The sequence below is a fragment of the Paenibacillus rhizovicinus genome (genome assembly GCF_010365285.1).
Taxonomy (GTDB): Bacteria; Bacillota; Bacilli; order Paenibacillales; family Paenibacillaceae; genus Paenibacillus_Z; species Paenibacillus_Z rhizovicinus.
In genome coordinates this window covers 5839045-5896715 of the sequence record NZ_CP048286.1, presented here as the reverse complement: position 1 = coordinate 5896715, position 57671 = coordinate 5839045, and the positions used below count along the sequence as shown (strand labels likewise).

At 52.7% G+C, this 57671-nt stretch carries 50 protein-coding genes, 1 tRNA gene and 1 pseudogene (2 of these 52 only partly in view); 13 read left to right on the top strand and 39 right to left on the bottom strand.

Annotated elements, in window-relative coordinates; genetic code table 11:
* From GZH47_RS26240 to nrdR, 11 genes are all read right to left on the bottom strand, one after another.
* Window positions 1-4233: the 5' portion of an FN3 associated domain-containing protein gene (locus GZH47_RS26240; RefSeq protein WP_162643948.1), read on the bottom strand. Its footprint begins 1809 nt before the window's first position; only the first 4233 of its 6042 coding nucleotides appear in the window; its start codon is at window positions 4231-4233; the stop codon falls past the left edge of the window.
* A 220-nt stretch (window positions 4234-4453) separates the two neighbouring features.
* Window positions 4454-5629 (bottom strand): WG repeat-containing protein, encoded by a 1176-nt coding sequence (locus GZH47_RS26235; protein ID WP_162643947.1) that lies wholly within the window; start codon window positions 5627-5629, stop codon window positions 4454-4456.
* Between the two features lie 316 nt (window positions 5630-5945).
* On the bottom strand, window positions 5946-6833 hold the full coding sequence (locus GZH47_RS26230) for a carbohydrate ABC transporter permease (RefSeq protein ID WP_192043544.1): 888 nt from the start codon (window positions 6831-6833) through the stop codon (window positions 5946-5948).
* Between the two features lie 20 nt (window positions 6834-6853).
* The gene (locus tag GZH47_RS26225; protein WP_162645443.1) at window positions 6854-7723 is read right to left on the bottom strand and encodes an ABC transporter permease; all 870 of its coding nucleotides are present in this window, start codon (window positions 7721-7723) and stop codon (window positions 6854-6856) included.
* A gap of 98 nt (window positions 7724-7821) precedes the next feature.
* Window positions 7822-9342 carry an ABC transporter substrate-binding protein gene (locus GZH47_RS26220; RefSeq protein WP_162643946.1) on the bottom strand — a complete coding sequence of 507 codons (1521 nt, stop codon included), beginning with the start codon at window positions 9340-9342 and terminating at the stop codon, window positions 7822-7824.
* Window positions 9343-9590: 248 nt separating this feature from the next.
* Window positions 9591-11171 carry a response regulator transcription factor gene (locus GZH47_RS26215; RefSeq protein ID WP_162643945.1) on the bottom strand — a complete coding sequence of 527 codons (1581 nt, stop codon included), beginning with the start codon at window positions 11169-11171 and terminating at the stop codon, window positions 9591-9593.
* A complete protein-coding gene (locus GZH47_RS26210; RefSeq protein WP_162643944.1) occupies window positions 11168-12892 on the bottom strand; it encodes a sensor histidine kinase in 1725 nt (574 codons plus the stop codon). Before GZH47_RS26210 ends, GZH47_RS26215 begins: the two co-directional genes overlap by 4 nt.
* A 222-nt stretch (window positions 12893-13114) precedes the next feature.
* The gene (locus GZH47_RS26205) at window positions 13115-13297 is read right to left on the bottom strand and encodes a DUF2798 domain-containing protein (protein ID WP_225446587.1); all 183 of its coding nucleotides are present in this window, start codon (window positions 13295-13297) and stop codon (window positions 13115-13117) included.
* A 156-nt stretch (window positions 13298-13453) separates the two neighbouring features.
* A tRNA-Ala gene (locus GZH47_RS26200) sits at window positions 13454-13529 on the bottom strand.
* Window positions 13530-13739: 210 nt separating this feature from the next.
* Window positions 13740-14756, bottom strand: a complete 1017-nt coding sequence (locus tag GZH47_RS26195; RefSeq protein WP_162643942.1) for a glycoside hydrolase family 130 protein — start codon at window positions 14754-14756, stop codon at window positions 13740-13742.
* Window positions 14757-14979: 223 nt separating this feature from the next.
* Window positions 14980-15444, bottom strand: a complete 465-nt coding sequence (gene nrdR, locus GZH47_RS26190) for a transcriptional regulator NrdR (protein ID WP_162643941.1) — start codon at window positions 15442-15444, stop codon at window positions 14980-14982.
* 135 nt (window positions 15445-15579) lie between these two features.
* Between nrdR and GZH47_RS26185 the strand changes: the two genes are divergently transcribed.
* A complete protein-coding gene (locus GZH47_RS26185) occupies window positions 15580-15795 on the top strand; it encodes an alpha/beta-type small acid-soluble spore protein (RefSeq protein ID WP_162643940.1) in 216 nt (71 codons plus the stop codon).
* A gap of 69 nt (window positions 15796-15864) precedes the next feature.
* Here the strand turns inward: GZH47_RS26185 and GZH47_RS26180 are convergent, their stop codons facing one another.
* The 12 genes from GZH47_RS26180 to GZH47_RS26125 form a co-directional block, all read right to left on the bottom strand.
* Entirely contained in the window at window positions 15865-16443 is a 579-nt protein-coding gene (locus GZH47_RS26180) for a lytic transglycosylase domain-containing protein (RefSeq protein ID WP_162643939.1), read from the bottom strand.
* Window positions 16440-17036 carry a dephospho-CoA kinase gene (gene coaE / locus GZH47_RS26175; RefSeq protein WP_162643938.1) on the bottom strand — a complete coding sequence of 199 codons (597 nt, stop codon included), beginning with the start codon at window positions 17034-17036 and terminating at the stop codon, window positions 16440-16442. Before coaE ends, GZH47_RS26180 begins: the two co-directional genes overlap by 4 nt.
* Window positions 17037-17153: 117 nt before the next feature.
* On the bottom strand, window positions 17154-17861 hold the full coding sequence (locus tag GZH47_RS26170; protein WP_162643937.1) for an MntP/YtaF family protein: 708 nt from the start codon (window positions 17859-17861) through the stop codon (window positions 17154-17156).
* A 97-nt stretch (window positions 17862-17958) separates the two neighbouring features.
* Window positions 17959-18843, bottom strand: coding sequence for a DNA-formamidopyrimidine glycosylase (mutM, locus tag GZH47_RS26165; RefSeq protein WP_162643936.1), 885 nt, complete (start codon window positions 18841-18843; stop codon window positions 17959-17961).
* Between the two features lie 65 nt (window positions 18844-18908).
* Window positions 18909-21572: a DNA polymerase I gene (gene polA / locus GZH47_RS26160; protein ID WP_162643935.1), complete on the bottom strand. Its 2664-nt coding sequence runs from the start codon at window positions 21570-21572 to the stop codon at window positions 18909-18911.
* Between the two features lie 164 nt (window positions 21573-21736).
* The gene (locus tag GZH47_RS26155; RefSeq protein WP_162643934.1) at window positions 21737-22909 is read right to left on the bottom strand and encodes an EAL domain-containing protein; all 1173 of its coding nucleotides are present in this window, start codon (window positions 22907-22909) and stop codon (window positions 21737-21739) included.
* Window positions 22906-24492 (bottom strand): GGDEF domain-containing protein, encoded by a 1587-nt coding sequence (locus tag GZH47_RS26150; RefSeq protein WP_162643933.1) that lies wholly within the window; start codon window positions 24490-24492, stop codon window positions 22906-22908. Before GZH47_RS26150 ends, GZH47_RS26155 begins: the two co-directional genes overlap by 4 nt.
* Before the next feature lie 162 nt (window positions 24493-24654).
* Window positions 24655-25314, bottom strand: coding sequence for a phosphate signaling complex protein PhoU (phoU, locus tag GZH47_RS26145; protein ID WP_162643932.1), 660 nt, complete (start codon window positions 25312-25314; stop codon window positions 24655-24657).
* 20 nt (window positions 25315-25334) lie between these two features.
* Window positions 25335-26093, bottom strand: coding sequence for a phosphate ABC transporter ATP-binding protein PstB (gene pstB, locus GZH47_RS26140; protein ID WP_162643931.1), 759 nt, complete (start codon window positions 26091-26093; stop codon window positions 25335-25337).
* 16 nt (window positions 26094-26109) lie between these two features.
* Window positions 26110-26997: a phosphate ABC transporter permease PstA gene (pstA, locus tag GZH47_RS26135; protein WP_162643930.1), complete on the bottom strand. Its 888-nt coding sequence runs from the start codon at window positions 26995-26997 to the stop codon at window positions 26110-26112.
* Window positions 26994-27938, bottom strand: coding sequence for a phosphate ABC transporter permease subunit PstC (gene pstC, locus GZH47_RS26130; RefSeq protein WP_162643929.1), 945 nt, complete (start codon window positions 27936-27938; stop codon window positions 26994-26996). The genes pstA (GZH47_RS26135) and pstC (GZH47_RS26130) overlap by 4 nt, the downstream gene beginning before the upstream one ends.
* A gap of 105 nt (window positions 27939-28043) precedes the next feature.
* Window positions 28044-28988: a phosphate ABC transporter substrate-binding protein PstS family protein gene (locus GZH47_RS26125; protein ID WP_162643928.1), complete on the bottom strand. Its 945-nt coding sequence runs from the start codon at window positions 28986-28988 to the stop codon at window positions 28044-28046.
* A 188-nt stretch (window positions 28989-29176) separates the two neighbouring features.
* On the opposite strand from GZH47_RS26125, the gene GZH47_RS26120 reads away from it, so the two are divergent.
* On the top strand, window positions 29177-30073 hold the full coding sequence (locus tag GZH47_RS26120; protein WP_162643927.1) for a LysR family transcriptional regulator: 897 nt from the start codon (window positions 29177-29179) through the stop codon (window positions 30071-30073).
* 72 nt (window positions 30074-30145) lie between these two features.
* Here the strand turns inward: GZH47_RS26120 and phoU (GZH47_RS26115) are convergent, their stop codons facing one another.
* The 14 genes from phoU (GZH47_RS26115) to GZH47_RS26050 all read right to left on the bottom strand — a co-directional run bounded on the left by phoU (GZH47_RS26115) (window position 30146) and on the right by GZH47_RS26050 (window position 46037).
* Window positions 30146-30805 carry a phosphate signaling complex protein PhoU gene (gene phoU, locus GZH47_RS26115; RefSeq protein WP_162645442.1) on the bottom strand — a complete coding sequence of 220 codons (660 nt, stop codon included), beginning with the start codon at window positions 30803-30805 and terminating at the stop codon, window positions 30146-30148.
* 37 nt (window positions 30806-30842) lie between these two features.
* Entirely contained in the window at window positions 30843-31613 is a 771-nt protein-coding gene (gene pstB / locus GZH47_RS26110) for a phosphate ABC transporter ATP-binding protein PstB (RefSeq protein WP_225446221.1), read from the bottom strand.
* 144 nt (window positions 31614-31757) lie between these two features.
* Window positions 31758-32951, bottom strand: a complete 1194-nt coding sequence (locus GZH47_RS34535; RefSeq protein WP_162643925.1) for a methyl-accepting chemotaxis protein — start codon at window positions 32949-32951, stop codon at window positions 31758-31760.
* Window positions 32952-33092: 141 nt separating this feature from the next.
* Window positions 33093-33992 (bottom strand): phosphate ABC transporter permease PstA, encoded by a 900-nt coding sequence (gene pstA / locus GZH47_RS26100; RefSeq protein WP_162643924.1) that lies wholly within the window; start codon window positions 33990-33992, stop codon window positions 33093-33095.
* Window positions 33989-34948, bottom strand: coding sequence for a phosphate ABC transporter permease subunit PstC (pstC, locus tag GZH47_RS26095; protein ID WP_162645441.1), 960 nt, complete (start codon window positions 34946-34948; stop codon window positions 33989-33991). Before pstC (GZH47_RS26095) ends, pstA (GZH47_RS26100) begins: the two co-directional genes overlap by 4 nt.
* A 124-nt stretch (window positions 34949-35072) precedes the next feature.
* Complete coding sequence (locus GZH47_RS26090; protein ID WP_162643923.1) at window positions 35073-35933, bottom strand: phosphate ABC transporter substrate-binding protein; 861 nt, start codon at window positions 35931-35933, stop codon at window positions 35073-35075.
* A gap of 73 nt (window positions 35934-36006) precedes the next feature.
* Window positions 36007-37410 (bottom strand): stalk domain-containing protein, encoded by a 1404-nt coding sequence (locus GZH47_RS26085; protein ID WP_162643922.1) that lies wholly within the window; start codon window positions 37408-37410, stop codon window positions 36007-36009.
* Window positions 37411-39146: 1736 nt separating this feature from the next.
* The gene (locus GZH47_RS26080) at window positions 39147-40679 is read right to left on the bottom strand and encodes an MDR family MFS transporter (protein WP_162643921.1); all 1533 of its coding nucleotides are present in this window, start codon (window positions 40677-40679) and stop codon (window positions 39147-39149) included.
* A complete protein-coding gene (locus GZH47_RS26075) occupies window positions 40663-41334 on the bottom strand; it encodes a PadR family transcriptional regulator (protein ID WP_162643920.1) in 672 nt (223 codons plus the stop codon). The genes GZH47_RS26080 and GZH47_RS26075 overlap by 17 nt, the downstream gene beginning before the upstream one ends.
* Window positions 41335-41570: 236 nt before the next feature.
* On the bottom strand, window positions 41571-42422 hold the full coding sequence (locus GZH47_RS26070; protein ID WP_162643919.1) for an amidohydrolase family protein: 852 nt from the start codon (window positions 42420-42422) through the stop codon (window positions 41571-41573).
* A complete protein-coding gene (locus GZH47_RS26065; protein ID WP_162643918.1) occupies window positions 42419-43327 on the bottom strand; it encodes a fumarylacetoacetate hydrolase family protein in 909 nt (302 codons plus the stop codon). Before GZH47_RS26065 ends, GZH47_RS26070 begins: the two co-directional genes overlap by 4 nt.
* Window positions 43328-43423: 96 nt before the next feature.
* The gene (locus tag GZH47_RS26060; protein ID WP_162643917.1) at window positions 43424-44197 is read right to left on the bottom strand and encodes an SDR family NAD(P)-dependent oxidoreductase; all 774 of its coding nucleotides are present in this window, start codon (window positions 44195-44197) and stop codon (window positions 43424-43426) included.
* A gap of 18 nt (window positions 44198-44215) precedes the next feature.
* The gene (locus tag GZH47_RS26055) at window positions 44216-44974 is read right to left on the bottom strand and encodes an IclR family transcriptional regulator (RefSeq protein ID WP_162643916.1); all 759 of its coding nucleotides are present in this window, start codon (window positions 44972-44974) and stop codon (window positions 44216-44218) included.
* 181 nt (window positions 44975-45155) lie between these two features.
* Window positions 45156-46037, bottom strand: a complete 882-nt coding sequence (locus GZH47_RS26050; protein WP_162643915.1) for a stalk domain-containing protein — start codon at window positions 46035-46037, stop codon at window positions 45156-45158.
* A 261-nt stretch (window positions 46038-46298) separates the two neighbouring features.
* Between GZH47_RS26050 and GZH47_RS26045 the strand changes: the two genes are divergently transcribed.
* Both GZH47_RS26045 and GZH47_RS26040 read left to right on the top strand, forming a co-directional pair.
* Entirely contained in the window at window positions 46299-47198 is a 900-nt protein-coding gene (locus GZH47_RS26045) for an AraC family transcriptional regulator (RefSeq protein WP_162643914.1), read from the top strand.
* 92 nt (window positions 47199-47290) lie between these two features.
* Window positions 47291-48289 (top strand): phytanoyl-CoA dioxygenase family protein, encoded by a 999-nt coding sequence (locus tag GZH47_RS26040; RefSeq protein ID WP_162643913.1) that lies wholly within the window; start codon window positions 47291-47293, stop codon window positions 48287-48289.
* Between the two features lie 108 nt (window positions 48290-48397).
* Here the strand turns inward: GZH47_RS26040 and GZH47_RS34440 are convergent, their stop codons facing one another.
* Both GZH47_RS34440 and GZH47_RS34435 read right to left on the bottom strand, forming a co-directional pair.
* Window positions 48398-48520 carry a hypothetical protein gene (locus tag GZH47_RS34440; RefSeq protein WP_263866932.1) on the bottom strand — a complete coding sequence of 41 codons (123 nt, stop codon included), beginning with the start codon at window positions 48518-48520 and terminating at the stop codon, window positions 48398-48400.
* 61 nt (window positions 48521-48581) lie between these two features.
* Window positions 48582-48704, bottom strand: a pseudogene (locus GZH47_RS34435) (hypothetical protein); the annotation flags it as partial.
* A gap of 190 nt (window positions 48705-48894) precedes the next feature.
* On the opposite strand from GZH47_RS34435, the gene GZH47_RS26030 reads away from it, so the two are divergent.
* The 9 genes from GZH47_RS26030 to GZH47_RS25990 form a co-directional block, all read left to right on the top strand.
* The gene (locus GZH47_RS26030) at window positions 48895-49569 is read left to right on the top strand and encodes a response regulator transcription factor (RefSeq protein WP_162643911.1); all 675 of its coding nucleotides are present in this window, start codon (window positions 48895-48897) and stop codon (window positions 49567-49569) included.
* Window positions 49566-51389 (top strand): sensor histidine kinase, encoded by a 1824-nt coding sequence (locus tag GZH47_RS26025; RefSeq protein WP_162643910.1) that lies wholly within the window; start codon window positions 49566-49568, stop codon window positions 51387-51389. The genes GZH47_RS26030 and GZH47_RS26025 overlap by 4 nt, the downstream gene beginning before the upstream one ends.
* A gap of 103 nt (window positions 51390-51492) precedes the next feature.
* Window positions 51493-52179, top strand: coding sequence for a GDSL-type esterase/lipase family protein (locus tag GZH47_RS26020; protein ID WP_162643909.1), 687 nt, complete (start codon window positions 51493-51495; stop codon window positions 52177-52179).
* A gap of 48 nt (window positions 52180-52227) precedes the next feature.
* On the top strand, window positions 52228-53634 hold the full coding sequence (locus GZH47_RS26015; RefSeq protein WP_162643908.1) for an MBOAT family O-acyltransferase: 1407 nt from the start codon (window positions 52228-52230) through the stop codon (window positions 53632-53634).
* A gap of 85 nt (window positions 53635-53719) precedes the next feature.
* The gene (locus GZH47_RS26010; protein ID WP_162643907.1) at window positions 53720-54802 is read left to right on the top strand and encodes a DHHW family protein; all 1083 of its coding nucleotides are present in this window, start codon (window positions 53720-53722) and stop codon (window positions 54800-54802) included.
* Complete coding sequence (locus GZH47_RS26005) at window positions 54799-55290, top strand: DUF4358 domain-containing protein (protein WP_162643906.1); 492 nt, start codon at window positions 54799-54801, stop codon at window positions 55288-55290. The genes GZH47_RS26010 and GZH47_RS26005 overlap by 4 nt, the downstream gene beginning before the upstream one ends.
* Before the next feature lie 471 nt (window positions 55291-55761).
* Window positions 55762-56148, top strand: coding sequence for a DoxX family protein (locus GZH47_RS26000; RefSeq protein ID WP_162643905.1), 387 nt, complete (start codon window positions 55762-55764; stop codon window positions 56146-56148).
* Between the two features lie 127 nt (window positions 56149-56275).
* Window positions 56276-57223 (top strand): ring-cleaving dioxygenase, encoded by a 948-nt coding sequence (locus GZH47_RS25995; RefSeq protein WP_162643904.1) that lies wholly within the window; start codon window positions 56276-56278, stop codon window positions 57221-57223.
* On the top strand, window positions 57220-57671 hold the 5' portion of the coding sequence (locus GZH47_RS25990) for an alpha/beta hydrolase (protein WP_192043658.1). Its footprint extends 163 nt past the window's final position; only the first 452 of its 615 coding nucleotides appear in the window; its start codon is at window positions 57220-57222; its stop codon lies off the right edge, out of view. The genes GZH47_RS25995 and GZH47_RS25990 overlap by 4 nt, the downstream gene beginning before the upstream one ends.

The following is a 57671-nucleotide window of genomic DNA, read 5'->3' as shown; positions in this document are numbered from 1 at the left end:
AAGCCCTTGTGCGTTATTGAGTCCCTTATCCGAATTATTCGTTCCGGCGAGCACGTATGGGAACGTACTCTTCGTCGATCCATATCCAAAGTTGTCATTATCGGTTTCAGCCGAATACGTGGTCGGGAAACCGAACACAAGCGGGCTGACCGTGGCCGGCAGCGTGGAGGTTCTCTCGCCGGTCACCGGGTCTACGGCATAGATGGTAGAACCTGAGTATTGGCTGTAGGTTTGTCCGTCGACGACGCCCTGCAGCAACGGATTCGCCATATTGAACTCTGTCGGATACAACCGGTAGGCTTGGCCTCCGTTCGTAACGTCGTCCATTACCTCATCGTCGCCTTCGCGCAGCGTCGAGCCGATGGCTGCCAGGACGTCGTTCTGCAGCTCGGACATATGTTTCTTCGGCGAAGCCGGATCCGCGTTGGCAGATTCCGCATAGTCCGCGATATTTCCGAAGACTAGCGTGTTGCCGTTTTCCGAGAATGCTTTCAACGCCGCGGTTTCTTCCGCCGTGTAATTCGCCGGAGTCGTCCATGCGGGAACGCTTTTTCTTGACGGCGCATTCAGGATGATCATTTTGTATTTCGGATTGCTCGTTGCGGCGATTAATTCCGCCGACGTGTTCAATTGTACGACTCTCACGCTGTTAGCCCCCGCGAGCGTCATCATATTGGCCATCGTATTCGGATAGCTTCCTCCGCTGACGTACTCGTTGCCGTGCGAGGCATCAAGCCCGACATAAGAGACGGCGTTAATATCTACGACCTTCATCGTGCTGGTCGTCGTATACGTCTTATCGACGCCGTTCACCGTAATCACGGCATTGATCGTGACGGTTTTGGTTCCTGGAGTCGACGGCGTATAGCTGAATACATTCGCAGCGACGCCGGAAGGCGCGATGCTAGTACCGAGCGTATACGTTTTGTCGGCCGCGGAATCTCCGTCTACCGTATAAGAAACCGACTTAAGCGTGACAGGCGCGCTTTCGCTATTGAAGAAGTTTGTCGTTAAATTCAATGCTTCCGTCGTCACAGGCATAACCGCGCTGTTGACTACCGAGGTAATGCCGACCTTCGGCGCTGAACCGAGCCAGATCGGCGCGGTAACGGCTACGAAGCCCTGGTTGTCCGTGATGATCGCGAAGTAATAACCGGCAGCAGGCGCCGTCATCGAATAGGTGTAATTCACGTTACTGGTTCCGACAGGGTAGGACTTCTGATCTACGATCTTGCCTCCGTAGCTGATCAGCTTGACGGATGCGATGTTGCTCGTTTCTACGCCAGGGTTCTTATTGGCCGCCGTTACCGTGATGTTCGCGGTCGCGGGAGGAGTATCCAAGATAGCGCCCATGCTGTAGGTATCCGTGCCGTCGGACAGGTGGTAGGTGACATCCAAGTCCCTGTTCTCCGTCGACCATACCGAACGTTCGTGCAGCGCCGTATAGATGCCGCTCAATGTAAAATCGTTCGTGTAAACGACCGTCGCGGCGGTATTCGACGTTCCCCAGCCTTTTTTGTGATTATCGCCGTTATTGGTCGGGGCCACGTGCCAGCCTTTATCCAAGGCCAGAATAAATTGGTCGACAGAACGGAAGTATCCGCCGGAGCCGATGGCGCCTTCGCCGTTGCCGGCTTCAACTAGCGTAACTTTGTCGTCGATCGCGTTCTCGTGATAACCAAAATCCGCAAAGTTGCCGAATGTCGCTCCGGGATGATTCAACTGCGAAATGGAGCCCGGCGTGCCCTCAAGCATTTGATAATAGGTTTGAAGGCCGCCATCATTGGTTTTGTTGTTTAACGTTGCATTGTTGCGGCTGACGAAACCGGTTGTGTTAAACGTATTCATGTGTCCGGGTCCGCCGGACCATGTCATCTCATAACCGTAATCGGTCACGAAATTCGGAGTGGCTGCGTCCGCCGCCGCCTTTTTGCCGTCCAGCCATTTGGCGTTGGTTTTGTTGTAATCATTGATGTTTTGATCCTTGGTGACGTCGTAAGTTGATGTATCAAAAGAGTTCGAGTGGTCGGTTACGATGAAGAAATCGAATTTGCCCTGATCTCTGGCATAAGCGTACGCCTCCGCCAACGTTCCCAGACCGTCCGAGTTAACCGTATGCGAGTGAAGGGATCCGTAATAGTTCTTTTCCCCGCCGGTAGCTTTCTTGGCCGTATAGGTGTAGGTTATAGGATCGCTATCCACATTATTTGCAAGCGTTGCTTTTGCAACGATTCTTACCGGGAAGTAAGATGCATCCAATGTGATCGGACCCGTATAGGATTGATCGGCCGTACCCACCAGCGAACCGTCCGTGGAAGAATAGGAATTTTTATAAAGCGAATAAGTGATTGCAGCACCTGCCGTAGTTGATGTAAATGTAAGCGGCGTTGCGGCCGTAATTGCAGAGCTTCCCGGACTTACGACTACGTTCGCGACCTTGCTTTGCGTGTATACAAAGGTTTGAGTCGCAGTTGTATAGGTACCGTCCGAAGCCGTTACTACAATTGTAGCCGTTCCGTTTTGGAAGGCATCCACTGTAACATCAACTGAATTTGCTGCACTCGTTACAGAAGCAGCTCCATTTAAGCTATACGTGATTGTCGCGCCTGCTGTAGCAGTGGCAAGCGTCACCTTGGAATGAAGCGGCACTGCCTTTCCGGAAGCTTCGCTAGCGGTTACGAACTCAACCGTCGGTGCTGAAGCAACAACGAGATCAGCCGTATTCGAGGAAAATACCTGTACGCTGTTGTTATAAATCGGGACGGATTTTGTGATGTCCACGTAAGTATCGGCTGCAAGCGAGATACCTTTGGTACGCAATGTAGCCGTTACGCCTGCCTGGCTGACGGTGTGATTATAATAGCTCGTTCCCGTACCGGCGATCGCGTCGAGTTTTACCGTGTCGAAAGCGACCAGCATGCCCTCATAGGTTCTGTCAGCAAGCTGACTGAACATGATTTTGGTCGGCGTCACGGGAGTCGGAGCAGCGTTGCGCACAACGATATGCGCCGCGTCCACAGCATCTGGAGCAATCTCCATCAAACCGTTATACAGCGACGTTTTCCCGTGGACATAGATTTCTTGCCCCACATAGGATGAGAAGTCTGCGCCGGATTTAAAAATCGTGATCCCGCTGCCGGCCTTCATGCCGTCTTGGATGTATAAGGTCGTATTTCCGTTCAAGTACGTACCGATTCCTTTTACCCAGACATCAGTTTTGTCAGCAAGCTGTTTCGCATCAGCATTCGATGTGATCGTCTGCTGATTGAAGGATAAGGTAACGACGTCGGACGAAATAAGCGTCGGCGATTTCGCTACGGCCTTCACGACGAACGGGCTTGTTCCTGCAAATCCGCCTTCGGAAAGAGCCGTGATCGGCGCAGTATATAACTTCGTGCTGCCGCTCACCGTCGTTGCAGGCGCCGTACCGTCAGTCGTGTAATAAATTTGCGCGTTTGGATCCGAATTAGTTAACGTAATAGGCGTAACGTCTAAAATGCCGTTCGCTGCGTCAGGCGTTGCGGTAACCGTTGGCGTTGTAGATGCCGCATCCTTTGTACCGTAAAGCTGAATATTGTTGATATTATTACCGACAACACCGCCATTTGTTCCACTGGTTTGGTACTCGGAGCTTTTAACGAATCTGATGTAGAGCGAGTCTTGATTTTCGGCGGATGCCGGTAACGCCATTCCGTAATTTACCGGTGTCGCATTTTGATTTTTCACTGAATAACCCGTCGTATTCAAATTCCCGAAGCTATTCCATGCGCTGCCATCCGTACTCCACTCCGTATTAAAATCTCTCGGACCGGTTGCTGCGGAATACATCATAAAATTAAGTACGAGGCCGGTAAATCCTTTTGTCGATGTTTTAACCATCCAATAACTCGGATTACTAAAACCTGTGTTTTTTAACGAGCTGGTAGAATAAGAATAGCCTGCTGTTACTTTCAATGGCGAAGCGCCTTGGTACAACTGCAACAACGTCGAAGCATCATTGTAATAACCGCTTGTGGCGCTCATATCCCCGGTAGTATTCGCAGTTGACGGCAAAGCGCCTAAATTCCAGCTCGTGATGTCAGCTTTACCTGCAATGGCCTGCGGCGGATTGATAGTGTCGTTGACCGCCGTTGCAGCGAATGCCGTCGTTGCCGTAAACGTCGGGACGATGCTGTTCACTAACAATAAACCTGACAGGCCTATCGTCCACAACGCTTTTTTGAATACTTTCATGACCTCGCTCCTTGTACAAATTATTTATTGCAAAATATTCGCATGAAATGAAAGGATCTAAAGAGCCAGCTAGATGGGCGAGATCACCTCCACTTTATCTCACTGCCTCCCCGATGATTTCATTCGTGCTCCTATTCTTACAAACATGAAGTAGCGCAGCTACGTGCTTCTATGCTGCTATACTGGTTTCTCTCCAGGTCGCATCTAACTTCAACCGCTATTAATTCCTAGGGTCCCAGATATATGTTCCGGTTGTATCGATATAACCGATCCTGCCATCGGATAGGGTTACCTTCGCAATGCCGTTTCTAAATTCTCCGGCCATGCTGTGCTTAATATAATTGTCATCATCTTTCGGAATAACCGGATGAATGATGAGTTGCCCGTTCTTATTCACATACCCGCCAGCCCCGTCGGCAATGGGAGCCAAGCCTTCTGAAAACAAGGTCTCATCATAGTGATCCTTTAAACTGGGAGCAACTTTATATGCACCGGATTCATCTATGTATCCGATTGAATAATCGTTGATGCTGTCGCCTGCGCAAACCTTTGCAAGTCCTTCTGAAAAAGCATACGCCTTTGCAAATTGAGGCTTTATCTTCATATGGCCTTGTTTATCGATATAGCCGAATTTAACGGTGGACGTTTCCTTATCCTGCACGGCTACGGCTGCCAAACCTTCCGAGAAGTTTTTGCCGGAACTATATTTACTAGCATCAATGATTACTTTTCCTGTTTTGTCAACATATTGGTACTGGTTCTTATCGTTCTTCACTAGCGCTAAGCCTTCTGAAAAACTATTCGCTTCGAAATATTGATAGGGGAGGACGAATTTCCCATAACGATCAATATACCCGTACTTCTCGGTTTTATCGTCCTGGACTAGAATCAGACCTTCGCTTTGCGTCGGCGTCCCCGTTCCGTTGAACAGCATCGAATCGATCTGCATGTCGGACGGTAACGTGTATAGAATCTTGCCCTTATTATCCAGAATGAAGTATTGGAGATCATACGTTACCTCATCGACAATGATCGCACCGGCTACACCTTCGTTATACTTGGTTATGAATGAATAATCCGGCTTCACTACCATTTTCCCGGTCGTATCGATGGCACCGTATTTTACGTCTTCATCGCCCATTGCCTCTATTCTGCCATCTGAATGACCCGCCAGCTCTACGACGGCGACGCCTTCATGAAAGTCATCGGCCCAGGCATAAGTCGGTTTTATTACAATTTTCCCCTTATTATTCACATAGCCCCATTTACCTTCGACTTGCACAGGATACAAGATCGTTCCGGCGTCTTTCTTCTTGTTTCCAGCTATGAAACCCGTGATTATCGCCGCCACGGCGAATATAATGACGAATAGTGTTATGCTCAGTCGTTTATTCAAATCAGTCCATCCTTTCTCATCCACAAAATCGCCGGTCAAAATCGACCGTTTTCAACACCATACTCCCTTTCTAAACATCACAGCTTGTATCATATCGTTGTATTGTTAGAGCAGGCTCTTGATCGTGTAAATTTCGTGCAAGTATTGTATGAATTTAAAGTAAAGGCCTTAAGTCCGAGGTTGCATATTGCTGAGCGCAAATAGGGTCTATGGTCGCAGGAGACAGCAATCCGCGGGAGGAAACGGGAGAAAATGCCCATAAAAAAAGAACGGCATCTCTGCCGTTCTTTTTTAAGGTATTCACTTGATTACATCCTTATCCTTTAACCGCCCCCACGGTAATCCCTTTGACAAAGAACCTCTGAAAGAAAGGATAAATGACCATAACCGGCAAGCAGCCCAATACGGCAACGGCCATTTTGATCGCCGTGGAAGGAAGCGTCGCGGACAAGCCGCTGCCCATGCCGGAGGAGGCGCTGCTCATGAGGAATTGAACGTCCAGCAGCATTTTATTCAAGAGCACCTGAATGCTGAACAAATCGGCATCCGTAATATAATAGAGTCCGTTCAGCCAATCGTTCCAATAGGATAATCCCACGAGCAAGCCCAAGGTCGCCATGATCGGCATGGACATGGGAAGGATGACCTTCATTAGCGTTCCCGACTCGCTTGCCCCGTCAATCTTGGCGGCTTCTACGACGGCTTCGGGAATGTTGGTCGTGAAATAGGTACGCATCATAATGATGTTGAATGCCGTAAGCAGCATTCCCGGAACGATCAATGCCCATATCGTATTCTTAATGTCGAAATATTGCGTCCACATGATATACGACGGCACCAGGCCTCCGCTGAATAACATCGTAAAGAAAATAAAGAACGAGAAAACGTTTCTTCCGGGCAGATCTTTTCTCGATAGCGGATAGGCCATCAAGGTCGTTAGCACGATATTCGCTGCCGTACCGATTGCCGTCACGAGCAAGGTGATCCCGTAGGCTTTTACGATCGAATTCGAATCGCTTAACAGAAACTTATACGCCGTAAAATCAAGCGCCGAAGGGATAAACGAATAGCCGTTATGGATGAGCGTCTTTTCGTCCGTAATGGACGAGACAATGAGAAGCGCGAAAGGAATCATGCAAAACAGCGCCAGCAGAATCATCATGAAATGCGCGAATAACTGAAAACCTTTATTGTTGTCGACCAAATCCGATTCACTCCATTCCGCTAAAACAAGGCGCTATCTTTATCTATTTTTTTGACCATATAATTCGCTGCGATAACAAGAACGAATCCGACGATGGATTGATAGAATCCGGCTGCAGATGCCATTCCCACGTTGTTCAATTTCGTTAGTCCCCGATACACGTAGGTATCGATGGTGTTCGTAGCGTCTATCAAAGCCCCGCTGTTCATCGGAACCTGGTAGAATAAACCGAAATCCGAATAGAAGATTTTGCTGATGCTCATCAGCGTTAGAATAATGATGATGGACTTGAGTCCAGGAAGCGTAATATGCTTCATCTGCTTCCATTTGTTCGCCCCGTCGATGACCGCAGCTTCATAGTAGGACTTATCGATGCCGACCAGCGTCGCGTAATAAATGATGCAGCTGTAACCGAAGGACTTCCAAATGCTAACGATCACGATGATATAAGGCCAATATTTCGACGTCGAATACCAGGAAATCGGATGGAGCCCGAGCTTCTCCAATATGCTGTTGTTAACGAATCCCGATTCCGAGCTCAGAAATCCGTAAACCAGATAGCTCACGACGACGATCGAAATGAGATGGGGCAGCAGAATGAGCGTCTGATACGTCTTTCTCGCCGCGTTTTGGCGAACGGTGTTGAGTAACATGGCAACGCCGACCGCGATAAAGGTTCCTATGACGATAAAAGTCACGTTGTACAAAATCGTATTTCGGGTTATCGTCCATGCCTCTCTCGTTTTGAACAGAAACTCGAAATTTTTGAACCCGACCCATGGACTGTCCCAAATCCCTATCCGATAGTTAATCTTTTTGAAAGCGATCGTTAAACCGCTCATCGGGATGTAATTATTGATCAAGATATAGATACATCCCGGAATGAGCATCAAATAGAGCGGAATAAACCTTTTGATTCTAACTAGCCTTTTTTTTTTAGCATATCAAGGCAACCTCCGCATATCTTCATCCGATATACAATCAGATTTTATTTATTGGCAGCCAGCCATTCATCGAGCTGCTTTTGTTTTTCTGCGATAATCTTGTCGACGCCGGCAGCCTTCAACTCTTGCGAATACTTAGGCAGCGTCTTTGCAGGATCCAATGTGCCTGTTTCCAAAGCCAGAGCGTATTTCGCGTCAACGTTGCTTACCATTGTAATTTCATTCGCCACGGTTTCGGCATTGAAACGGAAACCTTTCGCCGGCGATTGATGCGCGGAACTGTTATACTGCTCCAAATAGGCCCATTTGTCTTCGGGATCGCCTTTCCAGAGATAGGAGATCGCGGCGTTCGGCGTTGCCCAAGGCAGAGACATCCAGCCCGTAGTTCCCGAATCTACGCCTTGCGGATAATCGATGATACCTTTCGCTTCGTCCACCATCACGTAGTTCCGATCTTTCACGCCATACACGAGCAAGTTCGAAATATCGGCATTCGTATGCGCGAGGTTCAAGAACTCGACCGCTTTCTCCGGATTTTCGCTGCCGCTCGCGAGCGACCAGCCCATTCCGGCAACGTGGCCCGTAATCGAGAACGGTTTCGTCAGTTCGATGACCGTGAACGGTTGGCCGACTTGTTTGGCGATATCGTCGACGTTGCCCGGGTTCAGTCCGCTAAATCCGCCCATCACTTTATTGGCTTTCAGCAAGCTGACCCTGCTTTCGGAATTATTGGCCGCGTCCGGCATGACCAGGCCGCTCTTAGACCACTTGTACATATGGTTCACGAAGTCTTTGTAACTGTCCGTATCGATCATGTTGACGACTTTCGTGCTTTCTCCCATAGCGTCGATTACCCCTGGGCCAGTTCCCAAGTTGTCTTCCGTGTTCGGACGATACACGTTCGTGAAATCAAGCCCGATGGGATACATGTCCGGATGCCGTTTTTTCGCTTCGGTCATGACTGCTTCCAGCTGATCGTACGTTTTCACTTCCTCGGGCTTCAGACCGATTTCGTCCGCAATGTCTTTCCGCATGATAAAGCCGTAATTCGTCGCTTTTTCCTTGGCGGTCGGGATGGCGTAAATCTCGTTATTGATCGATACGGCGCGCTTATCCCCTTCGCTGAGCTTGCTCAAAATATCTTTTCCGTGATCTTCCAGCAATTTCGTCATCGGTAAAATTTGTCCGCTGTTCGCGAGCGTATTGATATCCAGGGCGAACGTGACGAACAGATCCATCTTCTCGCCGGACTGCATGGCCAGGTTGGCCTGCTGCTGGAAAGAACCGAAGCCGACTCTCGTAATGTTGACGTCCACGTTGATCAGAGGTTCAGCGATTTTGTCGATTGCCTCTTCGACGGCTTTGATATCTTCTTCTTTGCCATCGCCGACCATCATGAGATCGACCGTATACGGCTTCTCCGCGGCCGCGCTTTGGGACGGCTGGTTGCCTTTGCCCGACTCGGCGCCTTCGCTTGGCTGATTGTTGTTATTCCCGCAAGCGGTAAACAATGCCGATGCCAACGTTAATACCGAGAGTAAAGCCAACTTCTTTGTCTGTTTCATTTCTGTGTAGACTCCCTTCGAAACTGGTTAGAGTTATTAGGCCTTCTTCATCTTAGCCGTAAGCAGGGTTAACCCTCTACCGAACTTGTTACGGTTATTATCACTTTTAATCCTGTCCTTGGCAGGCCTCCGGACCCATTGTCAGAAATGTATCCTGACAATGTTCGATTTGTAACTTGTTCCATTCAAAGCGAATACCCTCCTGCATGCTCGCGAGCATGCAGGAGGGTATTCGTTAACGTTTCCCCTTATCCGCGATCTTCGGCAGGCGTGACGTTCCATGTCTTCTTGTACACCTGGGAGAAGTGAGAGAAGTTCGCGTATCCGACCTTCATCGCGATGATGCTGATCGGCAGCTTGGTCGATTTCAACATCGCTTGCGCCAGCTTCATCTTCTCCATCACGATAAATTCTTTAAGCGGCATTCCCGTTTCGGATTTGAACAATCGAGACAGATAGTTCGGATTCAAATAAACTTCCTTGGCGATATCCGTGCGCCTTATATCTTGGTCGATATGATCGCGAATGTACTGGATAATGACGTCGATTTGATTTCTCATTTCTTCTTTGGAGCCTGGAAACCGCTTGAAAAACTCGGTCGTATACGCAATCAATTCTTTCATATCGTCCACGTTGGCATACGAGCTTAACCCTTTCTCGAGACTGTGCTCGTCTCGAAAAATCCGTTCAAGCGAAATGTCCATCGTTTCCGCGGTCGTATACAGGATCTGCATAAACTGCTGATAGAACCGCTTTAGAAATCCCGCGTCGATCTTCCCGTCCATTGCCAGATGATCCAATACATCGCAGGCTTGATCGCGAACGACTTCCGTATCGCCTTGCTCGAGCAGCTTGCTCCACATTCTCATGTTTGGAATCGGATAAGAAACGGCTTGATCTTCGGTTCGATCCTTCAAATGAAACACTTTGCTCGCGAACGAAACATTGTTTTGCATCATGTCAAGCAGCAGCGCCGCTCGGCCTTGCGTTTCCATGACGGTAATCGCATCACCGGTATAGCAAGCAATGTCGCAGCCGTAATAGGCGTGATACACTTCGATCAATTTATTCAACTGCCGCAGAACGCCTTCTTGATCGATAATCTGCCCGCCGGACGCATACACGAAGAACAAAAATCGTTCGTCGTCGATTTGGGCGACCAGCACGCGCTGGCCGTACCGAGCGAACAGCTCCGTCACGATATTCCCGATTGAAAATTTCAGCATGCCGCCCCGCCAGGAATGCATCGATGCTTTCAAATGAAAGACATCGAGCGTGACGAGATACATTTGGTCGTTCTTACTCAGCGAAATTTGAATTTGGTTTAGATCATTGACGAAGCGCGCCGAATCTTTGTTTCTTCGGAATATCCAATCTTTCACAATATTATCGAGCAGGATTTCTTTGCTCTGATGAAACATTTTTCCGTACGCATAAAATTTCTTCGTTTCGTTTTTCTGCTTGATTTTGCGAATCGCGTTCTGGATCGTATGTTCGATCGTTTCGTATCTCGCGGGCTGGAGTATATAATCGAAGCCTCCAAGCTGCATCGCTGTTTTCGCATACGCAAAATCGGCATGTGCCGTTAAAAAAATACATTCGATATCGATTTCCTGATCGCGCGACCACTGGTATAGATCTAAGCCGGTTTCGGCTGGCATCTCGATATCGCAGAGCATGATGTCGATAGGGCGACTTCTAAGCATTTCTCTCGCTTCGAAAGCATTATAAGCTTTCAGCACATCCTTCACGCCGATTTTCGCCCAATCAATGCCGAAGAACAATCCGTTCACTACTTGCGTTTGATCGTCTACGATGAGTACGTTCACGTATTAGCTCTCCCTTTCTCGTCATCTGAACGATACGGAATAAAAATATCGATGCACGCACCGCCCGACGTACTAAATAAAAAGGTGCATTTATTTTGATAAACCACATTGCATCTCCTGATTACGTTCAGAATGCCGACATGGTCTTTCAAGGCGTTCGGATTCGAAGCATTCAGCAACGCCAGCATGTCGTCCGAGAATCCGGCTCCGTTATCCATGATCGTAATATTCACCCATTGATCGTCTTCGTTTTCAAGCAGGCTGGCTTTGATCGAAACGATCAGTTGTTTATGGATCGAGACGGCATGTTTAATGGAATTCTCGACGAACGTTAAGATCGAAATCGGCAAAATCGGGAAATCGTTTAAACGCTCGTCCATGTTCACTTTGCAAATCAACTCATGAGAAGCGCTCATTTGTTGCAATGCCATATAGTTCTGAACGTTCGATATTTCATTCTCAAGCGAAACCAAGGAATCATTCTCTTGAAACATGTATCTTAGATGCCGCGACAACAGGAGAATCATCTCCTGAATTTGATCGTATTTCTTCTGCTCCGCGATTCCGAACAGATTCTTAAGCACGTTCAAGTAAAAATGAGGTTTGATTTGGATCTGCAAAAACTGAAGCTCAGCCTGCTGCTTCTGCATCTCTTTCTCGTAGCTTTCGATCTTCAAATCTTTGATTTCCGTCATCATTTCATTAAACGTATGGCTCATTTGCCTAAATTCTTTCACCCTTGAGCCCGTCTTCATCGTTGCGTCCAAATGGCCGTTTTTGATTTGCTTCATCGTGACCATCATTCGCTTTAACGGTATGAAATAAGAACGCTCCAACAACAGGAACGAGATAAACATCAGCAATACGATAAACACGGAACCGATCAAGAAAACAATTTGAATCGTGTCCAAGTAAAACAGAAACCCTCGATACGGCATGATATAGATATAGTTCAGCTGGACGGAAGCCGAATAGTTCTGAACGACGAAGTAACGTTGGGCATTGCCGGAAATGTAATGAGACTCGTCATGCTTCCGAATTGCAATTCCCTTGTCCTTGATCTCGTCGACGGAAGTGAGCGGAACCCCCTCTTGATTAGCGAATACGAAAAAACCATTGTCTTTGTTTTGGCTGAAGCTTTGAGGCACGATTACGTTTTCAAAATCGATCATGCAAATCGAATACGTCTCTTTCGCTTCCAAGATGCGAAACAAATAAAATTTCCCGTCGATTTCATGAGGGAACCAGCCTTTCGACCGATAGTTTTCTTTCGTTTGAAAAACCGATTTCAAATAGCTTTCGGCACCTTGGCGGATGTCATGGCTATAGTTCTGGCTATACGTTTTATAGAAGAGGTTGTTCGTTTTCGAATAAACGAACATGCCCCCGACGATTTCGTTCGTTTGAAAATAGCCATTGTATTTATTCATCATGTCTTGCGCATAGAATTGCAAATCGATCGGATCCTGTTTAAACATCAATTTCATGAAGCTGTAATCGTTCGACACTAAGTTCGACATATACAAGTCGGCATTTCTTAAATTTTTTTCGAACGCGTTTTGATACAACATGATTGCATTACGATTCGTTTGTTCGATCTTGTTATTCAAGACGTTGACGACGTACAAATTATAAACGGTTAACAGCAGCACGAGAGGTACGACAAAGATCATCATGATCAATACGACTTGCTTTTTCGAAGAAATACTCAGTTTCTTCATCGCTTTATCACCATCTTATGTCCATTCAATTCACTAATTATTATCCAAGTAGCAAGAACGTGTCAATCGGCCAAATCGATGGTGATGTCCTTTAGTATTCTGATCCTGAAGGATTCAGCTCGCTCGAACTCGTTGACCCGTTCTGGAGAGTCCATACCAAAAAACGTCACCATTCAATAGGGTGACGTTACGTTTGTTTCCTATGGAACCTAGGGGAAGTACTCAAACAAACTTCACCTTCAACAACAATTTCCTTATCCCTTTCGGCAAGAAATAAGCCGCGGGAAACGCAATCAGAAACGAATTCCGCCACGCGGCAAGCCACTTACCAGTGAAAGAGACATCGAATCCAATATGAAACAGGCTCGTAAAAAACGAAATAATGCAAGACATCCCAAGCGCCATCAACAAGGTAAACGTAATGTATTCGTACTTCTTCTTAATCTTCAATGCATAACCCTCCGAAGTCTTGTTTCTCTAGTAATGGCAGCCTTTCGCGATGTATGAACGCTCATATAAAAAAATAAAAAAACGGCATCTCTGCCGTTCATGTGTAAGGTATGGTGGAGAATAGGGGGCTCGAACCCCTGACCTCGTCGCTGCCAGCGACGCGCTCTCCCAGCTGAGCTAATTCCCCGTGCAAGATACTGGTATTTAATTCTTCATGAGTCACGTTTTTGAAAGGTGACGACAAGAAAGAGTATATCATGCTAACGCTAACTTGCACAAGCCTTTCCCACAAAATTTTAAAAAAATATTCAGAGGGACTGCCGTACGAAATTCGTATGGAATTCCATACGTCAGCCCTCCACTTTACGCTAATAGGACCATCACGTATTCAATCGAATTACTTGCCTTCGCTTTCCGCAATAATGTAGTCCACCAGCTCGTCCAGCGGAACCGTCGCGAGACAGATCGCCGTATCGGTGCAGCCATAGTAGATGTACAGCAAGCCGTCTTTCACCACGTTGGCCGTCGGGAAGACGACATTGGGAATGAACAGGCCGAATTTCTCGTAGTACGTTTCCGGCTCCATGATGAATCCCGGCGCACGCGCGACGATCTTCTCGGGATGCTCCAGATCCAGCAGCATGGCCCCGACGCGGTAGACATGATCCTCGCCCACGCCGTGATACAGCGTCAGCCAGCCTTTATCCGTCTTGATCGGCGGCGTCGAGCCTCCGATCTTCTTGTATTCCCAATCCGCCTCAGGCACGGCGAGCAGGATCGGAGCGTCCCAATCGATCAGGTTGTCCGAATACGAAATCCACATGGCCGGCTTCTCGGTGCCGTATGCTTCGCCGATGTATTCTTCCGGACGGCGGAGCAGCGCATATCTGCCGCCGATTTTCTCCGGGAACAGAATGTTGTCGCGGTCGTTAATCTCAAGAGGCGTCGTGTCGCAGAGGAACTCCCAGTTGATGAGATCTTTGGATGTTGCGATGGACGAGCGCGTGAGCCAGTCTTCCGGCTTGCCCCAGCCGTTCGGGTACTCCGGCTTGGCATTGTTCGGAATGCCGACCCCTGTCGGATAATAGCTCATGGAGCAAGGACGCAGCGCATAATTCATATAGAACGTATCGTCGATCTTCACGACGCGCGGGTCCTGGATGCTGCCGTACGGGAATCCAAACTGCTCGGGATGGATAACCGGCTTGTCCAGCACGTGACGAAAGTTAACGCCGTCCTCGCTCTCCAGCAGGCCGAAGAAGCACTGGAACGGATCCAAACTGCCTGCGGTACGCTCGATCATATAGAATTTATCGTTCTCGATAATGACGGCGGGATTGAACACGGTCGCTTTGCGCCAATCGTACAAGCCCGGCGTGACGATCGGATTTGATTCGCAACGGGTAATTTTCATGAATACGGCCAGCCTTTCCCTAGATGAAATGGTTGATTCGACAAGAATGAACAGAACGTACCTATTGTAATCGCTATCGGCGAAGGTTTAAAGAGTCGTGCGCAAATCGCTGTATTCATGACAACTATTGAAGACACCGCAACCACCCCCGCTGTCAGCCCATGCAAAAAAACCTGCCCGCCGCATGAATGCATGCAGCGAAACAGGTCATGGGGGATTGAAATCAAGACAACGTATCCTTCGACAGCAAGCTGTTCAGTTCTTTCATGAACATGTCGATGTCCTTGAATTGACGATATACCGATGCGAATCGGACGTAGGCCACTTCGTCTACGGGATACAGCTGGGACATGACGAGCTCGCCGATTTCGCGGCTCTCCACTTCCGCTTGAGCGGTCGTCCGCAATTCTTTCTCCGCTTCGGACACGATAATCTCGAGCTGATCGACCGATACCGGCCGCTTCTCGCAAGCACGGATCAATCCGCGCAAGATCTTGTCGCGGCTGAATTCTTCCCGGCTTCCGTCTTTCTTGATGACGATCAGCGGAGTTTCCTCGACCATCTCGAACGTGGTGAACCGCCGCGTGCATTTCTCGCATTCACGGCGGCGGCGTATCGATTTATTTTCGTTAGCGGGTCTGGAATCGAGCACTTTCGTCCCAGCATAGTCGCAATACGGGCATTTCATCGTCTAACTCCTCCGTCTAATCGCGATGCGAATTCAATCTTTTTTATTTTTTGCAAATTCCCAATCGTTACCTGTAATGAAAACGGCAATAACGCACATAATACAGTTACCAACCGCAAGGAGGTGAACGAACGAATGGCTAACAACAGCGGAAGCAGCAATCAACTCGTTGTTCCACAAGCTAGCGCTGCATTGGACCAAATGAAATATGAGGTTGCCCAAGAGCTTGGTATCTCTCTTCCACAAGATGGATACTACGGCAATATCACAACCAAAGATGCCGGTTCCATCGGGGGCAGCATCACTCGCAAATTGGTACAAATCGCAGAGCAATCTCTTGCAGGTCGTTAATCGAAGGGTTTAAACGCAAGCTTTGGCTGGTTGCCTATAACGGCAGCCGGTCAAAGCTTTTACGTTTCCTTACGATTTGCGAATGTCGGGGTAGAGCTTCATGTACTTATTATAATAATAAATAACCCGCTGTATATAGTGTCTTGTTTCCCCGAAAGGAACCTGATCAACCGATTCAAGCTGGCCGTCCCACGTTCCGTCGGAAAGCCATTCGTTTACCCTTCTCGGACCGGCGTTATAGGCCGCGATCACTTTATACATATTCCCCTCGAACTGTTCGTTCAATTCGTTCAGATACCAGGCCCCGACCTCGATTCCGGCTTCAGGCTGCTTCGAAACCGACTCTACCGTCACGTCCTTGAATCCGCCCTTCTTGATTGCCCAGCTTGCAGTATCCGGCATCAGCTGCATAATGCCGACCGCGCCGACGCTCGATACCGCCTCGGGTTTAAAATTCGATTCTACGCGTATGATGGCTGCGACCAGATGAGCGTCCAGCTCGTAGTTGTCCGCGCTTGCGGCAATCGCTTCGCGGTAATGCACGGGGTAGAGCCAGCGGCTCATCCATTCCGAGCGGACAAACAGCAGCGCAAGCATCGCCATAACCAAGATGAGTAATATTCGCCTGCGCGCCCGGTTTCTTCTCATGGCAGACCCTGCTCTTCCCAGAACCGGTCGACCTGCTGCTTCGTATCTTCCAACGTTCCGCTGTTGTCGATGACGAAATCCGCCAGGCTGCGCTTCTCTTCGATGTCCATTTGCAAGGCGATTCGCTGTTCTGCTTGTTCGAGCGCGAGTGCGTTTCGTGCCATCAGGCGCTGCGCCTGAATGTTTCTCGGCACATAGACGACCATCACCGCGTCGTACAGCTCGGCTTGTCCTGTTTCGTACAGCAGCGGTATATCCGCTATGATCAACTGCTTCGGATCTTCCGCTTCGTATGCGTGAATCTGCGCCCACATTCGGCTGCGAATGGCGGGATGCAGAATCGATTCCAATACCGTCAAACGCTCGCGGTTATCGAACACAAGCTTGCCGACTTCCGCCCGGTTCATCGTGCCGTCTTCATTCAAGACGGCTTGTCCGAACGCGGAGACGATCGCCGCCAACGCGGGCTCGCCGGGAAGCACTACTTCCCGGGCGGCCTGGTCGGCATCGACAAGCTTGGCGCCGCGGGCGACCAGCATCGCGGATACCGTGCTTTTACCGCAGGCGATCCCGCCGGTTAATCCAAGTTTCAAAGCATTCACCTCGTAAGCATCGCAATTCGCAAGCAAGGATGTCTAACCTGTGTTATTACTTATCCATGTCTTTGATTATATAGGTGAAGAATTCCGGCGTTCCGACCAACCGTAACGTTACATGAGCCGTATCAGGCCCATGACGATCAGCATGATGCCTGGCAGCACAGCCATCGCGCGCATGCCTTGCCACGCCGCGAACCGGAAACCGAGCCGCATGCCCGCCAGCAGGAACAATCCGCTCGTCGTACTGATGACTAACGCCGTCAGCAGCGGGTTGAAGCCGACCATCGCCGCACCGAGCCCCGCGCCGAAGCTGTCGAGGGACAGCGCGAAGCCCAATAGTATCGCTTCCGAGGACGAGATCACGCCCGACCGGTCCACGTCCGCGATTTGCGGCTTCCGCAGGATTTGGATGACGATGCCAAGCCGTTTCAGCTCCAGGTTGATGATCGTAGAAGCCGTCGCTCGCAGTTCGTCGTCAGCCGGCTCCGTGATCGCCGCAGCCGGTTCGGGCTGCTGCTCTTCCTCCGGCGAATCGGCGTTCGCGCGCCGACGCTGCCACCATTGGTAGATCGCGTACGTGCCGATCATCATCAGCAAGACTGCACCGATCCATTTGGCCGTCATCGGCGACATATAGCCCGACAATAACGAGCCGATCTGCATCGCCAGCCAAACGACGAGCCCCGAGCAGAAAGCGATGATGCCGATCGACAATACAGGAATGCGGATACGCCTTAGTCCGTAGGTAACGCCGACTCCGAATCCATCCAAGCTCACGGCAAAAGCAAGCAGCAGCAAGGAAAACGCATGAATGAGCACGTTGATGTCCCTCCCATGAAGACGATAATGCAAGTTCTGTGCATTCGCCTAGAAAACATGAATGGTACATCATATGCGGTTCATCGCGTCTCGTGCTTTATTTGACGCGGAGCTTGGCTTTGCCTTTGCCAGCCTTGGTTCTGCCGGGCTTCCCCGCAAACGGCTGGCAAGCGGGGCAAGTATGCGTGCCCCGTCCGCCGACGACCGTCTTGACGATCATTTCGCCGCAGCGCGTGCATGGCTCGTCGCTCCGCCCGTATACGAGCAGCTGATGCTGGAACATCCCCATCTCGCCTTGGCCGTTGACGTATGACTTCACGGACGAGCCGCCGGCTTCGACCGCCCTTCCGAGCGTTGCCCGAATCGCTTCGTACAGCCGCGCCCACTCGGGTGCCTTGAGCGTCGACGCCTCGCGCTCGGGATGGATGCCCGCCGTGAACAACGCTTCGTCTACGTAGATATTGCCGAGGCCGACGATATACGCCTGATTCAGCAGCAGCGGCTTGATCTTCGTCGAGCGATGCGCGACTTCTTGCTTGAATGCTTGCAGCGTGAACGCTTCGTCCAGCGGCTCGATGCCCAGCTTATTGAGCGGGGCTTGCGCCAAATCCTCGCCTGGCGCGAACAAATGCATCGTGCCGAATTGACGGACGTCTTTGTAGCGCAGCTCCGTGCCGTCATCGAAGTGAAACCTGACGTGCGTGTGCAATTCCACAGGCTCGTCCTCCCCAAAAACGCCGTACCGCCCTTCCATCCGCAAATGCGAGACGAGCACGAGGCCGTCAAGCAGGATTCGAAGGAACTTACCCCTTCTCTCCACGGATTGAATCGTATGCCCGGCAAGCGCTGCCGCGAAAGCCTCGGGCTCCGCGGGACGCTGTATGATTCTCGGCAGCGAGACGGTGACCCGCTCGATCCGTTTTCCTCCAACTAATTCGTTCAGCGTACGCCGAACCGTTTCAACCTCAGGTAATTCCGGCATCCGAATAGTTCCCCTCCCATGCCAATGATTCAACCACCATTATACGACATGAGCGCCGGAAAGTCTTATTTCGCTTCGTACCAATTGTCGCCGTAACTTACATCCGCCCGGAGCGGCACGTCGAGCGCGATCGCGCTCTCCATGACTTCGGGCACGAGCGTCTTCATCAGCTCCAGCTCATCGGCCGGCACTTCGAAGACGAGCTCATCGTGTACCTGCAGCAGCATGCGGCTGCGCAGTCCGCGTTCGCGAAGCTCGGCGTCCATCTTCACCATGGCGAGCTTGATGATATCCGCGGCCGTGCCTTGGATCGGCGTGTTCATCGCCGTCCGTTCCGCGAACGAGCGAAGATTGAAATTCGATGCCTTGATCTCCGGCAAGTAACGGCGGCGCTCCAGCAAGGTCGTCACGTACCCGTCCTGCCGAGCCTGCGCCACGATGGTGTCCATGTACGTCCGTACCCCTTCGAATACGGCAAAATACTGCTCGATGAACTTCGCCGCATCCTTGCGCGTAATGCCGAGGTTGTTCGACAGCCCGAAGTCGCTGATGCCGTACACGATGCCGAAATTGACGGCCTTCGCCTGACGGCGCATGTTCGCGTCCACGTTCTCGGCCGTAACGCCGAAGACGTCCATGGCGGTCTTCGTATGAATATCCGCGTCTTCGATAAACGCTTGCTTCATCTTCTCGTCGCCGGAAATATGCGCGAGCACGCGAAGCTCGATCTGCGAATAGTCCGCGGCAAGGATCTTCCAGCCCGGCTCCGACGGCACGAACGCCTTACGGATGCGGCGGCCTTCCTCCAGCCGGATCGGAATGTTCTGCAGGTTCGGGTATTGGCTCGACAGCCGTCCCGTAGCCGCGATCGTCTGCCTGTAGTACGTGTGAACCTTGCCCGTATCGCGGCGGATCTCCTTGAGCAGCCCTTCCACGTAAGTGGACTGGAGCTTCGTCAGCTGCCGGTAGTGGAGAATCATCTTGACGATCTCGGAGTAAGGCTCCAGCTTCTCCAGCACCTCGGCGTCCGTGGAGTATCCGGTCTTCGTCTTCTTGATCACCGGCAGGCCGAGCTTCTCAAACAGTACCTCGCCCAGCTGCTTCGGCGAACCGATGTTGAATTCCATCCCCGCATGCGTATAGATATCGCTCATGTACCGGGTGATGCCCTTCTCCAGCTCGGCGCCGAGGTCTTCCAGCACGGCGGGATTCACTTGGATGCCCTGCTTCTCCATGCCCGCGAGCACGACGGCAAGCGGCTGCTCCAGCTCGTCGTTCAGCTTCGTCATGTTGCCTTTCTCCAGCTCCTCCGACAGCAGCGGCACCAGCCTGCGCACCGCATCGGCCTTGGCTGCCAAATGATTGGCCAGCGCTTCGCCTTCGGGTACTTGGAGGCGCGCTCCCTTGCCGTAGACGGCTTCGTCCGTCTGAATGGCGGACAGGCGATGGCGCTGAATGAGCGCCGCCAGCGTCTGGCTGGACTCCGTTGGATCCAGCAAGTAAGCGGCGAGCAGCGCATCGAACGCGATGCCGCGCAGCGAGATGCCGATCCAGCCCAGCGCAAGCTCCGCTTTGTGCAAATCGTAGCCGCGTTTCGGCGCTTTCTCGTCTTCCAGCCAGCTGCGGACCGGCGCCGACAGCGCGGGATCCATCAAATCGTCGTACGTCAGCACGGCGATCCGTTCGCCGTTCGCGATCGCGAGCCCGATCAATCTCGCTTGATGAGGATTATCCCCGATCGTTTCAATGTAGACGCTCTCTGACGAAGCCAGCAGCGACGCCAGCTCCGCCTTGCCGAGCGAAGCGGCGGATACCACTTCGTACGTCGGAGCTTCAGCCGGGACGCCTGCATCCGCGCCGCCGCCCGCTTCCGGAAGCGCCATTCGTTCGATCAGCGACTTGAACTCCAGTTTGCGGAACATATCGGCCAGCGTTTGCGCATCATAACCGCCGTAAGCCAGCTCATCGGTACTCTTCTCGAGCGGCACTTCACGGAAGATCGTTGCAAGCCGCTTGCTCATGACCGCGCTGTCCTGATGCGTCTCGACCTTCTCTTTCATCTTGCCTTTCAGGTCGGCCGTATTCGCAAGCACGCCTTCAACGGAGTCGTACTCATGGAGCAGCTTGAGCGCGGTCTTCTCGCCGACGCCCGGAATGCCCGGAATATTATCGGACGTGTCGCCCATCAGTCCTTTGAGATCGATGATCTGCAGCGGCGTCAGGCCGTATTTCTCCTTGATCTCAGCCGGATCGTACCGTTCGACCTCGCTCACGCCTTTACGCGTCAGCGCGATCGTGACGTGATCGGATGCCAGCTGGAGCATGTCCTTGTCGCCGGAAACGACGACCGTCTCCACGCCCTGCTCGTCCGCGAGGCGGCTAAGCGTGCCGATAATATCGTCGGCTTCGTAGCCGGACAGCTCATACTGCGCAATGCCGAACGCCTGCAAGAGTTCCTTCAGCACGGGGAACTGCTCCGACAGCTCGGACGGCGTCTTCTCCCGTCCGCCCTTGTACGCTTCATAACCTTCGTGACGGAACGTCACTTTGCCGGCGTCGAACGCGACGAGCATATGCGTCGGTTTCTCCTCTTCCAGCAGCTTCAGCAGCATCGTCGTGAAGCCGTAGACGGCATTCGTATGCAGCCCTGCCGAGTTCGTCAGCGGAGGCATGGCGAAGAACGCCCTATAGATGATACTGTTTCCATCAATCAACACCCATTTATCCATCGAAAAGGCACACCTCACCTTTAGTTTCCTAGTGCCTATAATACCACAAAGCGAACAAGCTTTCCCAATGAATCCCGCCTAAGCGGCGTATGCCGCCAAGCGGAATGATCGGAAAAGCTTGCACAGTTCAGGAGGACGCAGCATGGCATAATGTCTTGAAGCGGTTAGACGATGTACGGCGCGGGCCTGCCGAGCAGGAAGCCTTGCGCATATTGGACGCCAAGCGCCCGTATATACTTCAGTTCCTCCACTTCCTCTATACCTTCGGCGATCAGCTTAATGTCCATCTTCGCCGCCAGATCCGCGAACGTCTGCACGAGATGTCCCTTCATCCGGTCGAGATGAATGCCGCGTATCAAGGAGCGGTCGATCTTGATAAAGTCCGGCTGCAGCTCGACGATCGACTGCAGCGACGAATAGCCCGCGCCAGCGTCATCGATAGCGATCTGATAGCCTTGATTGCGATAATGCTGAAGAATCCGCTTCGCCGCATCGAAATCCTCAATGGAGGTCCGCTCCGTGATTTCGAACACGACATGATGCGGCGACAGGCCGTACTTTTGCAGCAGGAGAAGCGTTTGACCGGGCGAGAACGTCGGATCGTTCATGATTTTGGCCGTAATGTTGATGAACAGCTTGCGTCCGTTCGCAAGTCCCGCGCAGCCCTCGATCGCCTTCTCGCGGGCAAGCCGGTCGAGCGCGTATGTCAGCCCTTCTTCGTTGGCGAAATTGAAAAGGCCGAGCGGACCGTCGAACCAGCGGCTGCCGGGCAGCCGGGACAAGGCCTCATACCCGAAAAGCGCTTCCATATCGGGCTGTATCGCCATAATCGGCTGGTAGACAGGTTGAATGAGGCGTTCTTCCAAGATATGGTCGAGTGCCCGCCGCTTCAGGCTCCGTTCCGCCGCGTCGGTGGATTGGCCATGCACGATGGCGCGTTTGATACCGTCATAGAGCCGCTCTTCTTCGGAGGCAATGCCGCCGTCAAGAAAAGAAACGCCGGCATGCAGGCGCAGCTCGGGCACATGTCCGCCGAAAGCGGCATTCATGAACCGAGGCTCCCAATCCAATTGCAGGTCGTTCCCGATCTCGAGCAGCCGCTCTTCCTGCCTGTCCAGACGCTCCTGCGGCAGCGCGAAACAAACGAACAGATCGTCCCGCATCCACAGCCGGGATACCCCGTTCAATCCGCTCACGTTGTCCTCGTCAAGCACCTTCTCGGCAAATCGCCGCCAATCCGCCCGCAGCCTGCCTTTAATTTCGGCCTTCTCCTGTGCTTTGCCATGCCAGGCGAAGTAGATGATGCCCATGCTGTCGCTGTTTCTGCTAACGTTCACGTTTTTCCCTCTCCCAGATGCTTCTCGTATACATTGCCTGACACATAGGTGCTCCCGCTGATCGATTTGGCCTGCTTCTTCAATCGTGCCGCCGCCTGAGAAATCTTCGCGGTCGTTATCGGCTCCAAGCCATCCCACAACAGCAATGACAACGATAAGGTCACGCCTTCCTGTACCGCCGGGTTGCCGCTCCGGTCCGTGACGACGGGCAGCTCGGCGCCGCCGTAGTAGGCTTGAACGCCGCCATCAAAGCGGGCAATCATTAGCCGGCAAAGCTTCGCTGCATCCTCAACATCCGATAGAAGGATGAAATCGTCGCCGCCGATATGGCCGACAAAATCGTCCTTGCTGCCCGCGAGTCCCTGCGCATGCTGCAGAACCGCGGCCAGATAACGGATTAACTCATCCCCTTGACTGAACCCGAAACAATCGTTGAACCATTTAAAATAATCCAGATCGGCATACACGATCGCGAACGGCCGCCCGGCGTCGATACGCCGCTGCAGCTCTCGCTGTATGACCGCATTGCCGGGCAGGCCGGTGAGCGGGTTAGCCGTCCGCGCTTCTTCCGTCCGCAGCTGGGTGAGGCATTCCAGAATCGAGCGTATGGAAGCCGCCCCGATCAGCTTCTCGTCGCGCGTAATGATAACGACATGGTACAGCCGGGAAATATCCCGCGCCATCGCCATCTGGGCGACCTGCTCCACCGGCCAGCTCGCATCGACCACCAGCGCCTCTTCGTCCATGATTTTGGCGATGGGGCGGTTCCAATAGAGCGGGAGTCCGAATTGCCCGGCAAGCAGCTGATTCATGTTTTCCTTCATGACCAGTCCGAGCGGCCGCCCCTCGCTTGCGATGACCGCCCCTTGCACATGCTGATTCGACTCGAACATCCGCGCGAGGTCGGATACGATCGCGTCCGGATAGAAGGTCGGAATCGACTTCGCCAACGCCCCGATCGGAAAAGGCGACTGCCTGCCATGCTGGATCCGATCCGCTTGCGGGGGCAATCGATGATCGCTCAAGGCATCCGAACCCGGGTTCTGCATCTCATGGAGCGGCGGTCCGCCTAACAGGCCCTCATCCGTCGCAGCCGTTTGTTCGTGCGCCGCGAATGCATGCTCTTGTCGAAACCGATACCGCATCACGGCCGACAATGCTTCTTTGATGGCATTATAGACGGTTGCTTCGGCCGAACGACCGATGCCGGACGGAAAAGCAAGCGCAAATCCGATCGCAAATTCAGTGACGGCTCGCCGCTCGCTCCGCTGCTTGACCGCTTCCTCCTTCACGTACACGCGCCTCAGCCGTTCACGTAATCCTTCTACCGCGCGTTTAGTCAGCTTCTCCAGCTGCTCCTCCGACTTGCCCCGCTGCAGGAAATAATAGAAATCGTTCTCCATCCTGTACCGCCATGCGACCCGCCGCTGATCCTTCATCCAATCCAGCATGACCTCGTGCACGGAAGCCGAAGGATGACCTTGCACATGCACGATAATGACGCCGATGCCGCCATAATGCCATTGCTCTGTCAATCGATTTATCATTGTACGGTCCAATAGTCCATAACCAATTTCGTCCACAGGAATCCCTCTTAGGCTTAAGTCGTTTTGACTAGCGTATAGGGCTATTGTAGGGGGCGATTGTGAAGAGAACATTGTACTCTTGTTAAAATGATGTAAAAAATTGCATCCCCTTCGCAAAAAAAAACCAAGCGCTATTGGGCACCCGGCTCTCTCCTAACGTTATGCATTCAAGTCCGGACGCTTGCCCGTCACGAGATAGACGACGCTCTCTCCGATGTTCGTTGCGTGGTCGGCGATCCGTTCGATGTACCGGCCGACGAAAGTGATCAGACCTGCCTGCGTGATTGTCCGCGGATTCTCCATCATGACGCCGTACAGGTCGCGGATGACTTGTCCGAACAGCGCGTCGACTTGATCGTCGTCCTGCGCCATCTTGTACGCCAATTGCACGTTCTCCTGCACGTAAGACTGGATGGACTCGCGAATCATTTGCTGCGAAATCTCTGCCATCTGCGGCAGATCGACCAATGGCTTCACGAGCGTTTGGCCATCCAGGCGCACGACGACCTTGGCGATATCAACCGCCAGATCGCCCATCCGCTCCAGATCGTTGGCCATCTTGAACGCTACGAGAATGCGCCGAAGATCCTTCGCTACCGGCTGCTGCGTCGCGATGATCCGGGCTCCGATGAAATCGATGCTTTCCTCGATTTGATTCAACCTGAAATCGTCCGCGATGATCCGTCTTGCCGAGATCGTGTCCAGTTGTTCCAAAGCGCGCATGGCATCGCCCAATACTTTCTCCACGCGCGTACCCATCTCGACCAGCTTCTCTTTCAATTGATCCAAGCCGTCGTCGAGCTCTTTCCTTCTGATCATTCGCGGCGCCTCCTGTCAGGTTATCCGAATCGGCCGGAAATGTAGTCGTCCGTCGCTTTCTCGGAAGGATTGGTAAAGATTTTGTCGGTCTGATCGTATTCCACGACTTTGCCCATGTAGAAGAAAGCCGTTTTGTCCGATACGCGTGCCGCCTGATGCATGTTATGCGTAACGATGATGATGCTGAAGTCCTTCTTGAGTTCCGCAACCAGCTCTTCGACTTTAGCCGTCGAGACGGGATCGAGCGCCGAGGCCGGTTCATCCATGAGAATGACTTTCGGTTTAACCGCGATGGAACGCGCGATGCAAAGCCGCTGCTGCTGACCGCCGGAGAGCGCCAGCGCCGAGGAGTGCAGACGGTCTTTCGTCTCTTCCCACAACGCGGACTTCCGCAGGCATTCTTCAACGATTTCATCCAGCTGCTTCTTCTTGCGAATGCCGTGGTAGCGCGGACCGAACGCAATATTCTCGTAGATGGATTTATGGAAAGGATTCGGACGCTGCCACACCATGCCGATCTTCTGCCGAAGCAGGACGACATCGACGCTGGGGTCATTAATGTTTTCGCCGTCGATCCATATTTCCCCTTTTGTGCGTACGCCGCCGATCGTATCGTTCATCCGGTTCAGACTGCGCAGGAAAGTCGATTTCCCGCAGCCGGACGGTCCGATTAACGCGGTCACCTCACGGGGCGCGAATTCAAGCGACACGCTCTTGATCGCTTCCTTTTCGCCATAGAAAACACTCAGGTTTTGGGCTGATAGTCCAGTTGCTTGCATGCTTGTTCACTCTCCCCTATTTGGTCGCCGTAAATCTGCGGTGTAAAAATCTGCCGAACCATCTTGCCGAGAAGTTGAAGATCAGCACCATAATAATGAGCACGGCCGATGCGCCGGCTGCGATTTGCGAGGCGTCAGGCGCCAAGCCTTCGCTGTTGATCTTCCAAATATGAACCGCCAGCGTCTCGGCTGGACGGAATGGATTCAATGGCGAGAACGGACTAAGCGGATTCCAGTTCGTAAAATCAAGTCTTGGCGAGCTCATGCCCGCGGTGAACAGCAGCGCCGCCGCTTCGCCGAATACGCGGCCGGAAGCGAGAATGGTGCCCGTCACGATAGCCGGCATTGCGATCGGCAGCATGACGGAAGTGATCGTTTTCCAGCGCGAGAGGCCAAGCGCAAGGCTTGCTTCCTTCTGTTCGCGCGGAACGCCTTTCAGCGCCTGCTCGGTAATCCGCACCATCAGGGGCAGATTGAATACCGTCAACGCCAGGGCGCCGGAGAATAGCGAGAAGCCGAGGCCGAATACATTGACGATTACGAGCAAACCGAACAAACCGACTACGATGGATGGGAATGAAGACAATACTTCGACAATAAGGCGAATGGAATCCGTCAGCTTGCCCGGCTTCGCGTATTCGCTCATGTAGATGCCGGCGCCAAGGCCGAGCGGGATCGTAATAATCAATGTCAATACCAGCAAGAACAAGGAGTTGAACAGCTGCGGCCCAATGCCGCCTCCGGCTTTGATCGTTTGCGGACCGGAAGTCAAGAAGTGAAAACTAATATGCGGCAAGCCGCGGAAGAGGATATAACCGAGCAAGCCCGCCAGCAGAAGTACAATAAGTGCGGATACGGCTATTATGACGGCTGTTGCGATACGATCTGCGGTTTTGGCGCTCATCGGTTATTCCTCCTTTCCAGAAATCTGACGATAAAGACGAAGACGAATGTCATCGCAAGCAGAATCAGCGCCAGCGACCATAGTGCGTTATTATGCGTGGAGCCCGTGACCGTGTTGCCCATGTCCAGCGTAATGACGCTGGTTAAAGTCGAAGCGGATTCGAACAAGGAATGCGGAATGTGCGGCGCATTGCCGATAACCATTTGCACGGCGAGCGCTTCGCCGAACGCGCGGGACATGCCGAGCACGACGCCCGTCAACAAGGAAGGCAGCGTAGTCGGAATGACGAGACGGTAAATCGTCTGCCAGCGAGTTGCGCCGAGCGCGAACGAGCCTTCTTTCAAACCGCGCTGCAAGTTGGACAGCGCATCGGTCGCAATGGTCGTAATCGTCGGCAAAATCATGAACGAAAGCACGATGGCTCCGGCCGCGATCCCGATCCCTTGTCCAGGGAAGACGGAGCGCAGGAACGGCACGACGATGCTCAAGCCGACAAAACCGAAGACGACGGACGGGATGCCTGCAAGCAGCTCGATTACCGGCTGCAGCACGCGCTTGCCGAGACCCGGCATGATTTGCGTCATGAAGACCGCGGCGCAGCAGCCGAGCGGCGCAGCAATGATTGCCGCGAGCAAGGACGTACTGAAAGAGCCGAAGATGAAAGGCAATGCGCCGTACAACGGAATTTCGCCTTCCGGATCCCATTTGAGTCCGCTGAGCAGCCCGCCGAGGCTAACGCCGTCCGTAATAAACGTAGCCAAACCGTGGGAAGATACAAAATAGACAATGGCGGCGATTGTGACGACAAGCACGATAATGCACAATGTCGTAAACACTTTCCCTACCCATTCTTCCATAATATGCGGCTTAACTAATTTATGATTTGTTCTAGGTTGTATGCGGGACTGATCATGCGCAGCGGGCTGCTCCATTTGTTCCATCTCTCCTTCAGTACTAACATGGTCGGGCGACAGTCAAGAAGAGGCGGAATACTCCACCTCTGTCGACTGGATCGCTATTGAATCCTACTTGCTTCGTTATGAAACTTATTTCGTGATCGCGCCTGCTGCATCGCGTTTTACTTGCATTTTACCTACAGGGATGTAACCAAGTTCCGTTACGTCGCTGTTTTGTACATCGTCGCTCAGCATGTAGTCGAGGAATGCTTTCGTTACTGCGTCAGGCTCGCCTTTCGTGTACATGTGCTCGTAAGCCCATACTGGATACGCGCCGGACACGATGTTTTCTTCTTTCGGTTCAACGCCTTCGTATTTCACTGTTTTAACCGTATCGTCGAGGTAGGACAGAGCCAGGTAACCAATTGCTCCAGGCGTATCCGTTACGTATTTCTTAACTGTGCCGGATGCATCTTCTTGGATCGAACCCGCGATATCTTGGGAAGCCGTGCCAAGCGCGAATTTCTCGAACGTTTTACGCGTACCGGAGCTGCTTGGACGGTTGATCAGCGTGATTTTCTCGTCTTCACCGCCAACTTCTTTCCAGTTCGTTACTTTACCCGTGAAGATATCAACCAGTTGTTGTTTCGTCAGGTTATCGACGGTTACGCTTTTGTTTACGACTGCAGCCATTGCCACGACTGCTACTTGATGGTCAACCAGTTCTTTCGCTTTGTCAGCGTCAGCGTCCGTGAATTTCTCTTCAGCGAAGATATCGGAGTTGCCGATGCCCGCTTGGCCTGCTTGTACTTGCGTCAGGCCAGTACCGCTGCCGCCGCCTTGTACTTGAACCGTAATGCCGCTATATTTGGAGTCTTCCATGAATTTCTTCGATACTTGGTCGACCAGCGGTTGAAGCGCCGTGGAGCCTGCTGCCAGGATGGATCCGCTCAATGCTTCGCCGCCTGCGTTTGCATTGCCTGTGTTTGCCGTACCGCTATTTGCATTGCCGCCGTTATTCTCTTTGTTAGAGCCGCACGCAGCGAGACCGATCGTCAACATAAGTGCTACTACAATGAATAATGCTTTTTTCATTTGATTTCTTTTCTCCTTCCGCTGTCTTCGCGGTTATTTGTTTTACAAGACTTATTGTAAGGGGCGGTTATTAATTTGGTATTTTCGAAGTGTTAACGCAATGCTAAAAGTGTATAGAAAGTTTGAATAAATTATTGATCTATTATAAATTAATTATATAAATCGGCTGTTTAGGAGCGTAACAAATCATGAGTATATTAAGATTGCAAATCTTAGTGCTGATCGATGAACTGAAGAAGGTGACTGCAGTCGCCGATGAACTCGGGGTGAAACAGCCGACCGTCAGCTTTCATATGAAGAAACTCGAAGAAGAATGGGGCTGTTCGCTCTTCGAAATCAAGACGGGCAAAGTCTTGTTAACGGATCAGGGACGCATGCTGCTTCGCTATGCCGGCGAAATCGACCGTCTCTATAAAGAAGCGCAATCGAGATTCCAAGCCTACCGCGAACATGGCAAGCATGGATTCATCGTCGGCTGCACGGATGCCGCTTCTTCCTTGCTGTTCGGCCTAGATTGGCGGGCGCAGGCAGAGGAGCCCAGTCCGATTCGCATCCAATTGCTGACCGGCCGTCATGATGAACTTCTTGAGCAGCTTCAAAGCGGAGCGATCGATCTGTTCGTCAGCGGGAGCTTCAGTTCTCGCGGAACGCATCCGCAGCTGCAATATGCGGCCTTGTCCGAGGAGCGGCTTCTCCTCTTCATGAACAAGAATCATCCGCTTGCGGGTCAAGCACCTCCGCCTCCTTATAAGCTTGCGCGCTTTCCATTCGTTGAGCTTGCGGACGCTGCGGTACAGGAAGCGCTGCAAGGCTGGGAGCTTCACGAGAAGGTAACGCTCCCCTGCGAATGGTCCGCCGACCGCGTCGACCTGGCGATCTCGGCCGCAGCGGATGGCGGCATGCTTGCCGTTCTTCCCGCATCCGCCGCCGCGCGCGCGAACGATCAGCTGACTCTAATCCCATTGCCGGGACAAGCGGTATCGCTGACACTCGGGGCCGCTTGGCGTAACGACTACTGGAACCCCGCCTTCATGCAGCGTATCGTTTCCCTCTTGACCAGGAATGACGCGGGTTCGAAGGAATAAGAAAGAGCCGTTTATGGAAGCGATGTTCTGGCTTCGATAAACGGCTCTTTGGGTATCGTTGGCAGGAAAGCGTTACGAGTTTAAATCCGGTCTGACGCCCGTCACGAGATAAACGACGGATTCCCCAATATTGGTGGCATGATCGGCGAAACGTTCGATATAGCGGCCGACGAAGCTGAGCAGGTTCGCTTGAGAAATCGTCTTCGGGTTCTCCATCATGATCGAGAACAGCTCGCGCGTGATCTGAGCATACAGCGCGTCGACAAGATCGTCGTCCTTCGCCATTTTATAGGCCATATTGACGTTCTCCTGCACGAACGATTGGATGGATTCGTACGTCATCATCTGTACGATTTGCGACATGCGAGGCAGATCAATGAGCGGCTTGATCAGCGTTTGGCCTTCCAGGCGGATAACGACTTTAGCAACGTCGACCGCTAGATCGCCCATCCGCTCCAGATCGCTCGCGATCTTGAACGCGACAAGAATGCGGCGCAAATCCTTGGCCACCGGCTGCTGCGTCGCAATTAGCGTCGCCCCGAGCTCCGAGATCTTCTCCTCGATCTTGTTCAGCTCTTTATCTTCCTTGACGATGCGTCTTGCCTCGTCCGCATCGATGGTTTCGAGCGCTGTCATCGCCTGGGCGATCGCCGTCTCGACATGGCGCCCCATCTCCACGATCAGTCCGTTCAATTCTTCCAAGCCGTGATCGAATTCTTTCCGTTTCGTCATCATCTGACCGGTTCTTCCTCCCTAGTTATGTTCAATGTTAGCCGAAACGTCCGCTAATATAATCTTCCGTCCGCTGATCGCGCGGGTTGGAGAATAGCTTCTCGGTATCGGAGAATTCGACGACTTCCCCGTTCAGGAAGAAGACGGTTTGGTTGGATACGCGCGCTGCTTGGTGCATGTTATGCGTAACCATGACGATCGTATATTTATCCTTCAATTCTTGCGCGAGCTCTTCGATCTTAAGCGTCGAAATCGGATCCAGCGCGGATGTTGCTTCGTCCATCAGCAGCACGTCGGGATTGACCGCAATCGCGCGCGCAATGCACAGGCGCTGCTGTTGTCCGCCCGAGAGGCTGAGCGCGGAACGTTTCAAGTAATCCTTCACTTCGTCCCACAATACGGCTGAGCGAAGACTGGTCTCGACGATTTCATCGAGCTTCTGTTTGCTGCGTATGCCGTGCAGGCGCGGTCCGTAAGCGACGTTGTCATAGATGGATTTCGGGAACGGGTTCGGCTGTTGGAACACCATGCCGACCTTCTTCCGCAATGTTTCCACGTCGACTTCCTTGGAATAGATGTCCGCGCCGCCGATCAGGATCTTGCCTTCGATCCGGGTGTTCGGAATCATGTCGTTCATGCGGTTCAGGGTCCGAAGCAGCGTAGACTTCCCGCAGCCGGAAGGACCGATGAAAGCCGTGATCGCTTTCTCCGGAATATCCATCTTAACGTTCTTCAAGGCGTGAAAGGATCCATAATATAAGTTCAATTGTTGAATATCGATTAAAGTCCGGGAAGCAATCGATTGCATACTGTTCTCCTCCATATCAGTGGACGAACGTCCATCTCGCCGTGCCGTTCTATGACGGCTGCAGCCGTTTCTATGACCTACAAAGGTTATAGTAGCTTTGAATTGTCAGTCGAATATGTTTGTTTTGTAAACGGAATATTAAAATTAGCTTTTGGCCTGCATATCGTTCACAAGCGTCTGGATGCTCTGCGTTACTTGCTGCGCTTGTTCGTACGCCTGCTGCGAAAGCTTTCCGATATTGGATGCGCTGCTGCTGTTGTCGGCAGCGGCGTGGAAGAGTTGTTGAAACACGTCGGCCGCCACGGAGACGTAAGCCTGGCTTGCATCGGCTTCGGAACGGCCGAGCCCGACCAAATGGACCGTTTCCTTGACCGCGTCAAGAATGGAGCCGATCAGCCGGTTGATATCGTCCGCCGACGACTTCGTCTGCGTAGCCAGCTGTCTGACTTCATTGGCAACGACGGCAAAGCCTCTGCCATGTTCGCCCGCGCGCGCCGCTTCGATGGTCGCGTTCACCGCGAGCAGATTGCATTGATCCGCAAGCTCGCGGATCAGCTTCGACACCGCCCCGATCGAGCCTGCCCGTTCATGGAGCTGGCCGATTTGCTGCTCCTGGAGGTTCGTACGCTGCGATACGCTTTGGATGGCGGCGGACACTTTATCCAGCTCGTTCTTGCCCTTCAACGTCAGATCCAGCATCGTTGCGGACATGACCTCGCCTTTGACCGACGCCTCGTACGTTTGGTGAACGGAACGGTCGATATCCGAAATCATCGCCTGCGCGCCTTGGATCATCGTTACTTGCGACTGAACCGTTTGCTGCTGCAGCAGACGGGACATCTTAAGCAGATCCGACATCGTCAGAATGCCGATGAGACGCTCATCCATCGTTACGATGACGCAGTCGTAGAGCGTGCGATCCTCGCGGCCAAGTGCGCGATCGAGCAGCTCCTGCGGAGACACGCCGCGATCGACGGTCAGCGGGTGCGCGTCCATTAATTTCGTTATGGAACGTCTGTAATAGATCTCTCTCCCGAACCGGTGCGTTTGGATGATCGTGAGCCGAATCTTCATGACGAGCCCCAGCGGTTTGTCGTCCGCGTCGCATACGACTACGCATTCATGATCCGGCGATGCCGCGAACTGCGCAATCACTTCCGAACAAGTTCTCGCTGCCGCGACGCTCGGCGCTTCGCGTATGAATGCCGCTATCAAGTCTTGGTCGTCCAAACCGCGTGCAATGCCTGCCTGATTGACTGAACTTGCCTGATTGACCGGATTCGCCGCCTCACCGGAAACAGCACCGACTTCTTTCCATTCCACCACAGCTGCGCTCATGCCCTGCACTCCTTTACAAGCTATATAGCTCCACTATAGGACTTGAGCATTATCAATCATGTCGCAAAATGTTAGGAGAGTGTTAAAAATTCGGGTATTTAGTCGGATTCCGACTCGTTTATTCTATCGAATGGATCGAAGTTAGCGCATTTTGCGAGCATTGATCCAAAGCGGCACGCGGAAGACGATATTGATGGCCAAGACGATGAAGACGAGTACGGCTGCGGACTTCTCCGCGATTAACTTCGCATCAGGCACAATCGCTTCGGACTGTACGTACCAGAGATGCACGGCAAGCGTAGCGCCCGGGGAGAGCGGATTGAAGTCCCACATCACGCCGGATGACGTAACCCCGCCAGTCAGGATAATGACGGCACTCTCGCCGAAAGCGCGGCCTGCGACCAAGCAGATGCCGGTTACGATCCCGTTCAGGGCGACCGGGACGAGCACCCGTCGGATGGTTTGAAGATGCGTGCTTCCGAGCGCGAAGGAAGCATGTTTCATTTCCTGCGGAACGGCGCGCATCGCTTCCTCGGTCACGCGGGTGAGCACGGGGAGATTCAGGAATGCCAAGCTTACCGCCGCTCCCAGAATCGTCAGCCCCAAGTCGAGCGATTGCACGAATAGGACGATCCCGAATAAGCCGAAAATAATGGAGGGTACGGAAGCCAATCCTTCGACGCAAATCCGAATGAACGCGATGAATTTATTCGCAGGCGCGAACTCGGCCAAGTAAATCCCTGCCGCCATGCCAAGCGGGATGGAAATGATAAGCGACATGATGAGTACGTAGAACGAGTTGAACAGCAGCGGGCCGATTCCTCCGCCTTCTTCGATCTCGCTAGGTTCGCCGTAGAGGAAGCTCCAGCTTAATTCCGGCATTCCCTTCTGAAGAATGAGAAACAGCAGCGAGATGATGAAAATAATGGTGCAAATGCCGACGAGCCATACGACGCCCGTAAACATTTTATTATTGAACTGATTGATGCTTTTGCGTGCGGCAAAAGGATGATTGCTTGCCGAAGTTTTGACTTCGCTCATTGTTTCACTCCTCTGCCTTGAATCAACCGAACAGCAACGATCATAATGAGCGAGATGATAAGCAGAAGGAAGCCCATCATATACAGCGCATAGTTCCAAGTGGAATCGAATTCGACATTCGAGATTTGCATGACGATGTTACTTGTCAGTACCGACGTCGGTTTGAACAGCGCGTTCGCGAGCTGCGGCGTGTTCCCGATGACCATGACTACCGCCATCGTTTCGCCGATCGCGCGGGCCATGCCCAGAATAACGGCGTACATGATACCGCTCTTCGCCGCAGGAATGACGACGCGGACAATCGTTTGGAACCGGGTAGATCCGAGCGCGTAGGAAGCATCGCGGAATTTCTTCGGTACGGCGACGATCGAATCGTCCGTAATCCGGCTGATCGTCGGCAGCACCATGATCGTCAGCACGATTGCAGCAGCTAATATGCCATCGCCCATGTTGGTTCCCGTAACTGACCGCAGCATCGGAATCAGCACCGTCATTCCCAGGAAACCGTAAACAACCGAAGGAATGCCGACGAGCAGATCAAGAATGGGACGCAGCGCGTTTTTCAGCCAAGAGGGCGTCATTTCCGATAGGAATATTGCAATGATCACAGATAATGGAACGGAGATAATCATGGTCAGCAGCGTCAAAGCCAGCGTGCCGAAAATAAAGATAAACGCGCCAAACTGATCGTTCTCGGGTACCCAATCCGTCGAGAAGAAAAAGGTCTTGAAAGATACGGTTTCAAACGTCAATATGCCGGTCCGGCCCATCATGAACAAAATCGAAAAGAGAATCAAACAAACGAACACCGCGCTTGCGATACATACGATCTTGAACGTGCGGTTGTAGAACGAGAGCCGCGCCTTGCGGCTGAATACCTTGCCGGACGATCCTTCCAGGCTCCGACCAAGCTCTTCGCCTGAGTAAACGGTGCCGGAAGACGGCACTTCCATCATACTCATAACCATCTCTTCTCCTCTCGTATCATACAGCGAAGCCAGCTTCTCGCTTTAGATGCAGAAGCTGGCTCCACTTGTTCCTTTATTACTTACATGTAAAGGACGGGGTCTTGCAGCCTTATTATTTCATCGCGGACAGCGGGATGAATTTAAGCTTTTTCAGGGAACCTTCTTGGAACTTCGTGCTTTGGATGTAGTCGATGAATGCTTTAACGGCGCCCGTCGGTTTGCCTTTTGTCATGTAGTAGCCGTACGACCATACTTTGTACGAACCGTTGATGACGTTTGCTGCCGTTGGAGCGATATGGTTGATTTTAACGGCTTGCATTTTGCTGCCCGATACGTAGACAAGGTCGATATAACCGATCGCGCCCGGCGTAGTTTCGATCGCCGTTTTCATGTCGCCGCTCGATTTTACTTCTTTGTAGTTGGAGCCTTTCGTCATGAAGTCCGTACCCATAAGCGCCTTCAATTGGAAGTTAACGCGCGTGCCGGAACCGAATGCGCGGTTTACGACGACGATGTCTTGGTCTTTACCGCCAACGTCTTTCCAGTTCGTGATTTTACCGGAGAAAATGCCTTGCAGCTGGCTCGTCGACAGGTCGCTTACGCCGGAGCTGCTGTTTGCAACGGCCGCGAAAGGCTCAACTGCCACTTTGTTGGCCACTTGGCCCGTGAAAGCGCTGAAGCCCGGTACTGCCGTGGAAGCATCCCAGTCGCAAGCGCCGATGTCGGCAATGCCTTTGCGAACGGCTTGAGGACCTGTTACGGAACCTGCGGCGGATGCGGAAATTTTAACTTTCGGGTTCAGCTTCTTGAATTCATTGGCAGCTTGCAGCGTCAGCGGAAGCAGTGCCGAAGAGCCGTTGACCACGATGCGGCCGCTAAGTTTGCTGGATGCGCTGACAGCGGATACGCTGCCGAACGACAGGGAAATCGCCATTACTGCAAGACCTACATTTCTAACCCATTTGCTTTTCATTGATTGTTGATCTCCTCTCGGTTTGTCGAAACGTATGATTTTCGGAAACGCTTGATCATGTGGACGGTATGAATTAGTTCGTTACTTTTACAAGCGTGCTGCCTTGGATAACGAATGTCGCATCGTCGATAACGACTGCCGCTGGCGTGCCAGGAGCGGCTACCACTTCGCTGACGTTGCCGGCAAGATTCCCGATCAGCTTCACAGCGCCGGAAACCGTATCCACTTCGTACAGTGCCGTTTGCTCGCCTGCATCGGTCAGGGCGTAGATTTTGTTGCCGGCAAGCGTTGCTTGCAGGACGTCTTTGTCTCCGATCAGCTTTGTAACGGTTTTGTCTGCCGCTACTGCAACAAGGGACGAAGGCTGGCCGTCTACTACGCTGACGTAGTAAGCTTTGCTGCCGTCTGCCAATGCGCCTACGAATACTTTGTCGTCCGTCGTCGACGTCAATTTCGTTCCTGCAGCCGCATCTTTCACGGACGAGTCGAACAGGTATACTTGCGGTTCCGTACCCGTGTTGTCGATTGCCACGTCGTCCACGTCAACCGGCTTGTTGGCATCTGCCGTTACCGTGCCCGGTTTCGAAACGACATAGAAGAATTTCGTGCCGTCTGCGGAAACGTTCAGGCTGGATTTGTAGTCGACTTTATCGTTCATGACTTGCGTCAGTTTGCCGTCAGCGATCGTCAGCTTCTGGATAACCGTGCCTTTGTCGGTTTGCAGGAAGTAAATCGCGCTGCTGTCGGCCGACCATACAAGCTCAGGCTTGATGGAAATGTCCGTGGAAACCGTTTGGCTGCTGAAGTTTTTGCTCGTCAGGTCGATGACGTAAACCACGCCGTCTTCATCCGTGTAAGCGGCTTTCTTGCCGTCTGGCGAAACCGTCAGTTCGGACGCGGAGTCGGAGCTCAGTACTTTCGTGAATTTGCCGGATGCTGCGTCTACGATGTAATCCGTGCGGCCTTCGCCGGTCAGCGAGGAAGCAAGCAATTGGCTAGAATTGATCCAGCTGATGTTGTCGGCGTGGATTTTCTCGATCGCGTCGATCCATACTTGGCCTGCATCGTCAACAGCGCCATCAAGACCGAACGCGTTCAGGAAATCGTCGATCGCGATATAGTAAGAGCCGTTCACACTCTCGACCGCTTGCTGCAGATCGACTTGCTCGCCGTCTACCAGCGCAGCCGTCGAACCAGCATGCAATTCGATGGAATGACCTTGAATGTAAGCCGTTACGCCGGATTTCACGTTGACAACGAACAGAGCGCCAGTTGCGGATCCGAGATCGCGAAGCGACAACAGAGTCGTGCCATTTGCTTGGACCGAACGAACCTGGATGTTCGAATCGTTCACCATTACGTTAAACGGAACCGAAGCGGATGTTTGCTGTTGGGTTGCAGCAGAAGCAACACCAATTGCAGACGTGCTAAGCGCGACTGCCAATGCGGAAATCATAAGCGTTTTTTTCATGGACATTTGACTGTGATCACCCTTCTGAAATGGTTTGGTTTCCTTCGTCGTTATGTACAAGACCGATTATAGGCATATATTGTTAAGGGGTCGTTAATCCTACCCGGGGTATTGTTAAGTGGCCGTTAATCTATTGTGGAGAAATTGTTAATATTCTCCATGGAAGAATTAGTGCAACGTCCGGCAAACCCTTGCCGGCACTGTGAATTCTGCAATAGACGCAGTAGCAGATCCAGCATCTAGAACTATAGCGAGAATTGTTGAGAGAACTATGAATCTAGTCGAATTGACGCATATGATGCGCCTTATACCGGGACAGAGTCCCGGGGGTCCGTGGCTGCGGCGGGGCCGCCGGGCCGGGGCGGGGCCGCCGGGCCGGGGCGGGGCCGGGGGCCGGGGCTGGGGCCGGGGCCGGGGCTGGGGCCGAGGCGGGGGCCGAGGCTGGGGCCGGGGCTGGGGCCGGGGCTGGGGCTGGGGCCGGTGGCCGAGGCTGGGGGCGGCGGCCGGGGCCGGGGCCGGTGGCCGGGGCCGAGGCGGGGGCCGAGGAGGGGGCCAACGAATCGTACAAACCTTAAACAGTTAAAATGCACATCTTACACAGGCTAAGGAATCCTATACGCCTTATTTTGAAGAAAACGACTCATTCCCGAGGTAAATCGGCAGAATAAGGATGCTGAGATTCGTTACGATACTTTTTGCCTCTGATACGGCTATATAAGGCTTCCTCGATTCGTTAGCTCACCTCAGAGACGTAGCCCCAGCCCCTATCAGGCAGGACGTAGTCTAGAACGCCACCTGAAAGTGTGTCCGTGACAACGGACGAAAACGAATCCTCCACCAAAGCAGCTTCGAAGACGGCCCAGTTGCAGGCATGCAAAATTCCGGGTCCAGGGACGGAGTCCTTGGGGTCCCCCTTGAGAGAAGGGGGATTTAGGGAGTTGTGAAACGCTTTTGAACGTGGGTTTTGAGGTTGTGAACGCCTTTGAAAGTAGGTTGAAGAAAGATTGTAAAACTCTTTCGAAAGAAGATTTGTAAAAACTAACTTCAGGCAACAAGTAACGAAAGGACGCCACCTGAAAGTGTGTCCGCGCCAGCGGACGAAAACGAGCCCTCCACCAAAGCAGCTTCGAAGACGGCCCAGTAGCAGGCATGCAAAATCCGGGTCCAGGGACGGAGTCCTTGGGGGCCCCCTTGAGAGAAGGGGGATTTAGGGAGTTGTGAAACGCTTTTGAACGTGGGTTTTGAGGTTGTGAATGCCTTTGAAAGTAGGTTCAGAGGGTTGTGAAACGCCTATGAAAGTGGGTTCAGAGGGTTGTGAAACGTTTTAGAAGGTGGGTTTAGAGGTTATGAACGCCTTTGATATTGGGTTGAAGAACTAACTTCAGGCAACAAGTAACGAAAGAACGCCACCTGAAAGTGTATCCGCGCCAGCGGACGAAAACGAGCCCTCCACCAAAGCAGCTTCGAAGACGGCCCAGTTGCAGGCACGCAAAATCCGGGTCCAGGGACGGAGTCCTTGGGGTCCCCCTTAGGCAAGGGGGATTTAGGGGGTTGTGAAACGCTTTTGAAAGTGGGTTGAAAGTAGGTTGAAATTGGGTTAACCCGCCTGCTGCAAGCACAAAAAAAAGCCCGGGTTACCGAGCACAAAAGTCTCAAGTCACCGGACTTATTAAAATGTTTATTAAAAATGGTTTTTTTTAAATGGTTTTTTAATCTCTTTATTAAAATGTTAACTCGTCGCCTTAATGTGAAGAAGGCGTGTAGTCGGCATGCTCCATTTCACTCAGTTTTCGGCGGCCCATGAAGAAGGCGAAGAACAGCGCCAGCGCGGAAGGAATGATCGCCCAGGCAAAGGTATGGGTGATGGAGTACGAGAGGCCCGACGTAATCTTATCGAGAATTTCCTGCGGAATATGCTTCCGCAATTCAGGCGCCAGAATCGCGCGCGGATCGCTCAAATTGACTTCCTTCGGCAGTTGGCTCTTCTCGTCCGCGCTGAACAACGAGGCGAACTGGTTCATCATCGTGTGGCTTTGAATGATGCCGAAGACCGTAATGCCGATCGTCATGCCGAGCGAACGAAGGAAGTTCAGCGTTGCGCTTGCCGTGCCCCGCTCATTCGGGGGGAACGAGAAGATCGCGGCATTGCTGAGCACGGAGAACGAAGCCCCGATGCCGAGTCCGACCAGGATCATGAAGATGACGACCGTATAGCGGTGCGACTCCACGCCGAGCGTCGTAAGCAAAATGTTGCCGACCGTCAGCAAGGCCAGCGTCGGGATCATCAGCGAGCGGAACGTCGTCTTCATCATGAGCGCGCCGCCCATGGTTGCCGTCACTACTGAACCGACCATCATCGGCAGCAGCACGAGGCCGGAGTCCGTCGATTTGCCGCCGAACACGCCTTGAATGTAAATCGGGATATAGACCGAAGCCGTTACGAATGCCGCGCCGCTGAACATCGCGATCGCGTTGCTCGACCAATACAGCCGGTCCTTGAACATGCTGAACTTGATAATCGGTTCATTGACGACGCGTTCGATCAAGATGAATGCGATGACCAGTACCGCGAATCCGCCGAACAAGCTCAGAATAACGCCGGAATCCCAAGCGTAGTTCTTGCCGCCAAGCTCAAGCGCGAACATGAGGCAGACGACTGCGCCGACAAGCGCGACCGCGCCGCCCCAGTCGATCTTCTGCTTGCTGTGCTGCACCGATTCTTTATAGAAGAAAGCAATCATGACGAATGCGATCAGGCCGAGCGGCAGGTTGATGTAGAAAATCCATTCCCAATGAATGTATTCGGTAATGTACGCGCCAAGCAGCGGCCCGAAAATACTCGACAAGCCGAATACGGCGCCGAACAATCCGCCAAGCTTGCCGCGGCTTTCCGCAGGAACGGCGTCGAACATGATCGTGAAGGCGATCGGTACTAGCGCGCCGCCCCCGATGCCTTGAACGGCACGGTAAATGCTCAATTGCACGATGGACGTTGCCGTCCCGCACAGAATGGAACCCAGCATGAACATCAAGATACCGAAGATAAAAAATTTCTTGCGTCCGTACATATCGGACAGCTTGCCGAAAATCGGCATTCCCGCCATTTCGGCGACCATATAGGCCGACGTGACCCATACGAATTTGTCCAACCCGCCGAGCTCGCCGACGATGGTGCCCATCGCGGTCGCCACGATCGTGTTATCCATGGATGCCATCAGAATGCCAAGCAGCAGACCGGCGACAACAATGCCGACATTATTACGTTGTGCGCTCATGGTTCGTAGTTCCCTCCAGATTCTTTTTCGATTGCAGTTGCAGTTCCTCGTCGGAAGGCACGGTCATATGCCAAATCATGTCCCCGTCCGATTGCTCCGTAAGACTGCCGTTCTTGATGTCTTCCCTGAATGCCAGCAGCCAGCTCAGCTCGGCTTCCATTTGGTGGACGATAAACTCTGCCTCCATAAGGAAGATCCGCGAAAGCCCGTGCGTCCTGGAAAATTCGATGCCCGCCCGCCGTTCGGCGACCGACTTCCTGATGAACCCGATGCGGCGTTCGATCAGCTCGACCGTTTCCAGCGGAGGAATATGTCCGATGAAGGACATGGCAGCCGGAAAATGCGGATATTCCTTGACCGGCTCGTAAATCAATTCCCGGATCCAGTCGTGAAATCCCAGCCTGCCCGCTTCCGTCGGCGCATAGATCGTCCGTTCCGGATGCCTCCCCTCCCGCTGCGTTTCCAGCGGAATGATCCACCCCTGCCTCAGCAGCGCCTCCACGACGGAGTACAGCGAACCGTTGTTCAGCTTGATGACGTCGGGAATGCCGCGCTGCTTCATCGTGGCAGACATCTCGTACGGATGCATCGGTTTCTCATTGAGCAGCGATAAGACCGCGAGTGCCAGCATATTGGATACTTTGCGTGTGGCCATCGCTCTTCTCTCCTTCGAAACGATAGTGACATCATATAGTCCATTTCGACTATACGAGATCGAATGTTGTCTGTCAACGGTCTCGGGACGTAATCGTCAGCAAAAGTATTCGTATTTCACCGTGCATTTATTTAGCCGAAAAGCACGACTGCATAGGATGTATTGAGGATGCCTGCTGCCTGCACGAGAACAAAAAAGCTCCCGTCGTTGTCGACGGGAGCTGCTTCCTTGCTTATTTATTCAGCCGGCAGCTTGTAGAAGGCCGCCGCATTGTCTCCATAGACGGCCGCAAGCTGCTGCTCGGTCAATGCTTCCGGAAGCGCCGCGCGCAATACGCTGCGGACATCCTCGTAGCTGCCCGCGAGCAAGCATACCGGCCAGTCGCTGCCGAACATGACGCGCTCGATGCCGAAGCATTCTACGACATGCCGGACATAAGCCGTAAACTGCTCCGGCTGCCACGATTGGTGATCCGCTTCCGTCAACAGGCCGGACAGCTTGCAGTAGAGTCCGGGATTGCTGTCGGCAAGCTCCTTAATCTGGCTCGCCCACGGCTCGAAGATACCTTGAGCGATCTGCGGCTTACCGATATGATCGATGACCGCGCGCAGTCCCGGCACTCGCTTCAGCAGCTCGATCGTTTCCGGCAGTTGATGCGCCCGCATGACCAGATCGACAGGAAGCCCAATATCGGCCAGAACCTGCAGTGCCTCTACACTATATGGTTGCAGCACTTCGGATGCGTCTTCCATTTCCTGGATCATGACGCGGATACCGACGAACTTGGGATTCGCATGGAACCGCTCCAGCGCGGATCGCCAGTCGGGAGCTTGGAAATCAAGCCATCCGACGACGCCTGCGATGGATTCCGAATGATCCGCCAGCTCCAGCATGTAGTCGGTTTCCGCATGCGTTTGGGCCGCCTGGACGACGATCGTCCGTTGAAAGCCTGCGCGTTCCAGTTCAGGCTCCAGATCCCCCGGCGCGTAATCCCGATACAGAATCGGCCCCGCTTCCGGCGTCAGCCAGCCGTAATCGCCGCGGTCGAGCTTCCAATAATGCTGATGCGAATCGATCGTTCGGCTCATGCCAAATCCGCGACGAAACGGTTCGTCAGCTTGCCCAGCTTCTCGATTTCGATCGTGACTTCGTCGCCCGGCTTCAAGTAGACTTGCTGCGCTTCCGGCAGTCCCAGCACGACGCCTTCCGGCGTGCCCGTCAGAATGACGTCACCCGGTACGAGCGTCATATGCTGCGAAATATAACTTACGATTTCGTCGCAGTGGAAAATCATATCAGACGTGTTGGAGTTCTGACGAACCTCGCCGTTAACGATCGCTTTGATCGTCAAATCATTCGGATTGCCGACTTCGTCAGCTGTCACGAGGTAAGGTCCCAGCGGGCTGAAATCGTCGCAGGTTTTGCCCAGCAGCCATTGCTGCGTCCGCATTTGCAGATCGCGCGCGGACAAGTCGTTGACCGCGCAATAGCCGAATACATGGCTCAGCGCGTCTTCTTTGGCCACGTATTTCACCTGCTTGCCGATCACGATGACCAGCTCTGCTTCGTAATCCAGCTTCTCCGTCACTTTCGGAACGACGATATCTTTCAAGTGGCCCGTCAGCGTGTTGTTGAACTTATTGAAAAGAATCGGGAATTGCGGAATCGGCGCGTTCGTTTCTTCCGCATGCTTCCGGTAGTTAAGGCCGACGCAGATGATTTTGTTCGGCGCCGTCACGCATGGTCCCCACTCGATCTCTTCCTCGCTGCGGACGTAAGATTCGTTGCCAGTCGAAGGTAACGATGCGATGAATCCGCTCAGCGCTTCCAGTGCCTTTTCTCCGCCCTCGATGACCGCCATCACATCCGCCGGCACCTCTGTGTTTGCCCGGGACGCTTCCGCCGTCAGAGCAAGCTCCACGTCGATTACCCCGTTCTCCGTTACGACGCCCAATGCGTTGCGGCCTTGTTTCGATATGCTGATCAATTTCATTCTGGTATTCCCTCCTAATAATAATTCATCCCTATGGCAGCCATGTCGGCTCAAGTTAACGTTTATACAAGAATACGATACGATTGCGGTCAGCGCTTAGGCATTCTTCCCGAAGACGACGCCGCCGTCCACGTAGAGCGGAGCGCCCATAACGAAGCTCGATTCGTCGGAAGCCAGGAACAACGCGGCCTTCGCAACATCCTCCGGCAATCCAAGCTCTTCGCTGAGCTGGCGCTTCTGCAGGCCGGCAATGGCTTCTTCTTTGTTGCTGTACGACGTCTTCAAGTAGTTCTCGACGAACGGCGTCATGATCGTGCCCGGAAGCAGCGCATTGACGCGAATATGGTATTGCGCGTAATCGACTTGCATCGATTTCGTCAGCGCCAGAACGGCGCCTTTCGTTGCGGCGTAGGATGCGCGGCGGGCAAGTCCGATTTCCGCGACGCAGGAAGACATATTAATGATGGAGCCTTTGCGAGCCTCGATCATGTGAGGGATAACGTATTTGCTCGGCAGGAATACGCCGCGAATGTTCACGTTCATAACGCGGTCCCAGGCTTCCGGCTCGATCTCGTGCAGCAAGCCGACGCCGCTGATGCCGGCATTGTTGAACAATACGTCGATGACGCCGTATTTCGCGATGATCTGATCGACCATGGCCGATACATCTGCGGGATTCGTAACGTCGGCGCGAATGAAAATCGCTTCGCCGCCAGCCGCCTCGATTTCCTTCACCGTGTCGGTGCCGTGCTGCTCGGACAGATCGTTGATGATCAGCTTCGCGCCTTCGCTTGCGAACAGCAGCGCAGTCGCCTTGCCGATGCCGGAACCCGAACCCGTAATAAGAATGACTTTGTCTTTCAACCGCATGTCTTCATCTCCTCTTCATTATGAACGTTGAACGGACAATCTGCGGGCGAGCGCCAGCATCTCCGTTCTTGCTTCTTCGCCTTTCGCGTCCCATTGATGCAGCAGCATGGAGCAGCTGACGGCCGCCAATGTCCGGCCTTCCCCGCCTCGAATAACGGCGGCGACGCAGCGGAAGCCCATGACCGATTCCTGGTCGTCCCTGGCAAACCCCTGCTCCCGGATTTCCTGCAGCTGCCGGAACAGCGCTTCGCGCGTCGGAATCGAATGCGGCGTAAGCGGCGGCAGCTCGGATGCCGGATACAGCCGCTTGAGCTCGTCGTCGCCCAGCTCCGCGAGCATCGCTTTGCCGAGAGCAGTCGCATGCGCCGGCAGAAGCATGCCGGGCTCGGATTGCAATCGGACCGGCGACAGCGCTTCCACTTTGCCTAGATAGAACACCTGATTGCCTTCCAGCTTCGCCAGTTGAATCGTTTCCTGCAGCCGATCCCGCGCTGCCGACGCTTCCGCTTGGAACATTCGGCCGAGATCGTAGCTCTTCATGTACGACGACCCGTAAGCGGCGAACGCATGACCGAGCGAATACGTGTCGCCTTCCCCGCGTTTCACCCACTGCAGCGTTTCCATCGTATTCAGCAGCGAGAACATCGAGCTCTTGTTGATGTCCAGCCGTCTGGACAAGTCGATCAGCTTGTGCCGAGCCGGTTCGGCGGCAAGGACGGCCAGCACGTTGTCGGCTTTCTCCAGCGCCGGAACCCAGTACTTTCGTTGCTCTGACACTCCATCGCCCCATTACGTTGGTTTTATATAAAAAACCAACTTCTGTATAGTAAACCTTCTAGCTATTACTATAGCTTGCAGACGCGGTAATTTCAATCTAAAAATAAAGCGATCTCCCGGTCAGGAAATCGCTTGCTGCTCGTGCAGTTGCATAATTGGCCATTGCCTGATGATTTTAGAATCATTTCAAGATCCTGGAACGGAATACGATGAACTGCGTTTCCATCGGTACCGTCGTATGGAAGGAAATCAGCTGCGCTTTGCCTGTTTCCTGTTGCGGTCCTTTCAACGTCATCGCGCTTATTTCTTTGTTTGCCGCGTCTACGGCATGAATTTCCAATTCGGAGCCATTTCCCGGAACCGGCATACCGGCCGAGTTCTGCAACTTCAACGTCAGCTCATACGCCGTCTTGCCCGTTAAGTCTTTGATTTCCGAAATCGTTGAACCGATCGGGAAATAAGGATACGGATGCGTCGTCGATTCTACCGGGAAAGGCGCTTGCTCGGCGTCGGATAACGCCGCGACCATACGGAAAGCCGAGGCTGCAAGGAGATCTTTAATGACCAGCGTTTTCGTACCCGATAGACCCGACATCGCCTCCCAGCCGTAGGTTTGAAGTCCCTGTAAGATTGTCGTCGCCGGCACGAACATGATCCCGTTGCGGATCTCCGGCGCCGGCTTTAGAAGCAAGGGCAGATCCCAATCGTAGACCGCCAACCCGATGCCTGCCCGAATGCCTTTAACAGGTTCTCCAAGCGCGCTGATTGTGGCCGATCTGCTCTTCTGATCATACAGGACGCCTGCTCCGATCGCGTTTGCGAACGCGCGAAGCGGCACCATCAGCCTGCCGGATTTCAGATAAGGCGTCTGCTCTCCCGGGAACAGCACGTAAAATCCGTTAATTGAAATCGCCATCGTTTTGCCGATTTCAACCGAAGCCGCAACTGGAGCCGTAGCTGCGAAAACATGTTTTTCAGGACTGAAAATCATCGTTACCAGCAGGCAACAGGTGATAAGAAGCGCAGCTGTACTGCGTAACCGCCTCCGCTTGCTTGTCCTCATGAATAATCCCTTCCCTTCCATTGTGCATAGCTAGTAACTTTCATGCTTCTGCTTCCTTGTAATTCTTATGTAGATGCTGTTTCACATGAGTGTCAATATTGAAGACGCACATTGCAGCCTTTTTGGTTGCGGCGCTGACGCGGCCTGCTTCTTGCGCCCTTGGCATCATTACGCAATAATAGACGCAAAGGTCGGTTGTCGGAACGGAACCGAAAGACCAGCCAGCCGGCCGATGCTTGCCCGAGAAGGAGGTGCGTTGTTTTGGAGCAGGAATCGGACAATTGGCCCTACGTCCATTACGTCGGCGACATTATCGTTAGCAAAGGATCTACGCTTGGCAGCCGCTCGATCGACGACTATGAGCTCGTCTATTTTCCCGAAGGAACGGGGACGATTTACGAATCGGGCGGCGTGCCGCATCGGCTGGACTCGCCTTGCTTCGTTTTCACGCGACCGCGGGAAAACCACCGGTATGTGTTCGATCGGGAGCGGAACACCCGCCATCTGTTCGTCCACTTCGACTACGAGCCGCTGCGAAGGCGTGACGAGCGATTTGCCTCCCTGCTGCAGGCGAGCTTTCACGTCGTTCCGGCGCTGCACAGCAGTTTAGTCGCAGGCATCATGCAGCAAATCATCGTCGTCGCGGGCTATCAGTCCCAGCATTGGAAACGAAGGCTGTCCGCGCTCGTCGCCGCCGCCGTGGAGGAATTGGCCGCTTTTGCCGACAATACGCCCGAATTCGCTTCCGAGAGCTATCCCGTTCAAGTCTCGCGCGGCATCGCTTATATAGAAGAACATTTGACGGAACCGATCACGATCGAGGAAGTTGCCCGGCATTCCGGCTGGTCGCATGAGCATTTCACCCGGGTCTTCGTTGCCGCCGTCGGCATTACCCCCAAACGGCTGCTGCTCGAGCGCAGACTTCGCCTGGCGGAGGAGCTCATGCTGGAAGGAAGCCGGTCGGTGAAGCAGGTTGCGTACCAATGCGGTTTCGGCGACGAGCATCATTTCTCAAAAATATACAAACGCATTCGCGGCATCACGGCCACCGAATATATGGAACGGTGCAAAGAAGCGATTTTCCGCCACGCCGCCATTGACGTCGATCCGGGACGGACCTTCGTGAACCGGCATATTCTCGTTAACGCCGAAATCAAATAAAGACATCGTTTATCGTTTTCCATCCATTGAAACCGCTGCCTTTCCTGAGGCAAAATGAAGATATAACGACTTCATTTGGAGGCTTGAATACGATGGCTACCCACTATACGCCTAAGTCTAGAGTAAGGGATGACCGCTATTTGGTCAGCGTCGAAGATTACGTGCACTACCAGCGCAACGGATTCTTGATTGTCAAAGGCTTGCTGTCAAAAGAAGACATCGCCGAGCTCTACGAGCTGGCGGAAGAGTCGCGGCTGAAAGCCGAGAAGCCCGATCTTTCCCACGAGCATGACAATGACAGTAAAGATCCGTTAAAGGAAGAATTCAAAGCGGCAACGCGCATTCATATGCTTTCCCGGGTCAATGCGGCAGCGGAACGCGGCATGCTCCACCCGCGCATCCTCGACGTGACGGAAGCGCTCATCGGTCCGGACGTTTACGCCTTGCAGTCGATGCTGTTCCTCAATCCGCCGGGCCGCGGGGGCCAAGGCTGGCATCAGGATTCCTGTTATATCAAGACGCATCCGGATACGTTAGTCGGCGCATGGATCGCGCTGGAGCAGGCCGATGAAGAAAACGGCTGCCTCTGGGTCGTGCCGGGCTCCAACCACGAGCCGGTCTATCCGCCCAAAGAAATCGGCGGCGGCAACGTGCACGCGCTCGACGCCTTCTCCAACCTGGACGGCGTGCAGAACGTCAGCCATCTGGACGACGAAGTGAACACGTTATCGCGCGTCGTGGCCAAATATCCTGCGCCGATTTCGGTGCCGCTCCAGCCGGGCGACGTGCTGTTCTTCCATTCGCACCTGTTCCATCGCTCGTTCCCGAACAAAACCGACGACCGTTTCCGCCGTTCGTACGTTTGCCATTACTGCAATGCCCGTTCCCTGGTGCCGTGGGACCATGACGGCTACGAAGGCGATTCCGGCAACTACCGCCAAATTCTGGCCCGCGGCCGCACGCATATGCCTTATGCGGAGCCGGAGTTCGGCACGGAAGTGTATTTGTACGAAGGCGCGGAGACGGACGGCAGCGTCAGCATGATGGGCATGGACAACGGCATGATGATGCCGGTCGTTCAGAAGAAATAACTCGCAATAAAGCGGCAGCGATCCTCGGATCGCTGCCGCTTTATTTATTGAATATAGTTCTCCGTTCGTTCAACCGCGTTTCACGCTCGTTCGCAGTTACAGCTGTCCTTATATAAACGCTGCCGCCGATGCGATATTGTGATATTGCCCGTTCACGTCAAGCGGCGAATGAGGAATACCGTACATCGTATAAGCCAGCCGCTCCGCCTCCAATTCCTCCAGCTTCGACACCCCTGCCTTCCGCAAAATCGATCAAGCGCGCCTCGGCAGATCGAATCCGCGCCAGAACGCCGCCATAGCGGATATCGAGCACTTCCCAGCCAACAGCCTTATAGGTAGTCATCCATAACTGGCGATGCGCAATGCGCAGCTCTTCCACTAGGCGATTCAGTTCAGGCAGCTCGGAAGTCGCCATGGTCTTTTTTATATTTTCATTATCCTGATTCCCCGCTTGCCGCAAAACCCGTTCCAGAATAGAACATAACCCCTAAAATATAAGATTTGCCAAGCCGGGCCGTTTAAGGAATAGAATGCTTCTTAAAGTTGAGGCACCTTCTTAAACATGTTAACATCGTGCTTAGCAAAGACTATCGGGGGATGTTGACATGCCGAAAACGATCCTGGTTGTGGAGGATCAACAAGTACTTCGGGAAATTATGAAGGAGTATTTGATCGATGATGGATATCAGGTTCTGGAGGCGGGCGATGGAAGCCGGGCTTTGGAATTATTTCAGGAGCATGAGGTGGATCTGATTATTCTGGATATTATGCTGCCTGAATTGGACGGATGGTCGGTCTGCCGGCGTATTCGCAAGCATTCAAACGTTCCGATCCTGATGCTGACATCGCGCTCCGACGAAGACGATACGCTGCTCGGGTTTGAACTGGGCGCGGACGATTATGTGATCAAACCGTGCAGCCCTCCTATTCTGCTCGCAAGGACCAGACGGCTGCTTGGTAATAGACAAATCCTTGATTCAGCAGACACGCTCTCCGGAGGACGCATTACGCTGCATCTTCCTTCCAGAACCGTCACGCTGGACGGCAAGCCTTGCAGCTTGACGCATACGGAGTTTGAAATTTTGGCATGTCTGCTAAGGAACAAAGGAATCATACTGACAAGAGAACAGCTTATTACGAAAATCTGGGGCTTCGATTTTGACGGGGACGATCGCACGCTCAGCAGTCATATTCGAAATCTGCGATCCAAACTGGACGAGCATGCGGCACACATCGTCACCGTCATTCGCTCGGGCTATAAATTCGAGGACTTGCCATGAGGAAGAGCATCGTCATGAAGCTGTTTCTGCTGACAGCAAGTCTATGCACAGTCGTAATTGCAGGTCTCTTCATTGTACAATCCGTGTTTTTCAAACAATTCTATGTACAACAGAAGGTAGGCAGCGTCCAGAAGGCGCTAACCGCCGCTTCCCGGGAAGATGGGAATGTTAAGGATGCCCGGTCCGCATTCAGAATCGAACAGCAATTTTATCAAACCTATAACGCCTGGACCGCTCGGCTGGACCCGCTCGGTAACTTGAAGTACACCGACGATTTCGAAATCGAAGTTCGATTGGAGAACGATTCGGATGCACCGTCCCTCTCCGGCAAATCCATCGGCATTCCTTTGTATGCGGTGATGGATGTGGAGGCTTTAAGTGACGCTAATCCGCTTCGGCCTGATTTTTTCATCAAATCGGGAGCACGCATCGCAATTGAAGGCATTCTGATCGACAACCAGCTGTTCCCCCAGCGAATCGGCAGGAGCGCCTCTAATCTGCGGGCAGAGAATCGGCTGGAGAACGAACCGCTTGTTCGCAAAGAATATGAAGTGGTTCCTAGATTCAGTAGTCCGACTGAATATCATGAACGTTATCCCAGCGTGCTCGTACACGGCACGGTTACGCAGGTCCGGGTGCCGAACGGGTCGAATGAATCTCGCTACGAGAACCATCTGTTCCTCGAACGAATCAAAGCTTTTCAAGCTGACCTGCTGTACGGCGATTTCAATGATACGTCGGATACCGTCATGGACTTCGAGGAGAACAATATTCCCTATAAAATTGTCTTGAAACGTTTGACGAATCAGACCGGAAGTGACGGGTTTCTCATTGCGATGACATCGCTCCAGCCTGTTAACGAAGCTGCGAACATAATGCGCCGCTATTACGGTTATATAGCAGCAGCGGCATTGCTGCTCGTCCTGCTCATCTCCTTCTACTACGCCCGCCGTGTTGCACGTCCGTTGCTGCAGATGAACAACGTGACGCAAAAGATCGCCAAGCTCGATTTCACCTCCAGTATCCCGGTAAACTCCGACGATGAAATCGGCAGTTTGTCCCGCAGCATCAATACGCTTTCCCGCATGCTGCATGTCCATATCGTTCGGCTGGAGCAGGATATCGCGCAAGAAAAACGGCTGGAGCAAACGCGAAAAGAGTTTATCGCCGGCGTATCCCATGAACTGAAAACCCCGCTCAGCGTTATCGAGAGCTGCCTTTATGTATTAAGAGACAAACCGGACAGCCCGAAACGAGGTTATTATTTCACTGCCATGGAAGATGAAGTGAAGAAGATGGCTCTGCTCATCGCCGACATGCTGGAGCTCGCCAAGTATGAATCCGGCACGTACCGCATGGAGCTCTCCCCTTTCCGAATCGACGTTGTAATAGCGAACGTATGCGAGAAGCTGGCTCCGGACCTAGCAGACAGGCGGCTTCAGCTGCATACCAGATTCACCCCTTCGGAAGTTGTGGCCAATCCGCTTCGTATTGAACAGGTTATCGTGAACTTCATGACGAACGCGATTCGCTACACGCCGGAAGGCGAGAACATAATGGTCTCTACGAACGAGAACGAGGAGACGATCAAGGTCTGTATTGAAAATAAAGGGACCCGCATTCCGGAAGATCAGCTGGAGAAAATTTGGGACCGCTTCTACCGTGTCGAGGGTTCCCGTCAACGTTCAACCGGCGGTACCGGACTGGGTCTTGCCATTTCCAAGCAGATTCTGGACCTTCACGGCGCAGCATACGGAGCTGCCAATACGGTAGACGGCGTCTTGTTCTATATGGAACTGAATAAATCGGGGAAAACGTAGAACTTCGGTTCTGCGTTTTTTTTATGATCTGCATTTCACCTGCATATGATCTTGAACTCCATCATTTAAAGTTCCTCTTAACAACCGAAAGGGGAAATGAAAAATGAAAACAAAGAAGTCTAGTTTGCTGGCATTAGGCGTTTTGGCGTTGACGATTTCGATTACGGCGTGCAGTAGTTCAGGCAATAATGGTCAGACACCGGGGGAGGAATCGGCGGCAAACAGGACATCGAATACAGCGGCGAGCGCAGATTCGAAAGCACAGTCTGCATATGAAAAGCAGTATCGGACAAGCGTCTTCCTCGGGGATTCGATTACGGAAGGTTTATCCTATCACGATGTGCTCAGAGAAGGAAACGTGCTGGCAGGTGCTGGGAAAACAGCCGAATTCGCGCAGAAAGACGTCGGCGATTTAGTCGGAAGACAACCCGAGCATGTATACATTCAGTTAGGTTCTGACGATATTCTGTGGCCGGCGGACAATCCGCAGCAATACTCGCTAACCCATTACGCGCAATTAATTCACGCGATCCAATCCGAGCTGCCAAAGGCGAGAATCACGTTGTTGTCCGTAACTCCCGTCACAGCCGAAGCGAAGAAAGCGGAACCTCGCTACCAAAACATCGGAAAGTACAATGAAGGCCTTAAAGAGCTGGCCTCCCAGGAACATGTCGAATACGTTGATCTGACCTCGCTCGTCAACGGGCATTCCGATTTATACGATACGGACGGCATACATTTTCAAGCGGCGTTCTATCCCATTCTCCTCGACTACTTGAAGGATCGTTAGGATTGCTCTGCTCATGCGCATCCTCATCCGTACAGGAGGTAAACAAATTTGGTATTCAGCAGCCTGATCTTTCTGTTTCAGTTTCTGCCCGCCGCCCTGCTCGTTTATTACTTGTCGCCCGGCAGGCTGCGTAACGTCGTGCTGCTTATAACTAGCCTGATCTTTTATGCTTGGGGAGAGCCGCTGTATATTCTCCTGATGATGTTCGCCACTGTCTTCGATTATGCCAACGGACTTCTGATTGAGAAATACAGATCCCGCAAGGTCATTGCCAGGACTGTCCTCGTCGGCTCCCTCTTCGGCAATTTGGCGATTCTCGGCTTCTTTAAATATGCAGGTTTTGTCATTGATAATGTGAACCGCCTGTTTCATCTTCATCTGCAAGCTGCAGATCTTCCGCTGCCGCTTGGCATCTCCTTCTACACGTTCCAAACGATGTCTTACGTTATAGATGTTTATCGAGGCAAAGCACAAGCACAGCGAAACTTGATCACGTTCGGCACCTTTGTGGCGATGTTTCCGCAGCTCGTTGCCGGTCCGATCGTCAAGTACGCCGACATCGCGAAGCAGCTGCTATCTCGCAAAATGACGCTTGAGCGGTTCGGCTCTGGGGCTGAACTGTTTATCCGCGGTTTGGCCAAGAAGGTGCTGCTCGCCAACAATATCGGAATGCTGTGGACATCTGTCAAAGAGGTACCGGCGGAAGACTTGTCCGTCCTATCGGGCTGGCTCGGCATCGCGGCGTTCACCTTGCAAATTTATTTTGATTTCAGCGGGTATTCGGACATGGCGCGAGGGCTCGCCCGAATGTTGGGATTCGAATTTCCGGCAAACTTTCATTACCCGTATGTCTCCCGGAGCGTGACGGAATTTTGGCGGCGATGGCATATTTCGCTTGGCTCCTGGTTCCGGGAATATGTTTATATTCCGCTCGGCGGCAACCGGATGGGGATCGGCAAGCAGCTTCGGAACCTGTTCATCGTTTGGTTCCTTACCGGATTTTGGCATGGAGCCAGCTGGAACTTTATCATTTGGGGGTTATATTTCGGCGTACTTGTGACAGTCGAGAAGCTGTTTCTCCTGAAATGGCTGCAGCGCTTGCCTCGGCTGGCAAGCCACTGCTACACCTTATTAGCCGTCGTCATCGGCTGGGTTTGGTTCGAATTCGATCATTTGGATGCCGCTTGGGCGTTTATCGGGACGATGTTCAGCTTCTCTGGGCACACTTGGGCGGATCGCCAAGCACTGTACGATTTGTCGACGAATGGCTATCTGCTTCTGTTAGGTGCGATATGCGCGACTCCGCTTCCAAGTAAATGGATAGCTAGGATTGAGGACGGCTGGCGGCTGGCAGGATCGGTATTGATACCGGCGCTTTACTTTGTGGCATTAGCCCTGTCGACGGCTTACCTGGTCAACGAATCGTACAATCCGTTTCTCTATTTCCGCTTCTGACTGAAGGGAGGGTTATGCTCTGAACGACTCTGCTCAACAACGCAGGTCCCTTGTTGGCCTGCTGCTTCTGCTCTATGTGCTAACAATGGCAACGATAAACGTGTTTACGCCCGATAAGCCATTCTCGGAATCTGAAAATCGGGTTTTGGACGAGGCTCCTGCCTTCTCCCTTCACTCTCTCGAATCGGGCAAATTCACGTCCAGCTACGAGAGCTATGTTTCGGATCAATTTGCCTTCCGGGACACTTGGGCTGGCGCGAAGACCGATGCGGACCGTGCCCTAGGCAAGAAGGATAACAACGGCGTGTTCTTAGGTAAAGATGGCCGCCTCATCGAACAGTTTACATCGCCGCCGGAGGCGGACATGGAAGATCGTATCAAGGCGATTCAGACGTTTGACCAAGCTTTGCCGAATCTTCGCAAATACGTGATGTTGGTACCGACTGCCGCCTCTCTGCTCTCAAGCGAGCTGCCTGCCTATGCTCCCGTTGGTGACGAGCTGGCTGATCTGAACCGGGTTCGCCAGCTGCTGCCGCGCAATGTTCGCTTTGTAGATGTCTATTCCGCGCTGAGTGCCGAGCAGGAGCAATCGATATTCTATAAAACTGATCATCATTGGACGACATTCGGCGCTTACTATGCCTATCTGGAGCTATGCAAATCGATGGGAATCACCCCTCAAGATCAATCATCGTTCGCTATAAGAGAGGTAACGGATGAATTCTATGGGTCGCTGTATTCCAAAAGCGGGTTTCGCCATCTAAAGCCGGATGCGATCCACCTTTTCTTACCGAAACGCGCAAACAAAATCAAAGTCGAATATGTAGACGAAGGGGATACGTCAGACTCCCTGTATGACATGGATAATCTCGTCAAGAAAGACAAGTACTCCGTCTTCCTGAACGGCAACCATGCCTTGATTCGAATCGTAACGGACGGTCCGGCGAACAAGAAGCTGCTCGTGGTCAAGGATTCGTACGCCAACAGCCTGATTCCTTTCTTGGTGAATCACTTTGGCGAAATCGACGTCGTAGACCTGCGGTATTACGAGGATTCGCTATCGAAGCTCATCCAAGAACGTCAGATCAACGACATGCTTGTTCTGTACAATATCAAAACCTTCTTCGAAGATGCATCTATCTTGAACATAACGGAGGGAATCCAATGATACTGCGAAGAGGCTTATCGCTCGCGTTGTTTCGCGCGTTCTTGCTCGTGACCATAATCGGGTTTTTGAGCGGCTGTTCGGATCGCCCTGGGAATTACGCGTCGTTAACGGCCGCCGATATCGGTACACGCATTCAACAGTCGGCAGATTTCAGCAAATTGAAGCAAGGGGATACGGAGAAACTGTTGAAGCTATATCACATCGATACGGGCGAAGTGGCGGACTTTGTTCTGTACACGGCTGCATCCAACGTCAAAGCGGACGAGCTCGCCGTCATTAAACTCAAGGATTCAGCCGAAATGGATAGCGTCATGAATCATATTCGCCAAAGAGTCGAGGAACAAACGATTAAGTTTAAAGATTATCGCCCCCAAGAGAATTACTTGATCGAGAAGCATGTCTTGAAATCAAAAGGCCCGTTTATTCTTTTCGCGGTTTCGTCAGATGCCGACCGAATGGAAAAGGCGTTTGATGATACCTTTAAGTAAGCAGTATGCAAACTTTTGATGTCGTAGTTTAACGAGCTTATCACAATCAGAATGCATTGCTAAACATGCGTTAACTGACAGGTTGCCGTTTAACCGGCAGCCTGTTCACATTTTGCTATCGTTCCGCGCAAACGTAACAAACCGGTGCCAAGGTCCTCGGCATTACAGTTCAAAATGAAAAACAACAAAAGGTGTTGACAAACGAAAAGCCTCAGGGTACTATTATCTCAAGGTTAAGATAATTAATTTCGAGATGTTGCTTGGCAAACATAAAACGGAGGTGCGGTGGCATGTAGAATCTGCCCGCTGCTATGCAGAAACTGTCGCAGGTAATCGCAGGCCCGATCGTGGCCATATCGTATGAATGTATGCAGGATAATTGAATGATTGGTTTAGCGGTACGCGTTTTTTTACTCATATATCTTAAATTAAAGATTATTAAATTCAAACTAAACTTGGAGGATGATGGAAATGATGGATTTGGGATTGCTTTTGATTCGCGTAGTAATTGGGCTGCTGTTTATCGGACACGGTGCACAGAAGTTGTTTGGCTGGTTCGGCGGCTACGGTCCGAAAGGCACCGGCGGCTGGATGGAGTCCGTCGGCATTAAACCCGGCGTTGCGATGGCCGTCCTGTCCGGACTGATGGAATTGATCGGCGGCCTCCTGTTCGGAGCCGGGCTTCTCACCGTTGTCGGCGCCGTGTTGATCGCCCTCACCATGCTCGGCGCGATGAAAGTCCATGCCAAGAACGGACTGTGGTCGACAGCCGGCGGTATCGAATTGCCGCTGATTATCCTGGTTGTCGTGATCGGCGTTGCCCTAACCGGCGCCGGAGATTACGCGCTGATTCGTTAAGGTATTGTGTCCGAAACAGGAATCGTCCCGTCGCAATCGAACTACTCTGAGTCGTAATCGAACTATATGCCACTCATCTCAATAACAGCGGCCTGACTTGGCCATACTCAAACTAGGAGGAATTCAAATGACTCATCATACAGCCGGTATTCACCATGTTACTTCTTTCGTTCGCCACCCGCAGGACAACGTCGATTTCTACGCAGGCATCCTTGGCTTGCGTTTAGTGAAAAAAACGATCAATTTCGACGCTCCTGACGTGTATCATCTCTACTTCGGCAATGAAATCGGCGGACCCGGTACCGTCATGACCTTCTTCCCTTCCGAGGGAGCCCGCGTTGGCAAAGTAGGCGGCGGCCAAGTCGGCTATACGACATTCGCCGTACCAACAGGCGCACTTTCGTTCTGGGAACAGCGGTTGACGAAATTCGGCGTCGCATTCGATCGGACGGCGCGTTTCGGTGAAACGTATCTCCAATTCAAAGACCGCGACGGGCTTCAGCTTGAGATTGTCGAGCGCGAAGACGGCGTTCTCAGCCAATGGTCATTCGGCGGCGTTCCGACGGAGAAAGCGATCAAAGGCTTCGGCGGCGCAATCCTGTACAGCACCAAACCCGCTCAAACGCAAGATACGCTCGTTAACGTCATGGGACTCGAGAAAGTCGGCGAAGAAAACGGCCTCGTCCGTTACCGTGCAGCAGGCGACCTCGGCAACGTGATCGATATCAATGCCGAACCTATGCCTTGGGGAGCCGGCGGCGCAGGAACGGTGCATCATATCGCTTGGCGCGCAGCCAGCTACGAGGATCACGTCAAATGGCGCGACCACGTCATCGACAAAGGCTTCCATGCGACCGACATCATCGACCGTCAATATTTCAACGCCATCTATTTCCGCGAAGCCGGCGGCATTCTGTTCGAAATCGCTACCGATGCGCCCGGCTTCCAACGCGACGAAGAGTTCGATTCGCTCGGCGGCAAACTGATGCTCCCTTCGTGGTACGAACCGCAGCGCGACGTCATCGAACAAAACCTGTTCCCGATCGAGGTTCGGGTATTGGAGGGCGACGAATAATGAAACACATCTTCCAAAACGGTTCCGATCCCAACGCGCCAGTGCTGCTGCTTCTGCACGGCACAGGCGGCAATGAGCATGATCTGTTGTCGCTGGCGCAGCTGCTCTCTCCCTCTTCTTCCGTCTTGAGCGTTAGAGGCAACGTGCTGGAGAACGGGATGCCCCGTTTCTTCCGCCGGCTTGCCGAAGGGATCTTCGATGAAGAGGATCTGACATTCAGAACGAAGGAATTGTACGACTTCATTGCCGAAGCTTCCGAAACGTACGGCTTCAATCGCGACAATGTCGTTGCGGCAGGCTATTCCAACGGGGCTAATATCGCGGGCAGCTTGTTATTCCACTATGCCGATGCGCTCCGCGGCGCCGTCCTTCACCATCCTATGGTCCCGCTTCGCGGTCTTGCCCTTCCGGATCTGACGAACGTTCCGGTCTTCATCGCAGCGGGCAC

Bases quoted from the DNA above. Each gene is read 5' to 3' on its own strand.
- GZH47_RS26225 (WP_162645443.1), bottom strand. From the start codon at position 7,723: ATGCTCATTCCGGGATGTATCTATATCTTGATCAATAATTACATCCCG.
- GZH47_RS26220 (WP_162643946.1), bottom strand. From the start codon at position 9,342: ATGAAACAGACAAAGAAGTTGGCTTTACTCTCGGTATTAACGTTGGCA.
- GZH47_RS26210 (WP_162643944.1), bottom strand. From the start codon at position 12,892: ATGAAGAAACTGAGTATTTCTTCGAAAAAGCAAGTCGTATTGATCATG.
- GZH47_RS26205 (WP_225446587.1), bottom strand. From the start codon at position 13,297: ATGGCGCTTGGGATGTCTTGCATTATTTCGTTTTTTACGAGCCTGTTT.
- GZH47_RS26195 (WP_162643942.1), bottom strand. From the start codon at position 14,756: ATGAAAATTACCCGTTGCGAATCAAATCCGATCGTCACGCCGGGCTTG.
- nrdR (WP_162643941.1), bottom strand. From the start codon at position 15,444: ATGAAATGCCCGTATTGCGACTATGCTGGGACGAAAGTGCTCGATTCC.
- GZH47_RS26185 (WP_162643940.1), top strand. From the start codon at position 15,580: ATGGCTAACAACAGCGGAAGCAGCAATCAACTCGTTGTTCCACAAGCT.
- GZH47_RS26180 (WP_162643939.1), bottom strand. From the start codon at position 16,443: ATGAGAAGAAACCGGGCGCGCAGGCGAATATTACTCATCTTGGTTATG.
- mutM (WP_162643936.1), bottom strand. From the start codon at position 18,843: ATGCCGGAATTACCTGAGGTTGAAACGGTTCGGCGTACGCTGAACGAA.
- polA (WP_162643935.1), bottom strand. From the start codon at position 21,572: ATGGATAAATGGGTGTTGATTGATGGAAACAGTATCATCTATAGGGCG.
- phoU (WP_162643932.1), bottom strand. From the start codon at position 25,314: ATGATCAGAAGGAAAGAGCTCGACGACGGCTTGGATCAATTGAAAGAG.
- pstB (WP_162643931.1), bottom strand. From the start codon at position 26,093: ATGCAAGCAACTGGACTATCAGCCCAAAACCTGAGTGTTTTCTATGGC.
- pstA (WP_162643930.1), bottom strand. From the start codon at position 26,997: ATGAGCGCCAAAACCGCAGATCGTATCGCAACAGCCGTCATAATAGCC.
- pstC (WP_162643929.1), bottom strand. From the start codon at position 27,938: ATGGAACAAATGGAGCAGCCCGCTGCGCATGATCAGTCCCGCATACAA.
- GZH47_RS26125 (WP_162643928.1), bottom strand. From the start codon at position 28,988: ATGAAAAAAGCATTATTCATTGTAGTAGCACTTATGTTGACGATCGGT.
- GZH47_RS26120 (WP_162643927.1), top strand. From the start codon at position 29,177: ATGAGTATATTAAGATTGCAAATCTTAGTGCTGATCGATGAACTGAAG.
- phoU (WP_162645442.1), bottom strand. From the start codon at position 30,805: ATGACGAAACGGAAAGAATTCGATCACGGCTTGGAAGAATTGAACGGA.
- pstB (WP_225446221.1), bottom strand. From the start codon at position 31,613: ATGCAATCGATTGCTTCCCGGACTTTAATCGATATTCAACAATTGAAC.
- GZH47_RS34535 (WP_162643925.1), bottom strand. From the start codon at position 32,951: ATGAGCGCAGCTGTGGTGGAATGGAAAGAAGTCGGTGCTGTTTCCGGT.
- pstA (WP_162643924.1), bottom strand. From the start codon at position 33,992: ATGAGCGAAGTCAAAACTTCGGCAAGCAATCATCCTTTTGCCGCACGC.
- pstC (WP_162645441.1), bottom strand. From the start codon at position 34,948: ATGATGGAAGTGCCGTCTTCCGGCACCGTTTACTCAGGCGAAGAGCTT.
- GZH47_RS26090 (WP_162643923.1), bottom strand. From the start codon at position 35,933: ATGAAAAGCAAATGGGTTAGAAATGTAGGTCTTGCAGTAATGGCGATT.
- GZH47_RS26085 (WP_162643922.1), bottom strand. From the start codon at position 37,410: ATGTCCATGAAAAAAACGCTTATGATTTCCGCATTGGCAGTCGCGCTT.
- GZH47_RS26080 (WP_162643921.1), bottom strand. From the start codon at position 40,679: ATGAGCGCACAACGTAATAATGTCGGCATTGTTGTCGCCGGTCTGCTG.
- GZH47_RS26075 (WP_162643920.1), bottom strand. From the start codon at position 41,334: ATGGCCACACGCAAAGTATCCAATATGCTGGCACTCGCGGTCTTATCG.
- GZH47_RS26070 (WP_162643919.1), bottom strand. From the start codon at position 42,422: ATGAGCCGAACGATCGATTCGCATCAGCATTATTGGAAGCTCGACCGC.
- GZH47_RS26065 (WP_162643918.1), bottom strand. From the start codon at position 43,327: ATGAAATTGATCAGCATATCGAAACAAGGCCGCAACGCATTGGGCGTC.
- GZH47_RS26060 (WP_162643917.1), bottom strand. From the start codon at position 44,197: ATGCGGTTGAAAGACAAAGTCATTCTTATTACGGGTTCGGGTTCCGGC.
- GZH47_RS26050 (WP_162643915.1), bottom strand. From the start codon at position 46,037: ATGAGGACAAGCAAGCGGAGGCGGTTACGCAGTACAGCTGCGCTTCTT.
- GZH47_RS26040 (WP_162643913.1), top strand. From the start codon at position 47,291: ATGGCTACCCACTATACGCCTAAGTCTAGAGTAAGGGATGACCGCTAT.
- GZH47_RS26030 (WP_162643911.1), top strand. From the start codon at position 48,895: ATGCCGAAAACGATCCTGGTTGTGGAGGATCAACAAGTACTTCGGGAA.
- GZH47_RS26025 (WP_162643910.1), top strand. From the start codon at position 49,566: ATGAGGAAGAGCATCGTCATGAAGCTGTTTCTGCTGACAGCAAGTCTA.
- GZH47_RS26020 (WP_162643909.1), top strand. From the start codon at position 51,493: ATGAAAACAAAGAAGTCTAGTTTGCTGGCATTAGGCGTTTTGGCGTTG.
- GZH47_RS26010 (WP_162643907.1), top strand. From the start codon at position 53,720: ATGGCAACGATAAACGTGTTTACGCCCGATAAGCCATTCTCGGAATCT.
- GZH47_RS26005 (WP_162643906.1), top strand. From the start codon at position 54,799: ATGATACTGCGAAGAGGCTTATCGCTCGCGTTGTTTCGCGCGTTCTTG.
- GZH47_RS26000 (WP_162643905.1), top strand. From the start codon at position 55,762: ATGATGGATTTGGGATTGCTTTTGATTCGCGTAGTAATTGGGCTGCTG.
- GZH47_RS25995 (WP_162643904.1), top strand. From the start codon at position 56,276: ATGACTCATCATACAGCCGGTATTCACCATGTTACTTCTTTCGTTCGC.